This is a genomic window from Bradyrhizobium sp. MI1.11, from assembly GCF_055811255.1.
On record NZ_JBVVPM010000002.1, the window covers coordinates 297,083 to 353,857 of the forward strand.

At 64.4% G+C, this 56,775-nt stretch carries 51 protein-coding genes and 1 pseudogene (1 of these 52 running past the window's edge); 28 read left to right on the forward strand and 24 right to left on the reverse strand.

Translation table 11 applies throughout. From position 1 onward, the window contains the following. Positions 1–441 precede the first annotated feature (441 nt). From lexA to AC0L30_RS03330, 5 genes are all read right to left on the reverse strand, one after another. Positions 442–1,143 (reverse strand): transcriptional repressor LexA, encoded by a 702-nt coding sequence (lexA, locus tag AC0L30_RS03310; protein ID WP_007590583.1) that lies wholly within the window; start codon positions 1,141–1,143, stop codon positions 442–444. A 175-nt stretch (positions 1,144–1,318) separates the two neighbouring features. Next, positions 1,319–2,530 (reverse strand): molybdopterin molybdotransferase MoeA, encoded by a 1,212-nt coding sequence (locus tag AC0L30_RS03315; protein ID WP_219682183.1) that lies wholly within the window; start codon positions 2,528–2,530, stop codon positions 1,319–1,321. A gap of 258 nt (positions 2,531–2,788) precedes the next feature. After that, positions 2,789–2,980: a hypothetical protein gene (locus tag AC0L30_RS03320; RefSeq protein ID WP_007590586.1), complete on the reverse strand. Its 192-nt coding sequence runs from the start codon at positions 2,978–2,980 to the stop codon at positions 2,789–2,791. A 168-nt stretch (positions 2,981–3,148) separates the two neighbouring features. Then, complete coding sequence (locus tag AC0L30_RS03325) at positions 3,149–3,781, reverse strand: HAD family hydrolase (protein ID WP_007590587.1); 633 nt, start codon at positions 3,779–3,781, stop codon at positions 3,149–3,151. Positions 3,782–3,789: 8 nt separating this feature from the next. Continuing rightward, complete coding sequence (locus tag AC0L30_RS03330; protein ID WP_354128689.1) at positions 3,790–4,923, reverse strand: alpha-hydroxy acid oxidase; 1,134 nt, start codon at positions 4,921–4,923, stop codon at positions 3,790–3,792. A gap of 306 nt (positions 4,924–5,229) precedes the next feature. On the opposite strand from AC0L30_RS03330, the gene AC0L30_RS03335 reads away from it, so the two are divergent. Beyond that, complete coding sequence (locus AC0L30_RS03335; RefSeq protein WP_007590590.1) at positions 5,230–6,567, forward strand: S41 family peptidase; 1,338 nt, start codon at positions 5,230–5,232, stop codon at positions 6,565–6,567. Between the two features lie 75 nt (positions 6,568–6,642). On the opposite strand, the gene AC0L30_RS03340 is transcribed toward AC0L30_RS03335, so the two are convergent. From AC0L30_RS03340 to AC0L30_RS03355, 4 genes are all read right to left on the reverse strand, one after another. Next, positions 6,643–6,774 carry a hypothetical protein gene (locus AC0L30_RS03340; RefSeq protein ID WP_256375787.1) on the reverse strand — a complete coding sequence of 44 codons (132 nt, stop codon included), beginning with the start codon at positions 6,772–6,774 and terminating at the stop codon, positions 6,643–6,645. 45 nt (positions 6,775–6,819) lie between these two features. Beyond that, the gene (locus tag AC0L30_RS03345) at positions 6,820–7,680 is read right to left on the reverse strand and encodes a DMT family transporter (protein WP_035992605.1); all 861 of its coding nucleotides are present in this window, start codon (positions 7,678–7,680) and stop codon (positions 6,820–6,822) included. A gap of 69 nt (positions 7,681–7,749) precedes the next feature. Continuing rightward, positions 7,750–8,310 carry a TetR/AcrR family transcriptional regulator gene (locus AC0L30_RS03350; protein WP_245285849.1) on the reverse strand — a complete coding sequence of 187 codons (561 nt, stop codon included), beginning with the start codon at positions 8,308–8,310 and terminating at the stop codon, positions 7,750–7,752. 172 nt (positions 8,311–8,482) lie between these two features. Then, positions 8,483–11,215: a bifunctional diguanylate cyclase/phosphodiesterase gene (locus AC0L30_RS03355; RefSeq protein WP_473403750.1), complete on the reverse strand. Its 2,733-nt coding sequence runs from the start codon at positions 11,213–11,215 to the stop codon at positions 8,483–8,485. Positions 11,216–11,408: 193 nt separating this feature from the next. Between AC0L30_RS03355 and AC0L30_RS03360 the strand changes: the two genes are divergently transcribed. Continuing rightward, a complete protein-coding gene (locus AC0L30_RS03360) occupies positions 11,409–11,525 on the forward strand; it encodes a Flp family type IVb pilin (RefSeq protein ID WP_245286067.1) in 117 nt (38 codons plus the stop codon). Here the strand turns inward: AC0L30_RS03360 and AC0L30_RS03365 are convergent. Both AC0L30_RS03365 and AC0L30_RS03370 read right to left on the reverse strand, forming a co-directional pair. Beyond that, positions 11,506–12,762 (reverse strand): MFS transporter, encoded by a 1,257-nt coding sequence (locus AC0L30_RS03365; protein WP_007590594.1) that lies wholly within the window; start codon positions 12,760–12,762, stop codon positions 11,506–11,508. The genes AC0L30_RS03360 and AC0L30_RS03365 overlap by 20 nt on opposite strands. Then, positions 12,759–14,174 (reverse strand): amidase, encoded by a 1,416-nt coding sequence (locus AC0L30_RS03370; RefSeq protein ID WP_473403751.1) that lies wholly within the window; start codon positions 14,172–14,174, stop codon positions 12,759–12,761. Before AC0L30_RS03370 ends, AC0L30_RS03365 begins: the two co-directional genes overlap by 4 nt. Here AC0L30_RS03370 and AC0L30_RS03375 point away from each other — a divergent pair. Then, on the forward strand, positions 14,173–14,898 hold the full coding sequence (locus AC0L30_RS03375) for a CGNR zinc finger domain-containing protein (protein WP_473403752.1): 726 nt from the start codon (positions 14,173–14,175) through the stop codon (positions 14,896–14,898). The two genes, AC0L30_RS03370 and AC0L30_RS03375, sit on opposite strands and share 2 nt — an antisense overlap. 11 nt (positions 14,899–14,909) lie before the next feature. On the opposite strand, the gene moaC is transcribed toward AC0L30_RS03375, so the two are convergent. Genes moaC through AC0L30_RS03395 form a run of 4 tightly spaced genes read right to left on the reverse strand, consistent with a single transcriptional unit; the run spans position 14,910 to position 19,174 of the window. After that, complete coding sequence (gene moaC, locus AC0L30_RS03380; RefSeq protein WP_473403753.1) at positions 14,910–15,422, reverse strand: cyclic pyranopterin monophosphate synthase MoaC; 513 nt, start codon at positions 15,420–15,422, stop codon at positions 14,910–14,912. Continuing rightward, entirely contained in the window at positions 15,422–16,240 is an 819-nt protein-coding gene (gene trpC, locus AC0L30_RS03385) for an indole-3-glycerol phosphate synthase TrpC (RefSeq protein WP_473403754.1), read from the reverse strand. The genes moaC and trpC overlap by 1 nt, the downstream gene beginning before the upstream one ends. A 7-nt stretch (positions 16,241–16,247) precedes the next feature. Then, entirely contained in the window at positions 16,248–17,261 is a 1,014-nt protein-coding gene (trpD, locus tag AC0L30_RS03390) for an anthranilate phosphoribosyltransferase (RefSeq protein ID WP_007590600.1), read from the reverse strand. 14 nt (positions 17,262–17,275) lie between these two features. Further along, positions 17,276–19,174, reverse strand: a complete 1,899-nt coding sequence (locus AC0L30_RS03395) for a peptidylprolyl isomerase (RefSeq protein ID WP_219682177.1) — start codon at positions 19,172–19,174, stop codon at positions 17,276–17,278. 223 nt (positions 19,175–19,397) lie between these two features. Here AC0L30_RS03395 and tpiA point away from each other — a divergent pair, with 223 nt between their 5' ends. From tpiA to AC0L30_RS03410, 3 genes are all read left to right on the forward strand, one after another. Next, positions 19,398–20,153 carry a triose-phosphate isomerase gene (tpiA, locus tag AC0L30_RS03400; protein WP_473403755.1) on the forward strand — a complete coding sequence of 252 codons (756 nt, stop codon included), beginning with the start codon at positions 19,398–19,400 and terminating at the stop codon, positions 20,151–20,153. A 140-nt stretch (positions 20,154–20,293) separates the two neighbouring features. After that, a complete protein-coding gene (gene secG / locus AC0L30_RS03405) occupies positions 20,294–20,680 on the forward strand; it encodes a preprotein translocase subunit SecG (RefSeq protein WP_007590603.1) in 387 nt (128 codons plus the stop codon). Positions 20,681–20,846: 166 nt separating this feature from the next. Further along, positions 20,847–22,478 carry a CTP synthase gene (locus AC0L30_RS03410; RefSeq protein ID WP_007590604.1) on the forward strand — a complete coding sequence of 544 codons (1,632 nt, stop codon included), beginning with the start codon at positions 20,847–20,849 and terminating at the stop codon, positions 22,476–22,478. Between the two features lie 5 nt (positions 22,479–22,483). Here the strand turns inward: AC0L30_RS03410 and AC0L30_RS03415 are convergent, their stop codons facing one another. From AC0L30_RS03415 to AC0L30_RS03425, 3 genes are all read right to left on the reverse strand, one after another. Then, a complete protein-coding gene (locus tag AC0L30_RS03415; RefSeq protein WP_219682174.1) occupies positions 22,484–23,146 on the reverse strand; it encodes a class I SAM-dependent methyltransferase in 663 nt (220 codons plus the stop codon). A 103-nt stretch (positions 23,147–23,249) separates the two neighbouring features. After that, entirely contained in the window at positions 23,250–24,626 is a 1,377-nt protein-coding gene (locus AC0L30_RS03420) for a sensor histidine kinase (protein WP_473403756.1), read from the reverse strand. After that, complete coding sequence (locus AC0L30_RS03425; protein WP_473403757.1) at positions 24,623–25,297, reverse strand: response regulator transcription factor; 675 nt, start codon at positions 25,295–25,297, stop codon at positions 24,623–24,625. The genes AC0L30_RS03420 and AC0L30_RS03425 overlap by 4 nt, the downstream gene beginning before the upstream one ends. 197 nt (positions 25,298–25,494) lie before the next feature. Between AC0L30_RS03425 and AC0L30_RS03430 the strand changes: the two genes are divergently transcribed. The 4 genes from AC0L30_RS03430 (at position 25,495) to glsA (ending at position 30,037) form a co-directional block, all read left to right on the forward strand. Beyond that, entirely contained in the window at positions 25,495–25,821 is a 327-nt protein-coding gene (locus tag AC0L30_RS03430) for an NIPSNAP family protein (RefSeq protein ID WP_007590607.1), read from the forward strand. Between the two features lie 125 nt (positions 25,822–25,946). Beyond that, the gene (gene kdsA, locus AC0L30_RS03435) at positions 25,947–26,810 is read left to right on the forward strand and encodes a 3-deoxy-8-phosphooctulonate synthase (RefSeq protein WP_354170770.1); all 864 of its coding nucleotides are present in this window, start codon (positions 25,947–25,949) and stop codon (positions 26,808–26,810) included. Beyond that, positions 26,810–28,018 carry an MFS transporter gene (locus AC0L30_RS03440; RefSeq protein WP_473403758.1) on the forward strand — a complete coding sequence of 403 codons (1,209 nt, stop codon included), beginning with the start codon at positions 26,810–26,812 and terminating at the stop codon, positions 28,016–28,018. Before kdsA ends, AC0L30_RS03440 begins: the two co-directional genes overlap by 1 nt. A gap of 144 nt (positions 28,019–28,162) precedes the next feature. Then, positions 28,163–30,037 (forward strand): glutaminase A, encoded by a 1,875-nt coding sequence (gene glsA, locus AC0L30_RS03445; RefSeq protein ID WP_473403759.1) that lies wholly within the window; start codon positions 28,163–28,165, stop codon positions 30,035–30,037. 12 nt (positions 30,038–30,049) lie between these two features. Here the strand turns inward: glsA and AC0L30_RS03450 are convergent, their stop codons facing one another. After that, on the reverse strand, positions 30,050–30,847 hold the full coding sequence (locus AC0L30_RS03450) for a substrate-binding domain-containing protein (protein ID WP_473403760.1): 798 nt from the start codon (positions 30,845–30,847) through the stop codon (positions 30,050–30,052). Positions 30,848–30,863: 16 nt separating this feature from the next. Further along, positions 30,864–31,340 carry a preQ(1) synthase gene (gene queF, locus AC0L30_RS03455; protein ID WP_007590611.1) on the reverse strand — a complete coding sequence of 159 codons (477 nt, stop codon included), beginning with the start codon at positions 31,338–31,340 and terminating at the stop codon, positions 30,864–30,866. A 123-nt stretch (positions 31,341–31,463) separates the two neighbouring features. On the opposite strand from queF, the gene eno reads away from it, so the two are divergent. The 16 genes and pseudogenes from eno to AC0L30_RS03535 all read left to right on the forward strand — a co-directional run bounded on the left by eno (position 31,464) and on the right by AC0L30_RS03535 (position 47,920). Continuing rightward, complete coding sequence (gene eno, locus AC0L30_RS03460) at positions 31,464–32,747, forward strand: phosphopyruvate hydratase (protein WP_007590612.1); 1,284 nt, start codon at positions 31,464–31,466, stop codon at positions 32,745–32,747. A 34-nt stretch (positions 32,748–32,781) separates the two neighbouring features. After that, positions 32,782–33,915 carry a zinc-binding dehydrogenase gene (locus tag AC0L30_RS03465; RefSeq protein ID WP_473403761.1) on the forward strand — a complete coding sequence of 378 codons (1,134 nt, stop codon included), beginning with the start codon at positions 32,782–32,784 and terminating at the stop codon, positions 33,913–33,915. A 121-nt stretch (positions 33,916–34,036) separates the two neighbouring features. Continuing rightward, positions 34,037–35,035 (forward strand): MBL fold metallo-hydrolase, encoded by a 999-nt coding sequence (locus AC0L30_RS03470; protein ID WP_473403762.1) that lies wholly within the window; start codon positions 34,037–34,039, stop codon positions 35,033–35,035. 175 nt (positions 35,036–35,210) lie between these two features. Then, the gene (locus AC0L30_RS03475) at positions 35,211–35,762 is read left to right on the forward strand and encodes an NADPH-dependent FMN reductase (RefSeq protein ID WP_219682164.1); all 552 of its coding nucleotides are present in this window, start codon (positions 35,211–35,213) and stop codon (positions 35,760–35,762) included. Between the two features lie 236 nt (positions 35,763–35,998). Continuing rightward, the gene (locus AC0L30_RS03480; protein ID WP_007590617.1) at positions 35,999–36,316 is read left to right on the forward strand and encodes an FtsB family cell division protein; all 318 of its coding nucleotides are present in this window, start codon (positions 35,999–36,001) and stop codon (positions 36,314–36,316) included. A 167-nt stretch (positions 36,317–36,483) separates the two neighbouring features. After that, positions 36,484–37,215: pseudogene (locus AC0L30_RS03485) on the forward strand (GAF domain-containing protein); the annotation flags it as partial. A gap of 201 nt (positions 37,216–37,416) precedes the next feature. Next, positions 37,417–38,934: an aldehyde dehydrogenase gene (adh, locus tag AC0L30_RS03490; RefSeq protein WP_007590619.1), complete on the forward strand. Its 1,518-nt coding sequence runs from the start codon at positions 37,417–37,419 to the stop codon at positions 38,932–38,934. A gap of 267 nt (positions 38,935–39,201) precedes the next feature. Continuing rightward, positions 39,202–40,224, forward strand: a complete 1,023-nt coding sequence (gene pdhA, locus AC0L30_RS03495) for a pyruvate dehydrogenase (acetyl-transferring) E1 component subunit alpha (protein ID WP_007590620.1) — start codon at positions 39,202–39,204, stop codon at positions 40,222–40,224. 29 nt (positions 40,225–40,253) lie between these two features. Continuing rightward, positions 40,254–41,636: a pyruvate dehydrogenase complex E1 component subunit beta gene (locus tag AC0L30_RS03500; RefSeq protein ID WP_473254452.1), complete on the forward strand. Its 1,383-nt coding sequence runs from the start codon at positions 40,254–40,256 to the stop codon at positions 41,634–41,636. 3 nt (positions 41,637–41,639) lie between these two features. Beyond that, on the forward strand, positions 41,640–41,942 hold the full coding sequence (locus AC0L30_RS03505; RefSeq protein ID WP_007590623.1) for a DUF5076 domain-containing protein: 303 nt from the start codon (positions 41,640–41,642) through the stop codon (positions 41,940–41,942). 2 nt (positions 41,943–41,944) lie between these two features. After that, positions 41,945–42,397, forward strand: a complete 453-nt coding sequence (locus AC0L30_RS03510; protein ID WP_007590624.1) for a nucleoside deaminase — start codon at positions 41,945–41,947, stop codon at positions 42,395–42,397. 61 nt (positions 42,398–42,458) lie between these two features. Next, on the forward strand, positions 42,459–43,808 hold the full coding sequence (locus tag AC0L30_RS03515; RefSeq protein ID WP_473403763.1) for a pyruvate dehydrogenase complex dihydrolipoamide acetyltransferase: 1,350 nt from the start codon (positions 42,459–42,461) through the stop codon (positions 43,806–43,808). Between the two features lie 20 nt (positions 43,809–43,828). After that, positions 43,829–44,056, forward strand: a complete 228-nt coding sequence (locus AC0L30_RS03520; protein ID WP_007590626.1) for a hypothetical protein — start codon at positions 43,829–43,831, stop codon at positions 44,054–44,056. A gap of 17 nt (positions 44,057–44,073) precedes the next feature. Then, positions 44,074–45,492 (forward strand): dihydrolipoyl dehydrogenase, encoded by a 1,419-nt coding sequence (lpdA, locus tag AC0L30_RS03525; protein WP_007590627.1) that lies wholly within the window; start codon positions 44,074–44,076, stop codon positions 45,490–45,492. A 130-nt stretch (positions 45,493–45,622) separates the two neighbouring features. Continuing rightward, positions 45,623–46,864 carry a threonine synthase gene (locus AC0L30_RS03530; RefSeq protein WP_007590628.1) on the forward strand — a complete coding sequence of 414 codons (1,242 nt, stop codon included), beginning with the start codon at positions 45,623–45,625 and terminating at the stop codon, positions 46,862–46,864. Between the two features lie 87 nt (positions 46,865–46,951). Next, positions 46,952–47,920 (forward strand): tripartite tricarboxylate transporter substrate binding protein BugD, encoded by a 969-nt coding sequence (locus AC0L30_RS03535; protein ID WP_007590629.1) that lies wholly within the window; start codon positions 46,952–46,954, stop codon positions 47,918–47,920. Between the two features lie 32 nt (positions 47,921–47,952). Here the strand turns inward: AC0L30_RS03535 and AC0L30_RS03540 are convergent, their stop codons facing one another. From AC0L30_RS03540 to AC0L30_RS03550, 3 genes are all read right to left on the reverse strand, one after another. Continuing rightward, positions 47,953–48,339, reverse strand: coding sequence for a response regulator transcription factor (locus AC0L30_RS03540; protein WP_007590630.1), 387 nt, complete (start codon positions 48,337–48,339; stop codon positions 47,953–47,955). 85 nt (positions 48,340–48,424) lie between these two features. Beyond that, positions 48,425–49,096, reverse strand: a complete 672-nt coding sequence (locus AC0L30_RS03545; RefSeq protein ID WP_007590631.1) for a response regulator transcription factor — start codon at positions 49,094–49,096, stop codon at positions 48,425–48,427. Further along, the gene (locus AC0L30_RS03550) at positions 49,093–51,528 is read right to left on the reverse strand and encodes a PAS domain S-box protein (protein WP_473403764.1); all 2,436 of its coding nucleotides are present in this window, start codon (positions 51,526–51,528) and stop codon (positions 49,093–49,095) included. Before AC0L30_RS03550 ends, AC0L30_RS03545 begins: the two co-directional genes overlap by 4 nt. A gap of 729 nt (positions 51,529–52,257) precedes the next feature. Here AC0L30_RS03550 and AC0L30_RS03555 point away from each other — a divergent pair. After that, positions 52,258–52,446: a hypothetical protein gene (locus AC0L30_RS03555; RefSeq protein ID WP_007590634.1), complete on the forward strand. Its 189-nt coding sequence runs from the start codon at positions 52,258–52,260 to the stop codon at positions 52,444–52,446. A gap of 448 nt (positions 52,447–52,894) precedes the next feature. Here AC0L30_RS03555 and AC0L30_RS03560 read toward each other — a convergent pair whose 3' ends face one another. Continuing rightward, positions 52,895–55,084, reverse strand: coding sequence for a lytic transglycosylase domain-containing protein (locus AC0L30_RS03560; RefSeq protein ID WP_007590636.1), 2,190 nt, complete (start codon positions 55,082–55,084; stop codon positions 52,895–52,897). Positions 55,085–55,407: 323 nt separating this feature from the next. On the opposite strand from AC0L30_RS03560, the gene AC0L30_RS03565 reads away from it, so the two are divergent. Next, on the forward strand, positions 55,408–56,775 hold the 5' portion of the coding sequence (locus tag AC0L30_RS03565) for an adenylate/guanylate cyclase domain-containing protein (RefSeq protein ID WP_007590637.1). The gene runs 369 nt beyond the window's last position; 1,368 of the gene's 1,737 nt are visible here — the first part of the coding sequence; the start codon lies at positions 55,408–55,410; its stop codon lies off the right edge, out of view.

The window sequence follows — 56,775 nt, forward strand, 5'->3', positions numbered from 1 at the left end:
CATGCTGGGATAGCAACCCACGTCTCTTATCGAGGCGCAGGCCTCTATCAGAGTTGAAGCACGAAAGCTCTGCTCGGTTGTGGGCAAATCTGCGGCTGGTTTCCGCAAGCCGCGATCACATTATCTTTCCCGAATTCAATAGGAACAAAGAGAGTTGCGATGCATTCGGGAGGCGCATGCGCGAATATTGCCGGCTGGTGCAACGACCTCGATCGCTGCTCGCTGTTTCCTCGCACACTCGAGCCGCGAAGCGGTGCTGTTTCGGTGCTGCTTCTTGGGCGTCGCGAGTAGCCAGCGCCGGAGGAGGGGCCGGATAGTCTGTGCAGAACCAGAAAGACTATCCAGCCGGAGCGGACGATGATCCGCTCCAATCTCTGACCGGCGATGCCGATCGGAAGCGCGCGAGGCGCCAACTTCTCCAGGTATCAAGTACGTCCGGTATCAGTACTTCCGGTAAAGCCCGATCAGCTTGCCCTGAATCTTCACCCGATTGGGCGGCAGGATGCGGACCTCATAGGCAGCGTTGGCGGGCTCGAGCGCGATCGAGGCGCCGCGACGGCGGAAGCGCTTCAGCGTCGCTTCCTCGTCGTCGATCAGCGCCACCACGATGTCGCCGGTATCGGCGCTCTCGTTGCGCTGAATCAGCGCCATGTCGCCGTCAAGGATGCCGGCATCAACCATGGAATCACCGCGCACTTCCAGCGCGTAATGTTCGCCCGAGCCGAGCATGTCGGGCGGTACGCTGATGGTGTGGCTGCGTGTCTGCAACGCCTCGATCGGCGTGCCGGCCGCGATGCGGCCCATCACCGGTACCGCCACGGGGCGTTCGCCCTCGTCCGCGGGCAGGCTGGAGCCCGCACGCACCTTGCCGAGATTGCCCTCGATGACGCTGGGGGTGAAGCCGCGGCGGCTGCCGGCGGCTGCCTGGAGCTCCGGCAGCTTGATGACTTCAATCGCACGGGCGCGGTTGGGCAGGCGTCGGATGAAGCCACGCTCCTCGAGCGCCGTGATCAGGCGATGGATGCCCGACTTCGAGCGCAGATCGAGCGCATCCTTCATCTCGTCGAAGGAGGGCGGCACGCCGCTTTCCTTCAGACGTTCACTGATGAACCGCAGAAGCTCGTATTGTTTGCGCGTTAACATCTCGACCAAAGTCCCCCGGTTGATGTCGTCCGATTCCGAGACGCAGAATTCGGCAATAAGCCGCTACATGCTCGAAACAAATCATGAACGGACACTATATGTTCGATACATGTTCCGCAACTGCTTAATTTACCGTGAACAGAGCAAACTTCGCGGAACGCGCGTTGCGGGGTGCTCAGACGGGGAGCCGCAACACTTCGCAAGCCGTGCCGGCTTCGGCCTTCGGCGCGAATGGTGCGCGCACGAGAAGTACCTGTGCTGCAGCGAGATTCGCAAGCAGCGAAGAGTCCTGATGATTGACGGGAAGAACGACGCGTGTGCCGTCGTCACGCTCCTCCAGATGCGCGCGCAGATAGTCCTCGCGCTGGTCGTTGGCGCCGACGCCGCGGCCGAGCACGGCGCGTTCGCGGCGATGGTGAATCACTGAACGGCCCGACAGGGCGCGAATCAGCGGCACCATGAACAGGAAAGCGCACACGTAGGACGACACGGGATTGCCCGGCAGGCCGATCACACCCATTGCGCCGAGTCGCCCGTGCATCATCGGCTTGCCTGGCCGCATCGCGATCTTCCAGAACGCCATCGCGATGCCTTCGTCCCGCAGTGCCTGCTGGACCAGATCGTGGTCGCCGACCGATGCGCCGCCGGTCGTGATCAGGATGTCGGCGCCGCTCTCGCGGGCGCGGCGGATGCCGGCGGTGGTCGCCTCCAGCGTGTCGGCGGCAATACCGAGGTCGATCGTCTCGGCGCCTTCGCTGCGGGCGAGCGCGTGCAGGGCGTAGCCGTTGGAATAGACGATCTGGCCGTGGCCTGGCGTGGTGCCTGGCATCACCAGCTCGTCGCCGGTGGCGAGAATCGCGACCTTTGGACGCCTGAAAACGACAAGGTGCGGATGATTCATCCCGGCAGCGAGCGCGAGGTCGCGCTCGGTGACACGGCTTCCCTTGCGCAGGAGCACGTCACCCTCGCGGAAATCGACGCCGGCGGGGCGGATGTGCCGACCGGCGATCGCGGCTTCCTTGATCATGATCCGCTTGCCGGCGGCGACCGTGTCCTCCTGGATCACGACGGCGTCCGCGCCACCGGGAACGACGCCGCCGGTGAAGATCCGTACGGCCTCGCCGGCGCCGATCGTCCCGGCGAACGGTCGGCCCGCCGCGACTTCGCCGACCACGGTGAGCTCCGAATCGATCGTCGCGGCATCGGCCGCGCGCACCGCGTAGCCGTCCATCGCCGACATCGCCTGCGGCGGCTGCGTGCGCCGCGCCGCGAGGTCACGCGCGAGCACGCGATGATGGGCCTCGTCGAGGGAAATCATTTCTTCCGGCAGCGGCTCTGCACCCGCCAGCACCGCGGCAAGCGCGTCGGAAACCGGCATCAAGGCCACGGCGAAAACTCCTGCTCGGCACGTTCGGGCGAATGTTCCGCACGTCTTCTAGCCGAGCGCGGGCGCAGAGGCAAAAACCGCTGAGCGGGCACAGTCATCCCGCCGCTTCACATTGTTCCGGAAGGCAGGATCAAGCGCGTCGCGGCATGATGCGAAGAACCTGACAAATCGGCAGGAGAGCGGCCATGGAAGCGACGAAAATCACGGCAAGGAAAATCACGGCAAGGCGAGAACGACGAGCGCCCCGGGCTGCATCGATCAGCTCCCTGCCTGCCCGGGAGTTACGTCGGGCGCCTTGGCTCCCTGGTCTTTGTCGGGCAGCGGATCGGCCTGGGATTTCAGGTCGGCGGCCTTGCTCACAAGCTTGGCGGAAAGGTCCGAATCTGAAGTTGTCCTGGCGAATTCAAGAAGAAGAGAGGCCTGCTTGGTGAGGTAGGTTTTGCCCAGCACGATGATGCATCCGTCCGTAGAAGTCCCAACGGACTCTAAGAGTCCGGAAGGCGGTATTCCGTTCCCGGAACTCTGTACAAAAATGCACAAAGTGATCGGGTTCCTCAATTTCTCAAAATTGGTCCCGGCGGGCGGTGCCGCCGTGGGTTTCGCGACACCGACTCCTCGTCAAATGCCCAATGCCTTCAATGCGTTCCCGACGTCACGCGGCGAGGTCACATGCACCGCCGTCAAGCCGCGCGCCCGCGCTCCCTCGATGTTTTCGGCAAGATCATCGAAGAACACGATGCGCCCGGCGGGCACGCCGATCGCCGCAACGACGTGGTCGAAGGCCTCCGCATCCGGTTTGCGCAAGCCGATGCTGGACGACAAATACAGCTCGCGGAAATGGCCGAGGAGGTCGGCATATTCCCTCGAGAAATGGTCCACGTGCGGCCGGTTGGTGTTGGAGAAAGCGTAGAGCGGCATCTGCTTCGCTGCCCGCGGCAGCAGCTCGGCGATGTCAGGCATTTCGCCGGCGAAGATCGCGTTCCAGCCTTCCAGGAACTGCGCGTCCGAAATGCCGATTCCGAGCGAGGCTCGCAATGAGGCGAAATAATCCTCATCGCTGATCTTCCCCATCTCGTGCAACCGATAGGCTTCGCTGTCCCGCACATAGCGCGCGACAATGGCTTCGGGCTTGCAGCCGGCATGTCCCGCCCAGCAGGCGATTGCCCTGGAGAAATCGATATCGAGCACCACGCGGCCGAGATCGAACAGGAGCGCATCCGCGCTGCCGGGAGAGAGCGATGTCACCTGCATCCTTTCACTCAGTATCGATATGGCTCGTGGTCGAACAGCGGAAACGCGCTGAACACACTCGGCGCGTTGGTTGCGGTCGCCTGGTGCAGGCAGGATTTGTCGAGCTCGGCGAACGACGTCGCACCCAAGAGGCCGAGGCAGCGCAGCACTTCGTCCTCGAGCAGCTCCAGCATGCGCGCCACGCCGGATTCGCCGGCCGCCGCCAGCGCCCAGCATTGTAGCCGGCCGATGCCGACCAGGTCGGCACCCGCCGCGATCGCCTTGACGATGTCGGTGCCGCGACAGACGCCGCCATCGACCATGATCTTGGCGCGGCCGTTCACGGCATCGACGATCTCGGGCAGCACATGCATGGCGCCGCGACCGTGATCGAGCTGACGGCCGCCATGGTTGGAGACGTAAATCCATTCGACGCCGTGATCGATCGCGATCAGCGCATCCTCTGGCGTCGCGATGCCCTTGAGGATCAGCGGGATCTTGAACTTGTCCTTGATCATCTTCACCGTCCGCCACTCCAGACCCTTCTGGTAATCGCCGCCGGTGGCGCGCAGGCGGCTCTCGCGAACGTAGCGCTTGGCGATGTCACGTTCGCGACGGCTGTAGTGAGCGGTGTCGACGGTCAGGCAGAAGGCGGCGTAGGCGTTCTTCTCGGCCCGGCTGACGACGTCGGCAACGAAGGCGTCGTCGCCGCGCACATAGAGCTGGTAGAGGCGCAGCGCGTCGGGCGCAGCTTCGGCGGTCTTCTCGAGGCCGGGCTCGGACACGGAACTGAGCATGTGCGCCGCACCGAAAGTGCCGCAGGCGCGTGCCACGCTCGCCGCACCATCCGGATCGAAGATCTCAAGCGCGCCGACGGGGGCGAGTACCACCGGCAGGCGCATCTTGCGGCCGAACTGCTCGACCGAGCCGGTGACCTTGCGGACATCGCGCAGCACGCGCGGGCGAAAGGCGATCTCGTCCAGTGCCATGCGGTTGCGACGCATCGTGGTCTCGGTCTCGGCCGCGCCGACGATATAATCCCAGGCATTCTGGTTGAGGTTGGCGCGGGCTTTCCGGACGAATTCATGCAGATTCTGGAACGGCTCGGTGCTGGCGCCGAGCTCGACGTTCCTTTCCGGTTGGATGCGGGGTGCTTCGTTCATTGTTATCCTCCCGAGAATTTGAAGCCTTCCCTCATCGCCTAACCCGTCCGGGGCGCCAAAACCATCCTAAAATGGCATGGCAGCGAGGCGTGGGCCGGCCGGCCGACCCCCGCTGCGCACCAACCGGGTCCTGCAACGTTGCCGAAAGTTTAGGTCCGGACGAAGGGATTTTTACGGTGTACCCGCCGGCGTGGCATCCCGGCCTTGAAGAAACCAGAATGGTATTGTGAGAAGCAGGCTGGATCGCCATTTGCATGGCGGCTCCCCAGCCCCACCGAACCGCGAAGCAAAAAGGCCAGCCTATCCATGCGGAAAACCCTGCTGTTTCCACTGGGCGCGCTCACCGGAGCGTGTCTGACCCTTCTGGTAGCCAGTCCGCACGGCGGCGTATGGGCGGCACGGGCGGCAGCGAGCGCGGATGACGCCTATTCCAAGCTCAATTTGTTCGGCGAAGTGTTCGAGCGGGTGAAGGCGAGCTACGTCGAGAAGCCTGACAATGCCAAGCTGATCGAAGGCGCGATCACCGGCATGGTGACCTCGCTCGATCCGCACTCGCGCTACATGAACGACAAGGCCTGGACCGAGATGCAGGAGACCACCTCCGGCGAGTTCGGCGGGCTCGGCATCGAGGTCACGATGGAGGACGGTCTCGTCAAGGTCGTCTCGCCGATCGACGACACGCCGGCGTCTAAAGCCGGCATCATGTCGGGCGACCTCATCAGCAAGATCGACGGCGATGCGGTGCAGGGCATGACGCTCGAGCAGGCCGTCAACAAGATGAAGGGGCCGGTCGAGACCCAGACCAAGCTCACGATCGTGCGCAAGGGCGCCGACGCCCCGCTCGACGTCGCGATCAAGCGCGAGATCATCCATGTGCGCCCGGTGCGCTTCCACGTCGAGAACGGCGACATCGGCTATATCCGCGTCACCTCGTTCAACGAGCAGACGACCGATGGCCTGAAGAAGGCGATCGCATCGATCTCCAAGGACGTTCCGCCGGAGAAGCTGGTCGGCTATGTGATGGACCTGCGCAACAATCCGGGCGGACTGCTCGATCAGGCCGTGTCGGTGTCGAGCGCGTTCCTGCAGCGTGGCGAGGTCGTCTCGACCCGCGGCCGCAATCCGGAAGAGACCCAGCGCTTCACGGCGCATGGAGGCGACCTCACCAAGGGCAAGCCGCTGGTGGTTCTCGTCAATGGCGGCTCGGCCTCGGCCTCGGAGATCGTGGCCGGCGCGCTGCATGACCACAAGCGCGCCACGCTGATCGGCACGCGCTCGTTCGGCAAGGGCTCGGTGCAGACCATCATTCCGCTCGGCACCGGCAACGGCGCGCTGGCGCTGACCACGGCGCGCTACTACACGCCCTCGGGCCGCTCGATCCAGGCCCAGGGCATCGCGCCCGACATCGAGATCCTCCAGGACGTGCCGGCCGAGCTGAAGGGCCGGATGGACACCATGGCGGAGTCCCAGATGCGCGGTCATCTCCAGGCAGCCGACGGCACCGAGCAGACCGGGTCGCAGTCCTATGTCCCGCCGGAAGCGAAAGACGACAAGGCCCTGCATACGGCCTACGACTTCCTGCACGGCCAAACCGCGAATGCGGTGGCCGCCAAGCCGGCGTCGAGGGCTGCGGTGCCGAACTAGGCCCTCGCCAGTTCCAGAGATCGATCGCCCGGGCGTGGTTGACCGCTCCCGGGCGATTTCGTTTTGGACGCCGTCTCAGCTGGGATTCATGGCCGCAAGGGTGGCCTCGTAGCAGCCATCGCGCTCGGCCCAGCGCAGGGCGCGGTCGCGCTCGACCAGCACTTCGTCGCGGGGATGGACCCGCAGCTCCAGCGGCTGCGTTAACAAGGTCAGCCGCGTGCTGAGAATCTGCCAACGACGCGACTTCCAAGTTCAAATTGGTCGAGCGCTCGGTCTTAGCTGAGTGACAGCGACGCCGGAGATCGCGAGCAGCCCGCCGATCATCAACATTGGGGTCATGCGTTCGCCAAGAAACAACACGCTCGACATCAAGGCGAACACCGGAAGCAGCAAACCGAAGGGCGCGACGCGACCCATGGAGCAACGCCCGATCAGCCAGAACCACAGGCCAAATCCGACAATTCCCCCGATGAAAATCGTATAGGCGAGTGCCAGCCAACCACGTCCATCTGCAGTGACGAGGCTCGCGAGTTGTCCATGTTCAAGGAGCAGCGACATCAACATGACCTGCGGCACCGTGAACAGCGAGGACCATCCCATCAACATCAGGGGATCAAAAGGGCCGTAGCGTTTCGTCAGGACATTGGACACCGCGAATGCGAAGGCTGCCCCGACCACGAGCAGCAGTGGAAGCGCGTTTGCGGACGGGCCGGGCCCCGCTGCCAGCACGACCACGCCGACAAATGCAAGCACCACTCCAGCGGACGTGGTGAGAGACGGCCGCTCCGCGAGCAGCGGCCAGGCCAGCAGGACGGTGAAGGGCGTGGCGAGTTGAATTGCGACGGCCGACATGCTTCCCGAGCCGAGGCCGAGGCCAACATAGAAGAGCCCGAAGTTCAGTCCGCCAAGGAAAAACGAAATCGCTGCGATCGGGCCAAACTGTTGACGTGCGGGCCTTTTGACGAAGGGAACAAGCAGCAGCGCGATGGCCAGGAAGCGCAGCGCGAGGAAGAAGAGGGGTGGAAACTCCATAACGCCCACTTTGATGGCCACGAATTGATAACCCCAGAGCAAGGGGACGACCACCGCGCAGACGATCTGAAAGCCGGACATGGTATCGTTCTTTTCAAGACCGTTCGGTCTAGATATAGGCGTGCGAGCAGCGGAAACGTCCATGGTTGTCTACCTGATGAAGCGGTCGAGAAAAGCGTCAACGGTGGCTTGCGAAATGATCCGTGTCGGTGCCGTTTTACCGACCACCCGCAGGCCCTCGACGAAACAGACGAGAATTCGGGCGGCACTCGAAGGCTCGACACCATCGGCCAGCTTGCCCGCTGCCTTCGCACGGGAAAGTGCACCAGCCACCCGAGCCTCCATAGCTTTGAAAAAGCTCCCGATGCGACGATCAATTTCGGCATCACGGCCAGCCAGTTCCATGGCTGTGGCTACCAACAGGCATCCGCGCCGACCATTGGCACCGCTGTTGCGGTCAACATAGCCGGCAAGGTAGGCCCTTAGGCCGTCGATCGGCTCCCTGCGGGGGTCGAGTTCGATATCCATCCGTGTCAAGGCAATGGCAATGTAGCGATCAAGCGCAAGCAGGAACAGCGAGTGCTTGTCGCCGAAAGCGGCGTAGAGGCTGCCCCGCGAGAGCTTCGTCGCACGAAGAAGGTCCGGTAGCGCCGTGGCGTGATAGCCGCGGGACCAGAACACATCCATCGCGCGTTCGACGGCGGATTCCATGTCGAAACTTCGGGGACGGCCACGGGGCAACTGCACAGGGGTTTGGCGGGGCATTGCCGATATATAGACCGAATGGTCTTTAATTTCTAGGGGCGCCACCGCCGTTTGGCCGTCCGCCGATGTTTCTGCTTGGCCTCCCGAGCCGACAATTGCGCCTGTGTGAGTCCAGGCCCTAGCTTGCCTCCCGGCGGCGGCCTTCGTTGCCGCCGCGCTGGGCGAGACGGCCGCGATGAGCTGCGAACAGCTCCAGCACTTTGTCGGCGGGTTTGGCGGCGCTGAACAGATAGCCCTGCATCTCGGAGCAGCCGAGCGCGCGCAGCAACCGCTGCTGCTCCTCGGTCTCGACACCCTCGGCCGTGGTGGTCATGCGGCGGGCAGCCGCGAGATTGACGACCGCCTGCACGATGCTGGAGGAGCCGTCGGGGCCGGCGATGTCGTTGACGAAGCAGCGGTCGATCTTGATCTTGTCGAACGGGAAGCGGTGCAGATAGCTCAGCGAGGAGTAGCCGGTGCCGAAATCGTCGAGCGCGATGCGGACGCCGATGGCGCGGAGTTGATGCAGGATCGCAAGCGCGGTGTCGTCGTCGCGGATCAGCACCGCCTCGGTGATCTCAAGCTCGAGCCGGCTTGCCGGCAAATTGGAGGCGGCAAGCGCTGCCATGATCTTCAGCGCCAGCGTGCCGCTCTTGAACTGCACCGGCGAGACGTTGACGGCGAGGCGGACGTCGTCGGGCCAGTTCGCTGCGTCCCGGCAGGCGGTCGCCAGCACCCATTCGCCGATCTCGTTGATCAGGCCGGTGTCCTCGGCGATCGGGATGAACTCGGCCGGCGAGACCATGCCGCGTTCGGGATGGCGCCAGCGCACCAGCGCCTCGCAGCCGGTGATGCGGTCGTCCTTCAGGCTGAGGCAAGGCTGGTAATACACCTCGAGGCCGCCTTCGAGCCCGCCTTGAGCGATGGCGCGGCGCAGGTCGATCTCGAGCTGCCGCCGCTCGTGGATCTTGGCGTCCATCTCAGGCTCGAAAAAGCGATAAGTGCGGCGCCCGGCGGCTTTAGCGGCGTACATCGCCATATCCGCGTTCTTCAGGATCTGGTCCAGCGCCGTTCCATGTTGCGGCGCCAGCGCGATGCCGATGCTGGCGTCGGTGGCAAGATGATGTCCCATGCAGTCGAACGGCGCGCGGATGGCCTCAAACACCCGCGCGACGAGCTCGTTGACCTGATCCAGCGATGTCACCGCGCTCTGGATGATGGCAAATTCGTCGCCGCCGAGGCGCGCCACGAAGTCTGTCGGACCCGCACACCGGTGGAGGCTCTGCGCGACTGACTTCAGGAGCTCGTCGCCGATGAGATGCCCGAGCGCGTCGTTGACGCCCTTGAACTCGTCGATATCGATGTAGTGCACCGCGAGTTGTTCGCCCCCGGCGACGAGATCGAGTTCCTGACGTAGATGCTCGTGGAACATGGTGCGGTTGGGCAGGTCGGTCAGCGCGTCGTAGTGAGCGAGATGGGTGATGCGCTCCTCGATACGCCGGCGCTCCGTGATGTCCTCATGCGTCGCGACCCAGCCGCCGTCCGTGAGCGGTTCGTTGACGATCTGGATCGAGCGACCGTCGGAGGTCTCGACTACCATGGAATTGCGCACGTGGACGTCGCGCAGGACCCGTGCGACATACTGGTCCACATCGCCGGTGAACGAGCCGGTGGCTCTGCGGTGCGCAATGATATCGTGGAAGCTGCAGCCGGGTCTCACGATTTCGGACGACAGCCCGTACATCTCGATGTAGCGCTGATTGCAGATCACGAGCTGCTGCGATGCGTCGAACAGCAGCAGGCCCTGGGTCATGTTGTTGACGGCGCGGTCGAGACGCTGCTTTTCCAGCGTCAGCCGTTCCCGCGAAAGACGATGCTGCTCCAGGAGCTTGCGTATGATCGCGATCAGCACGCCCGCGATGGCGAGCGCGGAAGAGGCGGCGACCGAGATCAGGATGCCGATCTGCTCGCGCCAGTCCGTCAGGGCCGTCGCGCGCGTCGTGGTGGCCATCATCAGGATCGGGAAGTGAGGCAGGGCGTGTGAGGAAATCAGCCGGTCCTCGCCGTCGACGGGGCTCATGAAGCGGCCGGCAAAATGGTCGAGCCCGAAAACCCTTTGATGCGCGAACGGACCGTTCTTGAAATTCCGCCCCATCAATTCGCTGGAATGGGGATAACGGGCGAGCATCGTGCCGTCCCGGTGCAGCATCGAGATCGTCGTGCTTTCGCCGAGCACGGCGGACTCGAAGAACTTTTCGAAATTTGCCGGCTCGATGCCGCGTCCGACCGCACCCAAGAATTCGCCGTTCGGTCCGACGACCTTGCGCACGATCAGCATGGTCCAGGCGCCGGAGATGCGACTGTAGAGTGGCTCGATCAGGACGTCGGGAGCATCGGGATCGTACCGGAAGGTGCGAAAATAGGCGCGATCGGCAACGTTCACGTTCGGGGCCGGCCATGCCGTCGACGAATTGATCAAATTGCCTTCGGCATCGATGATATTGAGGCCGCCTATGTGGGGTAGTGCATCGATCTTCGAGCGCAGCATCCGGTGGAGGTCCTGGCCGGCGAGGCGCTTGCGATAGTCCGCCGCACTGGTGATGCCGCTCGCGCGGACGTAGTCGACGAAATCCTTCTGGATGACTGCGAAATCCTGCAATTGCTGGTCGAAATGATGGGCCAGCATCAGCACGGTGTTTTCCAGCTCGCGGCCGGAGCTGCGCAGCGCACGTTCGCGGAAATTCTGCGCCATCAGGGTCGCGCCGACCGCGATCGCAGCGATCAGCAGCGTGCCGCCCACCACCAGCCAGCGGATCGGTCCGCTGCGCACGAAGGCCTGGTCAAAAAGGCGACTGCCGAATCCCGTCATCATGATCGATCGTTGTGGTGCACACGTCAGGGTCAATTCTTGGCCCCGGGAACATCCGTCGGTTTACGGGAACGGAGTGGAGGCGAAGTTAGCAAGCTGGGTTAATGCGCCGTGAACGGACGCTCGCAAAAGCAATCAATATGCGGGACGCGAGACGTGCAGCATTGTCGGAAGCTTCCGCGCGGCCGGACAATTTCTGCCGACCATCGCGCTGATCGCCGCCGGCATCGCGCTTGCGATCATTGCCGTGGTGAACGGCCTGGGCAGCAAGCTCAATTCAAAATTCGGGGCGATCAGCGCGTCGTTGCGCTGATCGGCCGGGTTTCGCTGCGCGCCAGTATCGCCAACACGATCAGTGCCGCGACGATGTTCGCGGCGGCGCTGATCAGGATCGGCAAAGTATAGCTGTGATTGAGGTCGTAGGCGAAGCCGGCCGCACTCGGACCAACCAATGTCCCGAACGCCACGCTGGTGTAGAGAATGCCGATGATTCCGCTGACGTTGCGTCCGCCAAAATAGTCCATGACCACGGCGGGCAGCACCGCGACCCAGCCGCCGTAGAACACGCCGTAAATGAAGGCAAAAGCGGCGAGGGTCCGGACATCAGCGGCAATGGCCCAGATCGCCATCGCGAACGCCATTCCGATCATGACCATGATCAGAGAGCGATCGCGGCCCATCCGGTCGGCGATCGCGCCGAGAAAGAAGCGACCAGCGGTGCTGCCGGCCCCGATCACGCCCAGCAGCAGCACGGCAGAGGACGCCGCGACACCGTGGTCGCGCGCGTAAGGCACGAGATGAACGAATGGAACGAAGGCGCCGAACGAGCAGACCAGACACGATGCGTAAAGGGCGACAAAACGCGTCGACCGGACCGCCTCGCGCACCGAGGCGCCGCCGGCGTTGACCGTGTCCGCCGCGTCGCAAGGCGGATCGCCGTCGGGCCGGAGGCCGCGGTCCTTCGGATCGTTCTCGATGAGCATCGACATCCCGCCGCCCAGCACCAGCGCAATCGCGCCCAGCGCCAGATAGGCGCCGCGCCAGCCCATCGATGCGATCAGCAAGGAGGCGAGCGGCGGCATTGCCAGCGTGCCGAGCCCGATGCCGCTCACCGCGAGCCCAGAGGCAAAGCCGCGGCGCTTGACGAACCAGCGTTGCACCGCGCCGATTGCCGGAACATAGGCGCAGCCGACGCCGAGGCCGACACCGAGCCCGTAGGCGAGATAGACCTCCACGAGGGAACGTGCAGCGCTCGCGGCCGCAAGTCCAACCGCCATTAGGACCATGCCCGCTACGGCCAGTGGACGCGAACCGAGCCGGTCGGCGAGGGGACCGCTGACGAGTCCGAGAGCGAAGTACAGAAAGCCGGCAATCGAGAACACCAGCGAGATTGAACCACGGGAGGCGCCGAAATCGCGCTGGAGCGGCTCCAGAAATGCGCTGAAGGTGTAGACAGAACCAAAGCCGACGAACATCACGGCAAATGCCGCCGCGACCACGAACCAGCCGTGGAAAATGCTTCGACCTACGGGATTGAATGGAATGGTCAATGCTGCCTCCGCGAGGTGAGGGAAGGATGGCGACGATGCCACGACGTGACACGCTGGAATGCAGCGCCAGCGCGAACCAGCGTGGCCTCGTCGAGATGGGCGGCGACAAGCTGGAACGCGATCGGCAGTCCGTCCGCCGATGCACCACCTGGTAGCGTGATCGTGGGATGACCGGTCATGTCGAACGGGCAGGTGTAGCGCTGCAGCTTCGCGATCAGATCCGGCTGCTCGCCGAGCGTCCGGATCATGGCCAGCGTCAACGGCGCGAAAGGGTGGACCGGGATCAGCAGCAGGTCGATGGTCTCGAACAGTGCTGTCACCTGGCCGCGCAGTGCCAGCCGCCGCAGCAGGATCTTCTGATAATCGAGACCGGAGAGCGCGCGACCAGCCTCGAGCAGCGAGCCGAGGATTGGGCCATACTCATTCTTGCGGACAGGATAGGTCGCCTCGTGCGCGACCGCAGCTTCCACCGCACAATTAGGGGTCCAGTCGGCGATCGCCTGTTCTACGTCGGGAAATCTGACGTTGACGGTGTGGGCGCCAAGCGCACGAAAAGCATCGATGGCATCCGCCAACACGTGCTGTGTCGCAACGTCCACGTCCTCGCCGTTCCAGGCAGCGTCGACACCGATCCGCAGGCCCCGCACGTCCCGTGCGGCCGCGGCAAGATAGTCAGGCACCGGATTGAGCAGCGACGTCGGGTCGTTCGGGTCGTGTCCGGCGATGACCCCAAGCAGTACGCCGGCATCGACCGCGCTGCGGCCGATCGGTCCGATATGGTCGAGCGTCGCGGCCAGCTCGAACGTGCCGTGGCGGCTGACGCGGCCCCAGCTCGGCTTCAGCCCGGTCAGGCCGTTGGCGGCGCAGGGCCAGCGGATCGAGCCACCGGTGTCGGAGCCAAGTGAGCCGAAGCAAAGTCCGGCGGCCGTCGCGACCGCCGAGCCGCTGGACGAGATACCCGGCCAGTAATCCGGATTCCATGGATTTCTCGGTGGCGTCACCAGCGGGTGGTGATCGGAATAGGCGCCCTCGGTGAGCTGCAACTTGCCGAGCACCACACCGCCTGCATCCCTGATCCTGCGCGTGACGGTCGCATCTTCACCAGGACGGAAATCGCGATGAAGCGTGGTGCCGGCCGCCGTCGGAATGCCCTTGGTCCAAAACAGATCCTTCAGCGCAATCGGCACGCCATGCAGGGGGCCCCGATACTGGCCATTTGCGATCTCAGCGTCCGCGGCCTCCGCCTCGGCGATAGCCGTTTCCGGCATCACGTGAACGTAGCTGCCGAGTTCATGGTCCAGGGCGTCGATACGGTCGAGTTGCGCGCGCGTCACCTCCAACGCGGAGATTTCGCGCGCCTCGAGGCGTGCAGCAAGCTCGATGAGTTCGAGATAGTGCGGGGCTTCGGCCATGGCGTTCTCCATTTTGTCATCGCAACCTCGCTCGATTTCGATGAGATGCAGACACCTGTATAATAAATATACCGGTGTCTGTTGCTGTCAACCGGTAAATGTGTTTTACTGGTGTTCCAATTCTCCGGGTATTCCGATGTCGAAAGAGTCACGCAAGTTCCAGGTTCCTGACGCGTTGGCGAACATCTACGATTTCGCCAACACGCTCGATGTTCGCCACTTCTCGCATTTCGGGGTGGAGCACCCGCAGAGCGACGAACTTGCCGGGATGAAGCAGCTCGCGGACTGGATGCAGGAGCGCGGCCTCGGCGGCGGGCGCATCACGCCCGCAATGTTCGCGACCGCGCTGCGGCTGCGCGAAGCGCTACGCGCCTATCTGCAATGCGAGCCGGCCGAGCGGCGCCGGAACAAGGAGGTTCTCGGCGCGCTCGGTGACGCGCTCGCGGCGTTTCCGTTGCGGGTGGAGGCGCGGGTTGGCTGCGGCGCAGTATTATCGGCGATGCGCGACGATGCGCTCGCCGGCCTGTCGGCTATCGCCATTGAGTTGCACAACGCAACGCTTGTGGGAACGTTGGACCGGTTGAAGATGTGCGCCTCTGAGGAATGCCGGCGGGTGTTCTTCGATCGGTCGAAGCCATCGACGCGGCGGTGGTGCATGTCGACGCTGTGCGGCAATCGGATGAAGACGCGTGCCTATCGCGAGCGGCAGCGCGAGGCGAAATAGATTAGCCGCAATCAGACGCGGTAATGGCCGGACTTGCCGCCGAGCTTCTCGACCAGATGGATGCCTTCGATGCGCACGCCGCGTTCCACCGCCTTGATCATGTCGTAGATGGTGAGGCAGGCGACCGAGACGGCGGTGAGCGCTTCCATCTCGACGCCGGTCGGTCCCGTGACCTTCACGCTGGCGCGGACGAGGCAGCCCGGCAGCTTTGCGTCGGGCTCGATTTCGACCGTCACCTTCGACAGCGCGAGCGGATGGCAGAGCGGGATCAGCTCCGCGGTGCGCTTGGCGGCCATGATGCCGGCGATGCGGGCGGTGCCGAGCACGTCGCCCTTCTTGGCGTTGCCGGACACGATCAGGTCAAGCGTCGCCCTGGTCATGATGACGCGTCCTTCCGCGACCGCGAGCCGCTCGCTCGCGGGCTTGTCCGACACGTCAACCATCCGCGCCTCGCCGGAAGCGCCGATATGGGTGAGGGCAGGGCCGGTCTTGGTCGGTTTGGCCTTTGCGGGCTGACGCGCCATCAGTTCGTGCCTGTGGCGCGCGCGGTCTCGCGCGCCAGCAGTGTGCGCGTCGCAGCGGTAACGTCGGCTTGCCGCATCAGGCTCTCGCCGACCAGGAAGGTCGACATGCCGACGCGCTCGAGCCGGGCGAGATCGGCGGGCGTGAAGATGCCGCTCTCGCCGACCATCAGCCGGTCGCCGGGGATCAGCGGAGCCAATGTTTCGCTGGTCGCAAGCGTGGTTTCGAAGGTGCGCAAATTGCGATTGTTGACGCCGATCATCGGCGAACGCAGCTTCAGCGCGCGGTCAAGCTCGGCGCGGTCGTGGATCTCGATCAGTACGTCCATGCCATAGGCGATGGCGGCGTCCTCGAGCTCTTTGGCCGTGGCATCATCGAGCGCCGCCATGATGATCAGGATGCAGTCGGCGCCGTGCGCGCGGGCCTCCGCCACCTGATAAGTGTCGAACATGAAATCCTTGCGCAGCACCGGCAGTGACGTTGCCGCGCGGCCCGCCACCATGAAGTCGAGATGGCCCTGGAACGAGGGCGTGTCCGTCAGCACCGACAGGCAGGCAGCGCCCCCGGCCTCATAGGCCCTGGCAAGCAACGGCGGATCGAAATCGGCGCGGATCAGGCCCTTTGACGGCGAGGCCTTCTTCACCTCCGCGATCAGCGCGAAGTCGCCATTGGCGTGCTTGGCCCTGATCGCGCGCAGGAAGCCGCGCGGTGCTGGTTGCGCCCTGGCCTTCGCCTCCACCGCCGACAGCGGCTGCGCGCGCTTGGCCGCAGCGATTTCCTCGCGCTTGTAGGCTTCGATCTTGGTCAAGATGTCCGACATGTCAGGCTCAGTCGTTAGAGACCGCGATCAGATGTTTCAGCCGCGCGCGCGCCGCTCCGCTGTCGAGTGATTTTGCGCCGATCACGACACCTTCCTTGAGATCCCTGGCACGCCCGGCCACGACCAATGCGGCAGCGGCGTTGATCAGCGCGACGTCACGGTAGGGGCTCGGCTTGCCGTCGAGCACGCCCTGCAAGGCGATAGCGTTGGCGTCGGCGTCGCCGCCTTTGAGTGCACCGGCCTCGCAGCGCGGCAGGCCCGCGTCCTCCGGTGTCACCTCGAAATTCCGGATCTCGCCATTGTGGAGCGCGGAGACGAAGGTCGGGCCGGTGAGGGTGATCTCGTCGAGGCCATCGGAACCGTGCACGACCCAGGCGGATTCGGAGCCGAGGTTCTTGAGCACTTGCGCCAGCGGCTGCACCCATTGCCGGGAGAACACGCCGACCATCTGCCGCTTCACGCCGGCTGGGTTGGTCAGCGGCCCGAGCAGATTGAAAATCGTGCGCGTGGCAAGCTCCACCCGGGTCGGGCCGACGTTCTTCATGGCGGGATGATGGGCGGGGGCGAACATGAAGCCGATGCCGCATTCGCGCACGCAGCGACCGACCTGCTCGGGCCTCAGATCGATCTTCACCCCGAGCGAGGCCAGCACGTCGGCGGTGCCCGAGCGCGACGACAGCGCGCGGTTGCCGTGTTTGGCGACCGGCAGGCCTGTGCCCGAGACGATGAAGGAGGCACAGGTCGAGACGTTGACCGAGCCGGAGCCGTCGCCGCCGGTGCCGACGATGTCGACGGCCTCGGGCGGTGCCGCCACGGTCAGCATCTTGGAGCGCATTGCCATGACCGCGCCGGTGATCTCGTCGACGGTCTCGCCGCGCACCCGCAGCGCCATCAAGAGGCCGCCCATCTGCGAAGGCGTGGCTTCGCCGGACATCAGGGCGTCGAAGGCGGACGCCGCTTCGTCACGCGACAGGCTGGCGCCGGTCGCCACTTTTCCAATGATCGATTTCAGGTCGTCCATCGCGTGCTTTCAACTCACTGGTTCGCGCCGGTCACCTGCGCGAAGGCGGCCTGATTAATGGTGGTCCCGATGTCGGTTTCAAGCTTGTTGACGTAGGAAGCGACCTGCTCCTCGGTCTGCGCGCGGTCGAGAGTGTCCTTCAGCTTCTTGATCGCCTCGGACCCGGCATCGACCGTGGGATCGATGATCTCAGTGACGCGGAACACGATCACCTCGGTGCCGCCGGTCACTGCCGTCTGCCCGACGCCGTCCTTGCCGACGCGGAAGGCGGCCGACACGACGGTTGCGGGCACGCTGGCGGGCGAGTCGTCGCGCTTGAAGCCGCTGGCGGTCTCGACCTTGGCGCCGATCGCGGCTGCTTCGTCGGCGAGCTTGCCGCCAGATTCAAGCTTCTGCACGATCTCGGTCGCCTTGGCCTTCAGCTTGGTCGCGATCTGGTCCTGGCGCCAGCGCGCCTCGACCTGGTCGCGGACCTCGTCGAGATTGCGGTCGCGCGACGGCGTGATGGCAAGCACGTCGTACCAGACATAGCCGCCCTTGAACGAGATCGAGTCGTTGTCGACGCCGACATCGGTGTTGAAGGCCTGCGACACCACGTCGAGGCCCTGCGGAATGCCGGAGACCGGCTGGCCGCTCGGGGCGCGGCCGGAACGGTCGACGGCGTCGATGGTCACGGCGGTGAGGCCTAGCTTCTGCGCCGCGTCGATCACGCTGGCACCGCCGCCGCGCTCGTCTTCCATCTTGTCGCGAAGATCGGCGACCTTGACGCGCGCTCGCTCGGTGGCGATCTCGCGCTTGATGTCGGCGGCAACGCTCGCGTAGTTCGCCTCCACGCCTGGCTCGATCTTTTCGACCTTGACGATCGACGTGCCGAGACGGCCCTGGATGGGCTGGCTGATTTCACCGGCGGGAAGCGCGAAGACAGCGTCTCCAACTGCGGGATCGAGCGAGGATTTGGTCACGAGCCCGAGATCGACGTCGGACGCGCTCAGTCCGCGCTCCTTGCCGAGGTCCTCGAACGACGTCCCGCTGGTGAGCCGCTCGCGTGCGGCCTGCGCCTCGGCGGCGTTGGGAAATACGATCTGCTGGATCTGGCGCTTCTCCGGCGTGCCGAGCCGATCCTTGCGCTGCTCGAACGCTTTCTTGGCGTCCTCGTCCGACACCTCGCTCCACTTGCCGATCTCCTCCGGCGAGACCACGACGAACGCGATCTTGCGATATTCGGGCGCGCGGAACTGGACCTTGTGATCCTCGAAATAGGCGGCGAGCGCCTCGGGCGATGGCGCGTCAATGGTGCCTGCCTGGGCTGCGTCGAGCCTGACGAATTCAATGGCGCGCTGCTCGTTCTGGAAGCGCGTCAGCACGTCGAGCATCGCCTTCGGCGGCTCGATACCGGCACCGATGGTGCCGGTGATCTGCCGACGCAGCGAGACCTTGCGCTGCTCGGAGACGTAGCGCTGCTCGGTGTAGCCGAAATTGCGGATCACGGACTGGAAGCGGTTCGGATCGAAGTTGCCGCCGACGCCCTTGAAGTTCGGGTCGTTCATGATGAGCTGGCGGATCTGGTCGTCCGACTGGCCGAGCCCGAGCCGGCGCGCCTCTTCGTCGAGGGCAGCTTCCGCGATCGTCTGCTGGAGCACCTGACGGTCGAGGCCGAAGGCGCGCGCCTGTTCAGGCGACAGCGGCCGGCCGAACTGGCGGCTGATCTGCTGGAGGCGATCGGTGTAAATCTGGCGGAACTCGTTCAACGAAATCTCGGTGCCGCCGACCTTGGCCACGGTGGATTGCCCAAAGCCCTTGAAGATGTCGGCAATGCCCCAAACGCCGAAACTGATGATCAGCACGCCCATCACAACGGCCATAATGGTCTTGCCGAGCCAGTTTGATGAGGCCTTGCGCATTCCTCGAAGCATTTGGTCCAACTTGTTTGGCAGGAGGGGAACGGGAGCGCGTCTTAATGCAGATTCCGCAAAAGCGCGTCACCAAATTGATCAATCATCATAAAGTGGTGGCTTTCCCCCCGCAACCTCGGGTCTAGCAGGCTTTCGATCCCTGCGGTTAAAAGCCCCTGGACTCTGGAACTGCCACGGGACCTCTGCTAGCGCATGAACAAACCGAATTTCGCTGGAATTTGACATGACCGATGCCATCCGCCCCCTGATCGCCGGCAACTGGAAAATGAACGGCCTGAAGGCCTCGACTGCCGAATTCGACGCCATGCTCAATGGCGCGGCAGAGGTGGCCGGCAAAGCCGACCTGCTGGTTTGCCCGCCGGCGACCCTGATCGCTGCCTTTGCCGAGAAGGCGCGCGGCACGAAGATCGCGGTGGGGGCCCAGGATTGCCACCCCAAGTCCTCCGGCGCCCATACCGGCGATATCGCCGCCGAAATGCTGGCGGATTCGGGTGCGACCGCGATCATCGTCGGCCATTCCGAGCGCCGCGCCGACCACGGCGAGGGCGATGCCTTGATCCGGCAGAAGGCTGAGGCCGCCTGGCGCGCCGGGGCGACGGCTATCGTCTGCATCGGCGAGACGCAGGGCCAGCGCGATGCTGGCCAGACCCTGGACATCCTGCGCGGCCAGCTCACCGGCTCGCTGCCGGATGGCTCGACCGCCGCCAATCTTGTCGTGGCCTATGAGCCGGTCTGGGCAATCGGCACCGGCCTGACCCCGACGTCCCGGGATGCCGAGCAGATTCATGGGTTTATCCGAGAATTCCTGACCTCCCGGTTCAAGGCCGACGGCGCCGGGATGCGCATCCTCTATGGCGGCTCGGTCAAGCCGTCGAACGCGGCGGAGCTGATGGCCGTGAAGAACGTCAATGGCGCGCTGGTCGGCGGAGCCAGCCTGAAGGCGGCCGATTTCCTTGCGATTGCGCAGGGCTGTCCCTAGCTAACTCCAAACCTTAGGACCCGGCGGATCGGGGGTGGCAATGCCCCCTCCGATCGTGTAACACCGCGCAACTTCAGGAAAACCCGCGAAGCACGATTGGCCGCCGTCTCGGCGCTGTCGGCTTGTGACGGAAGGACACTATGCAGACTGTTGTCATCGTCATTCACCTCATGATCGTCACCGTCATGATCGGCGCCGTCCTGCTCCAGAAGTCGGAAGGCGGGGGCCTCGGCATGGGAGGTGGCGCAGGCTTCATGTCGAGCCGCGGCACCGCGAACCTTTTGACGCGGACCACCGCAATTTTGGCCGTTGGCTTCTTCCTCACCAGCCTGTTCCTGTCCTGGTATGCCGGCTACGACCGCAAGCCGTCGTCGATCATCGGCGCGCCGGCGTCGCAGACCCAGCCGGCCGGTGGCGGACCGATCGCTCCGCCGACCTCGGGCGGCATCCTGGATTCGCTGAAGAAGGCCGACGAGCAGCAGCAGGCTCCGGCACCGAGCGGCCCGCAAGTACCGCGTTCGCAATAAAGCAGGGGGGCCATGCAGGGCGGCTTCTACCGTCCTGGATCAACAATCCCCATCAAGGCTCTGTCACCACTCTTAGTTCTGGCTCACCCACAGCCCCGCAAAATGTTTGGGGCGGAATACGAATCGCTTTGGCGAATCGAATTCGAGGGATTAGAGGTTAAGCCCCATGGCGCGGTACATATTCATCACCGGCGGCGTGGTTTCTTCGCTCGGCAAGGGTCTGGCTTCAGCGGCACTCGGTGCCCTGTTGCAAGCCCGGGGCTACAAGGTCCGCCTCCGCAAGCTCGATCCCTATCTCAACCTCGATCCCGGAACGATGTCGCCGTATCAGCACGGCGAAGTGTTCGTGACGGATGACGGCGCGGAGACCGACCTCGATCTCGGCCACTACGAGCGCTTCACCGGGCGCCCGGCGACCAAGGCCGACAACATCACGACCGGGCGCATCTACCAGGACATCATCTCCAAGGAGCGGCGCGGCGATTATCTCGGCGCCACCATCCAGGTGGTTCCGCATGTCACCAACGCCATCAAGGATTTCGTCCTCGACGGCAACGACGATTACGACTTCGTGCTGGTCGAGATCGGTGGCACCGTCGGCGACATCGAGGGCCTGCCGTTCTTCGAGGCGATCCGCCAGCTCAAGAACGAGCTGCCGCGCGATCACGCCATCTACATTCATCTGACGCTGCTGCCTTACATCCCGAGCGCCGGTGAGCTGAAGACAAAGCCGACGCAGCACTCCGTCAAGGAGCTGCGCTCGATCGGCATCCAGCCGGACATCCTGCTCTGCCGTACCGATCGCGAGATCCCGAAGGAGGAACGGCGCAAGCTCGGGCTGTTCTGTAACGTGCGCGAGAGCGCCGTCATCGAGGCGCGCGACGCCGACAGCATCTACGCTGTCCCTCAGGCTTATCATGCCGCAGGCCTCGACGACGAAGTGCTTGCCGCCTTCGGCATCGGCTCGCGGATTCCGCCGGAGCTGCGGAGCTGGCAGCAGATCAACGAGCGCATTCGCAATCCCGAGGGCAACGTCACCATCGCCATCGTCGGTAAGTATACCGGCATGAAGGATGCGTATAAGTCGCTGATCGAGGCGCTCTCGCATGGCGGCATCGCCAACAAGGTGAAGGTGAATCTCGACTGGATCGAAAGCGAGATCTTCGAGAAGGAAGATCCCGCGCCGTTCCTCGAGCACGTCAACGGCATTCTGGTGCCTGGTGGATTCGGCCAGCGCGGCGCCGAAGGCAAGATCCGCGCGGCGCAGTTCGCGCGCGAGCGCGACGTGCCGTATTTCGGCATCTGCTTCGGCATGCAGATGGCGGTGATCGAGGCAGCTCGGAATCTCGTCGGGATCGAGGAGGCCAACTCCACCGAGTTCGGCCCGACCAAGGAGCCCCTGGTCGGCCTGATGACGGAATGGCTGCGCGGCAACGAGCTCGAGAAGCGCACCAACGCCGGCGATCTCGGCGGCACGATGCGCTTGGGCGCCTATCCCGCAGCGCTCAATCGCGGCAGCCGCGTCTCGGAGGTCTATGGCGGCGCGACCGAGATTTCTGAGCGCCACCGCCATCGCTACGAGGTCAACACCGCCTACAAGGATCGCCTCGAGCAGCACGGGCTGAAATTCTCGGGCCTGTCGCCCGACGGCGTGCTGCCGGAGATCGTCGAGTACGAGGATCACCCCTGGTTCATCGGCGTCCAGTTCCATCCCGAACTGAAGTCGCGCCCCTTCGAGCCGCATCCGCTGTTCGCGTCGTTCATTCGTGCGGCGATGGTGCAGAGCCGCCTGGTGTAAGCGGCTCAGGGCGTGGCGGTGCAGTCACGTGCGAGAAGCATCGGCTCCGGCGCAGCCGGCATTGACGTATCAGGCGCAAGCGATCCCGTGACGAGCTTCATCTGCGGTCGTCGCGTCAGCTTGTAGACGGCGGCCGGCGGCACGTTCAGCAGGGCACGATCCACCAGCTTTGCGCGCAAGCCTAGCCGGTCGAGCACGGGCCGCGGGATCGGGCAACTCATGCCATAGGTGAACTGGTAGAACGCGCCGCCGGGGCGGACATGACTGAACGCGCCACCGACGATCGAGACGACCTTGCGCGTCGACATGTTGAGCAGCGGCAGGCCGCTCACGACCGCGCCGACGGGTGCGCCGTCATAGAGGCGTTCCGCTGCCAGCCGCCCCGCATCCATCCACAAGACGCGCGCGTTGGGGAAACGCATCTGTAGCAGCTTCATGAAGTCGGAGCCGTATTCGACCAGCGTGAGGTCCTGCTGGCGCACGCCGCGTTTGAGCAGCTTGTAGGTGAACGCGCCGGTGCCGGGGCCGAGCTCGAGAACAGGGCCGGTCGATGCGGTGATCTCGCGGGTGATGAGATCGGCCAGCGCCGCGCCTGACGGCGCGATCGCGCCGACGCGACGCGGGGCTGACATCCATGACAGGAAGAACGAGAGGAAATCGTTGGGCATGCGCACTCCGGCATCTTGGTTGCGCCTCGCAGGTCAGAGGTGAGGCGGCCGAACAATCGCTTGCGTGCATTGCGACAGCATTGCGTGTCGCATGCCGATTGCGTCAATTCTCCCGGACCGGCGGCAGCGATATCCTGAAGCACGCGCCGCCGATCGCTCCGTCCGCGACCGAGATGTGGCCGCCATGCAGGAGCACGATCTCGCGCACCATGTTGAGGCCGAGGCCGGCACCGCGATCGAGCGGCGTCAGCCGATAGAATGGCTCGAATATCTGTTCGCGCTGATCGGCCGGAATGCCGGCGCCTTCGTCCGTGACCTCGATGCTCGCGGGCCTAGTTACACGAATGCCGATGGTGCCGCGGCGAGGGCCGTGCTGGATCGCATTCTGCACGAGGTTGGTCAGCGCGCGCTCCAGCGCCGCCGCATCGCCGATCGTTTCGACCGGCGTGGCGGGGGCATCGAGCGCCAGCTCGTAGCCGGCGGCAATGGCCAGCGGCGCGAGATCTGCGGCCGCGCTTTGCGCGATTGCGACGAGGTCGACGCGCGTGAAGGGCTGGCCGCAGCGGTCGAGGCGCTGAATGTCGAGCAGTTGCTCGGCAAGCGTAGCCAGCCGCGCGGCATCCTCCAGCAGTCGGGTCTTCTCCGGCCCCGCCGGAAGCGACTCCAGCCGCGTGTTCAGGATTGCGATTGGCGTGCGCAACTCGTGTGCGGCATCGGCGACGAAGCGCTTGTGGCGGGCATAGCCTTGGTCTAGCCGCGCCAGCGCGTCGTTGACCGCGGTCACGAGCGGCATGACCTCCAGCGGAATCCGGTCCAGCGACAGCCGCGCGCCGCGTTGATGGATGTCGATGCGCCGCGCCTGGTCCGCCGTCGCATCGATCCCCCTAAAGGCGCGCCGCACGATCATCGGTGTGGCAATGAAGGTCGCCGTACCCATGAGGAGCAGTCCGGGCAGGGCGATGCCGAGCAGTGCAAGCGACGTCATGAACAACGCCTTGGCGCCGGTGAGCCTGCCTTGCGTCGCCGTGATGATTTGCACATTGCCGGCGTCGGTGTCGACCCGCTTCAGCCGCGCCGGGGGCTTGCGCGGATCGTCCTCCAATAGCTGCCAGCCGAGCCGTGCCTGGCTGATCTGGTCGAGGCTGCTGCCGATGGCGGCGAACTCGGCCGGCACGGCGCCTTCGCTGAGCGAATGCCCCTGCCTGTCGCGGACCAGGAACCAGAGATCGGGGGTCTCGCTGCGCAATTGTTTCAGCTCGGTCGTCGATCGCAGGGCCAGGTCGCCTTGCGCGTCGCGCGCGAGCGCGCGCTGGACGATTTCGATCACGCGATCTTCGTCGCGCCCGGCGATCGCGAACCCCGACGCGCTCAACGCCCCGACGATGACGGCAACGAGCGCCGTGAGCAGCACCGCCTGGAGCGACAGCAGGCGCCAGCTCAGCCGCGAGCGCAGGCAATAGGGATCGTGGTGCTTGCTCATGGCAGCTTCTTCAAGAGATAGCCGACGCCGCGGATGCCGTGGATCTCCACGCGCGCATCGGCTTCCGAGAGTTTGCGGCGCAGTCGCGACACGTGTGTATCGAGCGCATTCGACTGGATCTCGTCGTCGAAACTGTAGACGGCTTCTTCCAGCGCCGAGCGCAGCACGGTTCGGCCCATGCGGCGGACCAGGGCTTCCAGCACGAGGAGCTCGCGTCGCGGCAGATCGAGGGGAGCCCCGTCGATGCTTGCCTCGCGATGGCCGAAATCGAAAGCGAGGCGGCCGGCGTGCATGATGTCGGGCTGCATCCCGGCGGGCCGGCGCAGCACGGCGCGCAGCCGCGCCAGTAATTCCTCCACCGCGAACGGCTTTGACAGATAATCATCCGCCCCGCAGTCCAGTCCGGCGACACGATCGGCGAGTTCGCCGCGCGCCGTCAACACGATGATCGGCACGCCGTCGGCGCGCGCCCGCAGTTTCGGGATCAGGGTGAGACCGTCGCCATCGGGAAGCTGGCGATCGAGCAGGACGGCGGCGTGGACGTCGGCAGAAATGGCCTCTTCCGCCTCGGCGAGCGTTGGGGCGTGGTCGACCACCATATCGTAGCGCTTCAGCGCCGACGCCAGCGCGTCCGCCATTTCGGCCTCGTCCTCGACGAGCAAAATCCGCATGATCCGCACCTCAACCTCAATCGCGCCAATCTAGCGGCCGTATCATTGCGGCAGCATTGCGGGAACCGGCTGCGGGACGGGGACTTTGAGCGGACCCTAGCCATGCGCGGAACGCCACCGGGGGCGGCCGAGCGGGCCTCAAGACACCGTCAGGGCCAGCCGTTATAACCCCCGGACCTGATCAGGGAGGAACAAGAATGATTTATGAAATGCGCATCTATCGCTGCGTGCCCGGCCGCCTGCCGGCGCTGCTCAAGCGGTTCGAGACCGTCACGCTGAAGGTGTGGGAAAAGCACGGCATCAGGCAGGCCGGGTTTTTCACGACCCTGATCGGTGAATCCAACCAGGAGCTGACCTATTTCCTGGCCTGGGAGTCGCTCGCCGAGCGCGAGAAGAAGTGGGCCGCCTTCATGACCGATCCGGACTGGATGAAAGGACGCGCCGAGAGCGAGGCGGACGGGCAGATTGTCGGCAATATTGTCAGCCAGATCCTGGCGCCGACCGCCTTCTCGGCGGTGAAGTAGAGGCGGCCGGCGCTCGGGCGTCGCCGGGAGCCTGGGCGCAACCCTGATATTCTGGGAGCCTAGGCCGAATGGGGTTGATCCGCCCTTCATCGCGGCTATGGTCGCGCCGAAACGAGGGATTTGCCTTGAGCTCTTCGACGTCAGCGGCGCCGGTCGTCACCATTGGCAAGGTCAAATTCGGCAATGATCTGCCGATCTCGATCATTGCCGGGCCGTGTCAGCTCGAAAGCCGCCAGCATGCGCTGGAGGTGGCCTCCGCGCTGAAGGAGATCGCCGCGCGACTGCAGATCGGCCTCGTCTACAAGACCTCATTCGACAAGGCCAATCGCACCAGCGCGTCGGCTGCGCGTGGCCTCGGGCTTGCCCAGTCGCTGCCGATCTTTGCCGAAATCCGATCGTCGCTCGGCCTGCCGGTCCTGACCGACGTGCATGACGCCGCGCAGTGCGCCGAGGTGGCGCAGGCGGTGGACATCCTGCAGATTCCCGCCTTTCTGTGTCGCCAGACCGATCTGCTGCTCGCGGCCGCCGCGACCGGCAAGGTCGTCAACGTCAAGAAGGGGCAGTTTCTCGCACCCTGGGATATGGCCAACGTCGTGTCCAAGATCACGAGCGCGAACAATCCCAACGTGCTCGTGACCGAACGCGGTGCGTCCTTCGGCTACAACACGCTGGTCTCGGACATGCGCGCGTTGCCGATCCTGGCGCGTACCACCGGCGCACCCGTGATCTTCGACGCCACCCATTCGGTGCAACAGCCGGGCGGGAAGGGGACGTCTTCCGGAGGCGAGCGCGAATTCGTGCCGGTGCTCGCACGCGCAGCCGTCGCTGTCGGTGTTGCCGGTGTCTTCATCGAGACCCATCCCGACCCTGACAGCGCGCCGTCGGACGGACCCAACATGGTGCCGCTGCGCGAGTTCGAGGCGCTGATTCGAAGGCTGCTGGCGTTCGACGCGCTCGCCAAAGATTTTACCAAAGCCGACCCGCGCTGATGCAGCAAGGCGAGGCGCGGGCGCACGATCACGGCCTGCCGGCCGCGCTCTACGTCATCTCCGGTGCAAGCTTCGCCGCGGCGCTCTCCGCGCGCGCGCTCGATCCGGTGCTGCCGCACGTCGCCGAGGATTTTGGCGTCAGTATCGCGACCGCTGCCGGCTTTGCCGCGGTGTTCGCCTTCACCTTCTCGATCATCCAGCCGATCGTCGGCGCGGCCGCCGATCTGTTCGGCAAGACGCGGCTGATGATCGGCTGCCTCGCGCTGCTCGGCCTTGCCAACATCCTGGGCTCGCTCTCGACCTCGTTCTCGGTTCTGTTCGCGACCCGTATCCTCGCCGGCATCGGCTCCGGCGGCGTGTTTCCGGTGGCGCTCAGCCTGACCAGCGATCTCGTCGGTCCGGAGAAACGCCAGGTCGCGATCAGCCGCACGCTCGCCGGCGCGATGACGGGCAATCTGCTCGGCGCCTCCGCTTCCGGCTTGATCGGCGATTTCCTCGGCTGGCGCGGCGTGCTGGCGGTGCTCGGGGTGCTCGTGATTGTTGCGTCGGTCGCGGTCGCCGCCGGTTTTCGTGGCGCCAAGGTCAAGCATCCGCCGAAGACGAGCCTGTCGGCGCTGAAGGCGGGCTATCGCACCATCTTCACCAACCCGAACGCCTATGTCTGTTATTCGGCGGTGTTCATCGAAGGCTGCTGCGTGCTCGGCCTGTTTCCCTACATCGCCTCGTTCCTGTTCGAGCTCGGTCAGACCTCGCTCTCGATCGCGGGCATCGTCATCGCGGGATTTGCGGTCGGCGGCTTGTTCTACACGCTGACGGTGTCGCGCCTGCTGCCATGGCTGGGCATGAAGGGCATGATGATCGCGGGCATGACGCTGGTCGCTTCGCAGCTCGTTGTCGTCGCCTTCGGCCCGCGCTGGGAAGTGCAGGCGCTCAATCTTGTCGTGATGGGCTGGGGCTTCTACATCGCCCATGGTTGCCTTCAGATGTTTGCCAGCGAGCTCTCGGTCGAAGCACGCGCCACCGCGCTGTCGCTGCATTCGTTCTTCTTCTTCATGGGGCAGACGGTCGGGCCGCTCGCCTATGGCCTTGGCCTCCAGCATGGCGGCAAGATGCCGACCCTGTTCGCGAGCGCCGCGATCATGGTGGCGCTCGGTTTCGTGTGCGCGCGGCTGTTGAAGCAGCGGGCGCCATCCGATGCGCGGACCTGACGGAAGTATCGAACTACCGGCCAGATCAACGGTCGCGCTTCTGTTCGCTGGCACAATGCGCAACTCGCGTCACCGTGCCACGGGAGCCCGTGCATGCATGGCACATGAATTGCTTTGATTTTGGGCAAAGCGAGGTGTGAGATCGTGGACGCCCAGACCAGCCGTTCGCCCAGCGCGACCAGCGTGATCCGATCGACCGGGTATCCCACCAAGCCCCCGCTCCGGCGCTTCCTGACCGCTTGTTACGAAGAATTCCGAGCCGACAATTCTGGCGAGCTTGCCGACTACATCCCCGAGCTGAAGCGCGCCAACCCCGACCATTTTGGCATCGCGCTTGTCACCATCGACGGCCATGTCTACGAGGTCGGCGACAGCGCGGTGCCGTTCACGATCCAGTCGGTCTCAAAAGCCTTCGTGTTCGCACTGGCGCTGGAGATGGTCGGCGAGGAACGCGTCTCGGCGACCATTGGGGTCGAGCCGAGCGGCGAGGCCTTCAATTCGATCCGGCTCACCAACGACAATCGCCCCTTCAATCCCATGGTCAATGCCGGTGCGATTGCCTGCTCGGGCCTGATCTACGAGGTGGACGGGAAGGGCGCCTTCGAGCGCGTCCGCTCGAAGCTCAGCCAGTTTGCCGGCCGCGAGCTCGGAGTCGACGAGGCCGTGCACGCCTCGGAGACGGCGACCGGCAACCGCAACCGGGCCATTGCCTGGCTGTTGCGGAATTACGCGGTGCTGCCTGATGACGTCGACGCCGTGCTCGACGTCTATTTCCGCCAATGCGCGATCCTGGTCACCGCGCGCGATCTGGCGGTGATGGCGGCAACGCTCGCCAATCGCGGCATCAATCCGGTGACGGGCGCGCAGGTGATCACGCCACACATCGTCGCCCGCACGCTCTCGGTGATGACGAGCTCGGGCATGTACAACTATGCCGGCGAGTGGACCTACCGCGTCGGCATCCCCGCCAAGAGCGGTGTCGGCGGCGGTATCGTCGCGGCGCTGCCCTCGCAACTCGGGCTCGGCACCTTCTCGCCGCTGCTGGACAACCACTTCAACAGCGCGCGCGGCCTGAAAGTGTGCGAGGCGCTGTCAGCGCGGTTCGACCTGCACATGCTCAACCGTAATGCCGATGTCCGCACCAGCATCATGGCGGACTACGACGTCTACGGAATTTCCTCGCGCCGAAGCCGCCCGCCGCGCGAGCAGCAGATTCTCGACGAGCGCCACAGCGACATCCGCGTGCTCGAACTGGTCGGCGCGATGAATTTCGGCACCATCGACTATGTCACGCGAAGGCTCACCAGCGAGCCGCCGAATGCGCCGCTCCTGATCATCGATTTCCGGCGCGTGCCCGATGTCACCGCAGCGGGCGCAGAACTTCTGGGCGAGACGCTGGCGGCGCTCGGCAATGCCGGCGTCATCACGATCCTGTCAGGCTTCGAAGAGACCTCGGCAGTGTGGACGGCGATCTCGGCACGTACGTCCGAGCCGCGCCGGTTACGGCGTTTTGCACTCCTGGACGATGCGATCGAATGGGCCGAGGATCAGGTGATCTACCGCTTCGGCGGCTTCACCGATGTGAAGGAGAGCGCGCATCTCGGCGAGCAGGCACTGCTGGCCGAGCTCGATGCCGACGAGATCGCCGCCATCGTCAAGCTGTCGACCACGCGGCACTACACGTCCGGCCAGCGTATCATCGCCGCCGGCGAGCCCGCCAATTCGCTGTTCTTCCTTCAGAGCGGCATGGTCAGCGTGAAGCTGCGCAGCGGCGTGCGGCTCGCATCACTCGGCCCGGGCATGGCATTCGGGGAGATGGCGATCCTGGAGGGAAGCCGCAGCGCCGACGTCTTCGCCGACGCTCCGGTGACCTGCCTCGAACTGCCGCTCGATAGTTTTGCGGACTATCGCCGTCTGCATCCGGAGACGTCGCTGAAGATCATGCGCAATCTCGCTGCGATCTTGGCGCGGCGGCTCGTGCTGGCGAATGCGAAGGTGGATCTGCTGAGCGCGTACTAGATGCGAGAGGGTTTAGTTCGCTCCACCAGCCCCGATCGGCTCCATGCCGCTCGCGATGATGGCATCGCGGGCGGCCGGGGAAGCTAGGAACTTGATCAAGGCCCGGCCAGCCTCGGGCTCTTTAGAAACGCTTGCGATGCCGGCTGAGAAGATCGTGATCTGCTGCAATTCGTTCGGCAGCGGCCCGACGATATCGATCCCCTTCACGGGCTTCAGCTCGCTGATCTGCTGAAAGCCGAGCTCGGCATCGCCGTGGGCGACGATCTCGCCGACCGGCGTTGCCGGAATCTTGCGCGCCTTGTCCTTCATGACATCGGCAATGCCGAGCTTTTCAAACATTTCGGTCGAAACATAGACGCCGCTGGCGCTGTCGGAATAGGCGATCGTCTTCGCCGCGAGCAACGCGCGCTGGACCGCTTCCACCGAGCTGATGTCCGGCTTCGGCGCGCCAGATTTCACGGCGATGCCGATCGGCGATCTCGTCAGGTCGACCTGGCTGCCGGCAACGACCTTGCCCTTGCTGGCGAGATCGGTGAGGGCGTAGCCCACCATGATCAGGACATCGGCCGCCTCTCCGCGCTCCAGCCGGACCGGGATGGCATTGGTCGTGGTCCCCATCGAGGGCCCATACTCCGTCAGCACCTTGTCGCCGGTGGCCTTCTCGAACTCCGGCACAAGCACCTTGTAGGCGGCCGTCAGGCCGCCCGAGATCATCACCCGGACTTCGACAGCCTCGGCCGCGCCGGTCAGCCACAGGATGCCCAGAAGGCCCAATCCAAGGTTTCGGAATGTTGCTGAGGTCGATTTCATTGTTGTTCCTCTCCCACTAACCCCTTCCGCGATAGGGCGCGACGCCCTGTTCCGGCACCCACAATCCCTTGGGCGCGCGGCCGGTCTGCCAGAACACGTCGATCGGGATGCCGCCGCGCGGATACCAATAGCCGCCGATGCGCAAGAACTTCGGCTTGATCTCGCTTGCGATGCGCTTGCCGATCATCACCGTGCAATCCTCGTGGAAGGCGCCGTGATTGCGGAAGCTCGCGATGTAGAGCTTGAGCGATTTCGACTCCAGCAACCATTGGCCGGGGGCGTAGTCGATCATCAGATGTGCGAAATCCGGCTGTCCGGTGACCGGGCAGAGCGAGGTGAACTCGGGCACGGTGAAACGGACCAGATAATCGGTGCCTCCTTGCGGATTGGGCACGCGGTCGAGTTTTGCCTTCTCGGGCGCATCCGGCCATTCCACGGCGCGGCCAAGCTGCAAAGCAGGGGAGTTGTTCGATTTGCTGGGTTTTTTCGACATCAGGCCGCCTCCGTGGCGCCCTCTTAGCCAATCATCGTGCGGCCGTCACCCGGCCTTTTCCGTTTCGATGCATTGCGGTAGAAGCACCCCAACTGACTGCTTAGTCCCCGAAAAGAGGCCCTCATGACCGCCATCATCGACATCATCGGACGCGAAATCCTGGATAGCCGTGGCAATCCCACCGTCGAGGTCGACGTCGTGCTGGAAGATGGTGCGCTCGGCCGTGCCGCCGTGCCGTCAGGCGCCTCGACCGGTGCCCATGAGGCGGTGGAACTGCGCGACGGCGACAAGGCCCGCTATCTCGGCAAGGGCGTCACCAAGGCGGTCGGCGCCGTCAACGGCGAGATCTTCGAGGCGCTGAGCGGCCTCGATGTCGAGCAGCAGGCCCAGCTCGACCAGATCATGATCGACCTCGACGGCACGCCGAACAAGAGCCGGCTGGGCGCCAACGCCATCCTCGGCGTGTCGCTCGCTTGCGCCAAGGCGGCCGCGAACTCGCTCGACATGCCGCTGTACCGTTACGTCGGCGGCACCTCCGCGCGTCTCTTGCCGGTGCCGATGATGAACATCATCAATGGCGGCATGCACGCCGACAACCCGATCGACTTCCAGGAGTTCATGATCCTCCCCGTGGGCGCGTCCTCCTTCGCCGAGGGCCTGCGCTACGGCGCGGAGGTCTTCCACACTCTGAAGTCCGAATTGAAGAAGGCCGGCCACAACACCAATGTCGGCGACGAGGGCGGCTTCGCCCCGAACCTGCCGTCCGCGGACGCCGCGCTCGAATTCGTCATGAACGCGATCGGCAAGGCCGGTTACAAGGCGGGCTCCGACATCGTCATCGGCCTCGACTGCGCCTCGACCGAGTTCTTCAAGGACGGCAAGTACGTCTACGAAGGCGAGGGCAAGACCCGCTCGATCTCCGAGCAGGCCAAGTACCTTGCCGACCTCGTCTCGCGCTATCCGATCGTGACCATCGAGGACGGCATGTCGGAAGACGACATGGACGGCTGGAAGGAGTTGACCGACCTCGTCGGCAAGAAGTGCCAGCTCGTCGGCGACGATCTCTTCGTCACCAACGTCAAGCGGCTCGCTGAAGGCATCAAGGCCGGACGGGCCAACTCGATCCTGATCAAGGTCAACCAGATCGGCACGCTGACCGAGACTCTCGCCGCCGTCGAGATGGCGCACAAGGCCGGCTACACCTCGGTGATGTCGCACCGCTCCGGCGAGACCGAGGATTCCACCATCGCCGACCTCGCGGTCGCCACCAATTGCGGACAGATCAAGACCGGCTCCCTTGCGCGCTCCGATCGCACCGCCAAATACAACCAGCTCTTGCGCATCGAGCAGCAGCTCGGCAAGCAGGCGCTCTACGGCGGCAAGGCGGCACTGAAGGCGCTGGCATAAGCCAGCGCTCGGACAAGGACAGGGGAGGATCGACATGAGCGACGGCAAGAACGGCCTGCAACTGCGTTCGCTGATCAAGAAGAGCGGTGAGCTCGAAATCTCGCTGCTCGACGTGCCGACCCCCGAGCCCGCCGCGGACGAGGTCGTCGTCCGCGTCGAGGCGGCGCCGATCAATCCGTCCGACCTCGGGCTCCTGATCGGCGCAGCCGATATGAGCACGGCAAAGGCTTCCGGCGACAAGGGTGCTCCCGTCATCACCGCGAAGGTGCCGGAAGGCGCGATGCGGGCGATGGCAGGCCGGCTCGACGAATCCATGCCGGTCGGTAACGAAGGCGCGGGAGTCGTGATCAGGACTGGCTCCTCGGATGCCGCGAAGGCGCTGATGGGCAAGACCGTCGCCATGATCGGCGGCGCGATGTACACCCAGTATCGCACGTTAAAAGTGCGCGAGTGCCTGCCGCTGCCGGAAGGCACCACGCCGGCCGAAGGTGCCTCCTGCTTCGTCAATCCGCTGACCGCGCTCGGCATGACCGAGACCATGCGGCGCGAGGGTCACAAGGCGCTGGTGCACACTGCGGCCGCATCCAATCTCGGCCAGATGCTGAACAAGATCTGCATCAAGGACGGGATCCCGCTGGTCAACATCGTGCGCAGCAAGGAGCAGGCCGACATCCTGCACAAGATCGGCGCCAAATATGTCGTCGATTCCGCCGCGCCGAGCTTCCTCGGCGATCTCACCAATGCGCTGGTGGAGACCGGCGCCACCATCGCCTTCGACGCCATCGGCGGCGGCAAGCTCGCCGGCGACATCCTCAACTGCATGGAAGTCGCGATCAACAAGACCGCGAAGGAATACAGCCGCTACGGCTCCAACGTGCACAAGCAGGTCTACGTCTATGGCGCGCTCGATGTCCGCCCGATCGAGCTGCCGCGCGGCTTCGGCATGGCCTGGGGCGTCGGCGGCTGGCTGCTGTTTCCGTTCCTGATGAAGATCGGGCAGGCGGACGGGGCCAGGCTGCGCCAGCGCGTCGTCGACGAACTGAAGACCACGTTTGCCAGCCACTACACCAAGGTGGTGTCGCTTTCTGAGGCGCTCGATCCCGTCAACATCGCGGTCTACGCCAAACGCGCCACCGGCGAAAAATTCCTCATCAACCCAAATAAATAATCGGCACGTGCGACGGCACGTCACCCAAAGAAGGTCTTGCCTTCTGAGCGAAGCGGGAGATTATTCCGCCGCCATCGAAAGCGGACAAAACCGCAAGGCGCGCTCAGAAGGGGACTTCTCCATGACCGATCTCAATCGCCGCCATCTGCTCGCAGGCGCCGCCGTCCTCGGTGCGGCTGCGATGACCAAGCTTGGATTGACCACCGCCAATGCCGCGGTGCCGCAAGCCGGCACGCAGGCGCCGGGCTTCTACCGCTACAAGGTCGGCAGCTACGAGTGCACCTCGATCAATGACGGTGCGCGCACTTTCCCGATGCCGGACAAGTTCGTCGTCAACGCGTCGAAGGAGGAAGCGCTGGCCGCGGGCGAGGCGGCCTACATGCCGAAGGGCATGGTCACGGTGCCGTTCAACCCGCAGCTCATCAACACCGGCTCCAAGCTCGTGCTGATCGATACCGGCAACGGTGTCGCCAATCTCGAGCCCAGCAAGGGCGCGGTCGGCCGCACGCTGCAGAACCTCCAGGCCGCCGGCGTCGACCCGAAGAGCATCGATGTCGTGCTGCTCTCGCATCTGCATCCCGACCACACCAACGGCATTCGTCTCGCCGACGGCGCGCTTGCCTTCCCTAATGCGGAGATCATGGTGCCGGGCAAGGACTGGGAGTTCTGGACCAGCGAGGACAACGCCGCCAAGGCCGAGTCCAACGCGATGATGAAGAACTACTTCGCCAACGTGAAGAAGACCTTTGCCGGCCTCGAATCCAAGGTGACGAAGTACGCCTGGGGCAAGGAGGTCGCGCCGGGCATCACCTCGATCGCGACGCCCGGTCACACCCCGGGGCACACCTCGTTCGCGGTCGCCTCCGGCGATGCCAAGGTGCTGATCCAGTCCGACGTCACCAACATCCCGGAGTTCTTCCTGCGCAATCCGGACTGGCATGTGGTGTTCGATACCGATGCTGCGCTGGCGCAGGAGACGCGTCACAAGTTCTACGACATTGCGGCGGCCGAGAAGGCGACCGTGATCGGCTTCCACTTCACGTTTCCCTCGGTCGGCCATGTCGAGAAGGACGGCGCCAAATATCGCCTGATCCCGTCGGCGTGGAATCCGACGATCTGAACCGATTTGCGGATTGCACCAACGACTCAGGCCGCCACTTGGCGGCCTGATGGTTTGGGCAACCGTTCAGAAACCCAGCGTTTCCAAATCCGACCGGTCCATGCACTTGCATCCATCACTCGGGATCGCTTAAGTGCCGCCCCGGCACTCCCGCTGAAGACTTCGAGGACACTCCATGGCCTACAATATCGTCACGATCGCCGGCAGCCTGCGCAAGGACAGCTTTTCGCTGAAGATCGCCAATGCGCTCGCCAAGCTCGCGCCGGCCTCGCTCAAGCTCGAGGTCATCACGCCGGCCGGCATCTCGTTCTTCAATCAGGACCTCGAGGGCGCGCCGCCGGCCGACTGGCTGTCTTTTCGCGAAAAGATCCAGAAGTCGGACGGCGTCATCTTCGTCACGCCGGAATACAATCGGGCGATCCCGGGCGTGCTGAAGAACGCCATCGACGTCGCCTCGCGGCCCTATGGCAAGAGCTCGTTCAACGGCAAGCCGGTCGGCATCATCGCGAACTCGCCGGGCCCGCTCGGCGGCGTCAGCGCCGCCAAGACGCTGCAGAACATCCTGCCGGGCATTTCCGGCCCGATCATGCAGCAGCCGGAGGCCTATTTGAACGGAGTGGGCGACGCGTTCGACGCTGAGGGCAACCTGACCAAGGAGTCCCTGAAGCCCGTGCTCCAGGCCTATATCGACGCGTTTGCGGTGCACGTCGCGAAGCATCACGGCTGAGGCCAAATCGCCCGCAGCCACAGCATAGGCCCTCATCCTGAGGAGAACGCGAAGCGTTCGTCTCGAAGGATGGCTCCGGGAAACTGCCGTGCCTTCATGGTTCTCGCGGCGATGCGAAGCATCGTCCGCGAGACGGCGCTTTGCGCCTCCTCGCCATGAGGGTCCGCTAGCGTCGCGCGCGGGGCCAGCGGCCGGAAATTAGCACGCCCTTAACCAACCTGTCCCATCTTCCCAAGATGGTCTCCCGCGCGCGCCTGAAATCGATCCTGACCGGTCTTGCCCTCTATGCGATGGCGGCTGCCATCGTCGGTTATTTCGGTGTCAACGCCTATACCGGCAAATACGGCCTCAACGCCCGCCAGGAGCTCGACCAGGAGATCGTGGCGCTGACCAGCGAGCTGGCTCAGCTCAAGCGCGAGCGTGCCAGGAGCGAGCAGCGCGTTTCGCTGCTGCGCTCCGCGAAGATCGACCCCGACATGCTGGACGAGCGGGCGCGCTTCCAGCTCGACTACGTCAATCCGCGCGATCTCGTCCGGACGATCCCGGCGAACTAACCACTCTTCCTAAAGTTGAAGACTTCCAAGTTGAAGCCTGGAACCGGACTGCCGCCTTGACGGCAGCGCCGCAAAGGGCTCATGGCTGCCAGCGCCATGGCCAGGGTTGACGCAGATCAACCGGGCCGTGCCGGCACCGTTTAGATTGCCACCTGGAGGAAACAGTGATGAATGGGCAATCCCCCCGGCATCACGCGGCCCGTGTCGAGGCCGCCATTACGTCAGGCCAGGCGGCACGCTCGTCGCTTGTGGCCTCGTGGCGCCGTTCGTCCAGATTGCATCGTCTCGATCCCGCAGGCCGCAGCTCACCGAACCGGCTGAGCGAAGCCGAGTTGCACCACGCGCGCGAGCGCATCGCGCCGCTGCTCGCCGCTGCGCGAGGTGCAATGGACCGGCTCTACCAGGCGGTCGGCGCCAGCGGCTGCTGCGTGCTTCTCGCCGACGGCGAGGGCGTGCCGGTCGATCGCCGCGGCACCCCGGCGGACGATGCGACATTTCAGTCCTGGGGCCTCTGGACCGGCGCGCTTTGGAGCGAGGAGCATGAGGGCACCAACGGCATTGGTACCTGCCTCGTCGAGCAGCGCCCGCTGACGATCGACCGCGACCAGCATTTCTTCACCCGAAACACGCTTCTGAGCTGCACTGCCGTTCCGATCTACGACCATGAGGCTGCGTTCGCGGGCGTGCTCGACGTCTCCTCCTGCCGCGCCGACCGCACTGACTTGTTTTCCAATCTGATCGCGCTCGCGGCCGGCGAGGCGGCCAAGCGTATCGAGGCCGATCTGTTTCGCAGGGCCTTCGCCCACGCCCGCATCGTGCTGACGCAAGCTGCGGACGGCCAGTGCGGCGGCCTCGTTGCGGTCGATGCGGACGATCTCGTGATCGGCGCGACCGAGACGCGCGCACGAGCGCGCTCCTCAGGATGAGGTCAGTATGTGCGGCGGCATGACGTGCAGCCTCGACACCTGTCGCAGAACTGCGACAGGTCGGCTCCGTCATTGCTCCCATCAGGGCTGACAGAAGACGCCTCCCGGGACATCGTCGATGCAAGTCGCGACCACGCGACGAATTGCGCAAACAGCAAACATCGGGAGTGATCAATGAACAAGGTAGAATTCCTCAGCGTCACCAAAATTCCCTTCGCCGAACGCTACGACAATTTCATCGGCGGCAAGTTCGTCGCGCCGATCGCCGGCAAGTATTTCGACAATGCCTCGCCGGTGACGGGCCAGATCGTCTGCAAGATCGCGCGTTCCGACGCGCAGGACGTCGAAGCAGCGCTCGACGCAGCGCATGCCGCGAAGGCCGCCTGGGGCCGCACCAGCGTCGCCGAGCGCGCCGCGATGCTGAACCGGATCGCCGACCGCATGGAAGACAATCTCGAGCGTCTCGCCATCGCCGAGACCTGGGACAACGGCAAGCCGATCCGCGAGACCCGCGCCGCCGACCTGCCGCTGGCGATCGACCACTTCCGTTATTTCGCCGGCGCCATCCGCGCCCAGGAAGGCAGTCTCTCCGAGATCGATCACGACACCGTCGCCTATCATTTCCACGAACCGCTCGGCGTGGTCGGCCAGATCATTCCCTGGAACTTCCCACTGCTGATGGCCTGCTGGAAGCTCGCGCCCGCGCTCGCCGCCGGCAATTGCGTTGTGCTCAAGCCGGCCGAGCAGACCCCGGCCTCGATCATGGTCTGGGCCGAGATCATCGGCGACATTCTGCCGCCCGGCGTCCTCAACATCGTCAACGGCTTTGGGCTGGAAGCCGGCAAGCCGCTCGCGTCCAGCCCGCGTATCGCCAAGATCGCCTTCACCGGCGAGACCACGACGGGCCGGCTGATCATGCAATATGCCAGCCAGAACCTCATTCCCGTCACGCTCGAGCTCGGCGGCAAGTCGCCCAACATCTTCTTCAGCGACGTCACCGCCGAAGACGACGATTTCTTCGACAAGGCGATCGAAGGTTTCGTCATGTTCGCGCTGAACCAGGGCGAGGTCTGCACCTGTCCGAGCCGGGCGCTGGTCCATGCCGATATCTATGACCGCTTCATGGATCGGGCGCTGAAGCGCGTCGCCGCGATCAAGCAGGGCGACCCGCGCGCGGCCGACACCATGATCGGTGCGCAGGCGTCGGGCGAGCAGCTCGCAAAAATCCTCTCCTACATCGACATCGGCAAGCAAGAGGGGGCAAAGGTGCTGGCCGGCGGCGGACGCGCCGAGCTCGGCGGCGATCTCGCCGGCGGCTTCTACGTCCAGCCGACCGTGTTCGAGGGCCACAACAAGATGCGCGTCTTCCAGGAGGAGATCTTCGGCCCCGTCGTTTCGGTCACGACCTTCAAGAGCGACGAAGAGGCGCTCGAGATCGCCAACGACACGCCCTATGGCCTGGGGGCCGGCGTCTGGAGCCGCGACGCCAACCGCTGCTATCGCTTCGGCCGGGCGATCCAGGCCGGCCGGGTCTGGACCAACTGCTACCATGCCTATCCCGCGCATGCGGCCTTCGGCGGCTACAAGCAGTCGGGCGTCGGGCGCGAGACCCACAAGATGATGCTCGATCACTACCAGCAGACCAAGAACCTGCTGGTCAGCTACAGCCCCAAGAAGCTCGGCTTCTTCTGATCGGGCGGGCGGAGAGGGCGGCGCCGTTCTGCGCCGCCCGTTCCAAATGTCGGGACCGCGTTGGCTCAACGTTGCTTGACGCGGCCACGAATCTGCGCGTGCGGCGACCGTGTCGATTTGTTGCCCGATCCGCGTCAAAGATTTTGCAATATTACGATCACGTTGCAGTGCGGCATAATGAAAGTCGTGCCATGCCGCCGCGGTGCTTTCCAAGGGCGTTTGACTTGGGTTAGAGAGGGCTGAAGTTTTCTCTGACCCGGAATTCCCATGGCCGCACCCAAGAAAGCCGCCGCAAGCACTGCACAGGACAAGACCGACGGCGGTTCGCCCCCGGAATTCACCAGAGAGCAGGAGCTCAAGGCGCTCCGCGACATGCTCCTGATCCGGCGGTTCGAGGAAAAGGCCGGCCAGCTCTACGGCATGGGCGCGATCGGCGGCTTCTGCCACCTTTATATCGGCCAGGAGGCCGTGGTGGTCGGGATGCAGATGGCCCTGAAGCCGGGCGATCAGGTCATCACCGGCTATCGCGATCACGGCCATATGCTCGCCACCGGCATGGAGGCCAACGGCGTCATGGCCGAGCTCACGGGCCGTCGCGGCGGCTATTCCAAGGGCAAGGGCGGCTCCATGCACATGTTCAGCAAGGAGAAGCACTTTTACGGCGGCCACGGCATCGTCGGCGCCCAGGTCTCGCTCGGCACCGGGCTCGCTTTCGCCAATCACTATCGCGACAACGACAATGTCAGCGTCACCTATTTCGGCGACGGTGCGGCCAATCAGGGCCAGGTCTATGAGAGCTTCAACATGGCGGAGCTCTGGAAGCTGCCGGTGATCTACGTCATCGAGAACAACCGCTACGCCATGGGCACTTCGGTCTCGCGCGCCTCGGCGCAGCAGGATTTCTCCAAGCGCGGCGCCTCCTTCAACATTCCCGGCCAGCAGGTCGACGGCATGGACGTCCGTGCCGTCAAGGCCGCCGGCGACGAAGCTGCGGCCTGGTGCCGCGCCGGCAAGGGACCCTTCATCCTGGAGATGCAGACCTACCGTTATCGCGGCCACTCGATGTCCGATCCCGCAAAGTACAGAACGCGCGAGGAGGTCGAGAAAGTCCGCCACGACCAGGATCCGATCGAGCAGGTGCGCAACCGCCTGTTGGCCGCCAAGGTCAGCGAGCAGGATCTGAAGGCGATCGACGCCGAGGTGCGCGACATCGTCAATGCGTCCGCCGATTTCGCCCAGCATGATCCCGAGCCGGATGCCGCCGAGCTCTGGACCGATATTTACCGCTGAACGCGCGCAAGCTTTCTTTTGGAGTCGATATGCCAATTCAAGTGCTGATGCCCGCGTTGTCGCCCACGATGGAGAAGGGCAACCTCTCCAAATGGCTGAAAAAAGAGGGTGAGACGATCAAGTCCGGCGACGTCATCGCCGAGATCGAGACAGACAAGGCGACCATGGAGGTCGAGGCGACCGATGAAGGTACGCTCGGCAAGATCCTGATCCCCGAGGGCACAGCCGACGTTGCCGTGAACACGCCGATTGCGACGATTCTCGCCGATGGCGAGAGTGCCGCCGATCTCGCCAAGGCGCCCGCTCCGCAGCAGAAGGCTGCCGAATCCGCAGCCCCCGCCGCTGCAAAAGCCGAAGCGCCAGCTCCCAAGGCTGCGCCGGCACCGCAGGCCGTCGCAGAGCCCGACCCGGAAGTGCCTGCCGGCACCGAAATGGTGACGCAGACCATCCGCGAAGCCCTGCGCGATGCCATGGCCGAAGAGATGCGCCGTGACGCCGACGTCTTCGTGATGGGCGAAGAGGTCGCCGAATACCAAGGCGCCTACAAGGTGACGCAAGGGTTGCTTCAGGAATTCGGCGCCAAGCGCGTGATCGACACGCCGATCACCGAGCACGGCTTTGCCGGCATCGGAGTCGGCGCCGCGATGAGCGGGTTGAAGCCGATCGTCGAGTTCATGACCTTCAACTTCGCCATGCAGGCGATCGACCAGATCATCAACTCCGCGGCCAAGACGCTCTACATGTCCGGCGGCCAGATGGGCTGCTCGATCGTGTTCCGCGGGCCCAATGGCGCCGCTTCCCGCGTGGCCGCCCAGCACAGCCAGGATTATTCGTCCTGGTATTCCAATGTCCCGGGCCTCAAGGTCGTCGCGCCGTTCTCGGCCGCTGATTACAAGGGCCTGCTCAAGGCTGCGATCCGCGATCCCAACCCGGTGATCTTCCTCGAGAACGAGATGCTCTACGGTCACACTGGCGAGGTGCCGAAGCTCGACGATTTCGTGATTCCGATCGGCAAGGCGCGCATCGTGCGCTCCGGCAGCCATGTCACGATCATCTCGTGGTCGAACGGCATGAGCTACGCGCTGAAGGCCGCCGACGAACTCGCCAAGGACGGCATCGAGGCCGAAGTGATCGATCTGCGCACGCTGCGCCCGATGGACACCGAGACGATCGTCAACTCGGTCAAGAAGACCGGCCGCGCCGTCACGGTGGAAGAGGGCTGGGCCCAGAGCGGTGTCGGCGCCGAGATCGCCGCGCGAATCATGGAGCATGCCTTCGACTATCTGGATGCGCCTGTAACCCGCGTCTCCGGCAAGGACGTGCCGATGCCCTATGCCGCGAACCTGGAAAAGCTCGCGCTGCCCTCGGCTGCCGAAGTGGTCGAGGCCGCTAAAGCCGTCTGCTACAGGTAGACCATGGCGGGTCCGAAGGAGCAGCCATTACCACCCGACGTCCTCGTCCGCGATGATGCGGTCGAGATCCTGCGCGTGTTCGTGCTGGACGGCGGGCTGTCGATGGCGTTCCAGCGGGCCTTCGACGAACCCGACATGTGGGGCCTGCTGCTCGTCGATCTCGCCCGTCACGCCGCGCGCGCCTATGCGCGCGAGAGCGAATACACCGAGGAGGACGCGCTGAACCGGATCATCGAGATGTTCCAGGCCGAGATCGAGCGTCCCACCGACACCGGCACCACGACGCCGCGCGGGAAGGGGCACTGACCGTGGCGATCGAATCCTATCATTTCGATTTCATGCTGGAGGCGATCCGCGAGGCGGAAGCCTCGATCGCGCAAGGCGGCCTGCCGATCGGCGCCGTGCTGACCCGCGACAACAAGGTCATTGCCCGCGGCCACAACAACCGCGTGCAGGAGAACAATCCGATCCTGCACGGCGAGATGAGTTGCCTGCGCGAGGCGGGTGCGATTTCGTTCCACGATACCGTCATGTACACCACGCTGTCGCCATGCGCGATGTGTGCCGGTGCGCTCGCGCTGTTCAAGGTCAAGCTCGTGGTGATCGGAGAGTCCGTCACCTTCGAGGGCTCCAAGGACATTCTCGACAAGTTCGGCATCCCGTGGATCGACCTTGCGGACGACCGCTCCATCACCATGATGAAGAACTGGCGTTCCATCCCTGCCAATGAGCGCCTCTGGCAGGGCGACATCGGCAACTAAACCTGGTCTGTTCGTCTCCGGTCCGGAGACGGATTTTTGCAAAGTTCTTCTTGAGGTCAGCATGCCCATCAACATCCTGATGCCCGCTCTTTCGCCGACGATGGAGAAGGGCAACCTCGCCAAGTGGCTGAAGAAGGAAGGCGACAAGGTCAAATCCGGCGACGTCATCGCCGAGATCGAGACCGACAAGGCGACCATGGAGGTCGAAGCCATCGACGAGGGCACGATCGCCAAGATCCTCGTGCCCGAGGGCACGCAGGACGTCCCGGTCAACGACGTGATCGCGGTGCTGGCCGGCGAGGGTGAGGACGTGAGGGCGGCAGGTGCCGCCAAGCCCAGTGCTTCGGCCGCACCTCCGAAAGCGGCTGAAGCTCCTGCTGCTGCGCCGGCGCCTGCGCCTGCCGCGCCCAAGGCCGCGCCAGCGCCCGCCGCCGCACCTGCACCGCAGGCCGCAGCACCGGCTGCGCAGAGCAACGGCCATGCCGGCCGCGTGTTCTCCTCGCCGCTGGCGCGCCGGCTCGCCAAGGAAGCTGGCGTCGATGTTGCGATGGTGACCGGCACCGGCCCGCACGGCCGCGTGGTGGCACGCGACGTCGAGCAGGCCAAGTCCGGCAAGGGCCTGAAGGCACCGGCGGCGGCGCCGTCAGGCGCGCCCTCGACCGCGCCGACCATGTCGGACAAGCAGATCCTGTCGCTGTTCGAACCCGGCTCCTACGACGTCGTGCCGCATGACGGCATGCGCCGCACGATTGCGCAGCGCCTGACCGCGTCGATCCAGAACGTCCCGCACTTCTACCTCACCATCGACTGCGACATCGGCAAGCTGCTCGCCGCGCGCGAGGAGATCAATGCGGCTGCTCCCAAGGACAAGGAGAAGAAGCCGCTCTACAAGATCTCGGTCAACGACTTCGTCATCAAGGCGATGGCGGTGGCGCTGCAGAAGATCCCGAATTGCAATGTGAGCTGGACCGAATCCGGCATGGTCAAGCACCATCATTCCGACGTCGGCGTTGCGGTGGCGATGCCCGGCGGCCTGATCACGCCGATCATCCGCAAGGCCGAGACCAAGACGCTGTCGACCATCTCCAACGAGATGAAAGATTTTGCGACCCGCGCCCGCTCGCGCAAGCTGAAGCCCGAAGAATACCAGGGCGGCACGACGGCCGTCTCGAACCTCGGCATGTTCGGCATCAGCCACTTCACCGCCGTGATCAATCCGCCGCATGCCACCATCCTCGCAGTCGGCACCAGCGAGGAGCGGCCTGTGGTCCGCGGCGGCAAGATCGAGATCGCCAACATGATGAGCGTGACATTGTCGTGCGATCACCGCGCCATCGACGGCGCTCTCGGTGCCGAGCTGATCGGGGCCTTCAAGCAGCTGATCGAAAATCCCGTCATGATGATGGTGTAGCCCGGGGAGGCGCGGGGTGAATGCGGACGCGTTGGCCCTGGATCTCCTTGTTGCTCTCGGCTGTGGTTGCACTCAATCCGGTCGGGCTCGATATTCTGCATTCCGCGTTCTTTGCCGGCGAGCAGCTGGCACGGAGCATCGGCCAGGCGGTCATTATGATCGCGTTGGCTATCATGGCCGGCGCGATCCTGCTCGAATGGCTGGTCAGGGTTTTGATTTCCAGGCGCCGCGCCCGCGGCACCTCTTGAGTTGAACGGGAGCCGCCATGGCCGATACATCCTTCGACATCATCATCATCGGCTCCGGTCCCGGCGGCTATGTCACCGCTATCCGGGCCGCCCAGCTCGGCTTCAAGGTCGCGATTGTCGAGAAATCCTATCTCGGCGGCATCTGCCTGAACTGGGGCTGCATCCCGACCAAAGCGCTGCTGCGCTCCGCCGAGATCTACCACTACATGCAGCACGCCAAGGATTACGGCCTGTCGGCCGATAACGTCTCGTTCGATCCGAAGGCCGTGGTGCAGCGCTCGCGCGGCGTCTCGAAGCGGCTGAACGACGGCGTCGGCTTCCTCATGAAGAAGAACAAGGTGAGCGTGATCTGGGGCGCGGCTTCGATCGACGCGCCCGGCAAGGTGACGGTAAAGAAGTCCGACGTCGAGGGGCCCAAGGGCGCGCTCGGCGAGGGGGCTTATCAGGCCAAGCACATCATCGTCGCGACCGGAGCGCGGCCGCGGGTGCTGCCGGGACTCGAGCCCGACAAGAAGCTGATCTGGACCTACTTTGAAGCGATGGTGCCGGAGCGGATGCCGAAATCGCTGCTGGTGATGGGCTCGGGTGCGATCGGGATCGAGTTCGCATCGTTCTTCAAGACGATGGGGTCGGATGTCACGGTGGTCGAGGTGCTGCCGCAGATCCTGCCGGTCGAGGACGCGGAGATTGCCGGACTTGCCCGCAAGCGCCTCGAGAAGCAGGGCATCAAGATCCTCACCAACACGGGTGTGACGAAGCTCGAAAAGAAGAGCGACAGCGTGGTCGCGACGCTCGACGACGGCAAGGCGAAGCAGACCGCCGAGTTCGAGCGCGTGATCTCTGCCGTCGGCGTGGTCGGCAATATCGAGTATCTCGGCCTCGAAAAGCTCGGCGTCAAAACCGAGCGCGGCTGCATCGTGATCGACGGCTACGGCAAGACCAACGTTCCCGGCATCTATGCCATCGGTGACGTCGCGGGTCCCCCGATGCTGGCCCACAAGGCCGAGCATGAGGGCGTGATCTGCGTCGAGGCCATCAAGGGCCTGCATCCGCACCCCATGGACAAGCTGATGATCCCCGGCTGCACCTATTGCAACCCGCAGGTCGCCTCGGTCGGCCTGACCGAAGCCAAGGCCAAGGAGAATGGCCGCGAGATCCGCGTCGGCCGCTTTCCCTTTGTCGGCAACGGCAAGGCGATCGCGCTCGGCGAGGACCAGGGCATGGTCAAGGTCATCTTCGACAAGAAGACCGGTCAGCTGCTCGGCGCCCATATGGTCGGCGCGGAGGTCACCGAGCTGATCCAGGGCTACGTCGTCGCCATGAACCTGGAGACCACGGAAGAAGAGCTGATGCACACCGTGTTCCCGCATCCGACGCTGTCGGAGATGATGAAGGAAGCCGTGCTGGATGCGTATGGACGGGTGCTGAATCTTTGACGACCACTGCCGCCGTCATTGCGAGCGCAGCGAAGCAATCCAGAATCTTTCCGCAGCGGCAGTCTGGATTGCTTCGCTACGCTCGCAATGACGAGCAGTAGGGCCTGCAAAACAAGAAGGAAATCACCCCATGCAAGACAACGACAATCTCACCATCGAACGCCCGACCTTCGTCACCCATCTCGAATGCGCGATGGAGGGCGATCACTACGCCGCCGATCAGGTCCACAACCTCTCCAAGGCCGGCAAGCCCCTTTTGGTGCGCTACGACCTCGCCGGTGTGAAGAAGGCGCTGACCAAGGACGCGTTGGCGCAGCGCCCCGCCGACATGTGGCGCTACCGCGAGCTGCTGCCCGTGCGCAAATGCCAGGACATCGTCTCGCTCGGCGAAGTCACGACCCCGCTGATCCGCCTGCCCAAGCTCGGCGCAAAGCTCGGCGGCGGCGAGATCATCGTCAAGGACGAGGGGCGGCTGCCGACCGGCTCGTTCAAGGCGCGCGGCCTCGTGATGGCGGTGTCGATGGGCAAGGCGCTCGGCATCAAACACATGGCGATGCCGACCAACGGGAATGCCGGGGCGGCGCTCGCCGCTTACGCCACAAGCTGTGGCATCAAGACCACGATTTTCTGTCCGGCCGATACGCCCGAGGTGAACGTCAGCGAGATCGAGCTTCAGGGCGCGACCGTCTATCGCGTCAACGGCTATATCGACGATTGCGGCAAGATCGTCGGCGAGGGCAAGACGAAAGTCGGCTGGTTCGACACCTCGACCTTGAAGGAGCCGTACCGGATCGAAGGCAAGAAGACGATGGGGCTGGAACTCGCCGAGCAGCTCGGCTGGGACGTGCCCGACGTGATCTTCTATCCGACCGGCGGCGGCACCGGCCTGATCGGCATGTGGAAGGCCTTCGACGAGCTCGAAAAGATCGGCTTCATCGGAAGCAAGCGCCCGCGCATGGTCGCGGTGCAGGCCTCCGGCTGCGCGCCGATGGTGCGCGCGTACGAAGCGGGCACCGAGCATGCCACACGCTGGGAGGACGCCCACACCATCGCGTCAGGCATTCGCGTGCCGCAGGCGATCGGCGACTTTCTCATTTTGCGCGCGGTGCGCGAGAGCAAGGGCTTTGCCATTGCAGTCGACGACGACAAGATCTCTGCCGCGCTGAACGAGGTCGCGCGCGAGGAGGGGCTGTTGCTCTGCCCTGAAGGTGCTGCGACCTACGCCGCCTACAAGGACAGCCTCGCCGACGGCCGCGTCTCGAAGGGTGACCGCGTGATGCTGTTCAACTGCGCCACCGGCCTGAAATACCCGCTGCCGCCGGTCACCCGCACGCTCGATCGCCACAAGCCGATCGACTATTCGCAGTTCTAGCGCGGCATTTCGTCCCTTCACGAACGATCCCTCTTCCCGTACGCGGGAAGAGACAAAAACAACAATGACATTGCTGGGGAGAACACAATGAAGGCCGCCTGGGCTGCGCTGATTGCTATTCTCGCTCTTGCAGGGGTCGCGCGCGCCGACGATTATCCTTCCCGTCCTATCACCATCATCGTGCCCTTCGCCGCCGGCGGTCCGTCAGATGCGATGGCACGAGTGCTTGCCGAGCGGATGCGGACGGCGCTCGGCCAGCCGCTGGTGATCGAGAACGTCACTGGCGCGGGCGGCTCGATCGGCGTCGGCCGTGCCGTGCATTCGGCCCCCGACGGCTACACGATCTCGTTCGGCCATCTCGGCACCCACGTTGCCAACGGCGCCGTCTACAAGCTCAATTACGACCTGGTCGCGGACCTCGAGCCGGTGGTGCTGCTGCCGAGCAATCCGATGATCGTCGTCAGCAAGAACGCGGTGCCCGCGACCTCGCTGAAGGAGCTGCTGGACTGGCTGAAGTCGCGGCCTTCGCCGCCGACCGCCGGCACCGCCGGCGCGGGCTCGGGCAGCCACATCGCCGGGGTCTATTTCGAGAGCGTCAGCGGCATCAAGCTGCAATACGTGCCGTATCGCGGCACCGCGCCCGCCCTGAACGATCTCATCGCTGGCCAGATCGACGTCATCGTCGACCAGACCTCGAACTCCATCAACCAGGTCCGCGCCGGCACCATCCGCGCCTATGCCGTCACCGATGACAAACGCCTCGCGTCGGCGCCCGACGTCCCGACGGCGGAGGAGGCGGGCCTGAAGGGTTTCAACATGACGCTCTGGTCCGGCATGTGGGTGCCCAAGGGCACGCCGAAGGCGATCGTCACCAAACTCAATGCCGCAGCCGTGGAAGCGCTGAACGATCCCGGCGTGAAGAAGCAGCTCGAAAGCCAGGGGTTGGAGATGACACCGCAGGATCAGCTCACGCCCGAAGCCCTCGGCGCGCGCCAGAAGGCGGAGATCGCGAAGTGGTGGCCGATCATCAAGGCGGCGAACATCAAGGTGGAGTGAGCGCCGTGTCGCCAGGGCTCGGCGCCGGCGTATCACGTCTCGGTTTGATCGGGGCCGGGCAGGGCCATCCGCAGACATTCAAGCAGAGCGGGCGTGGAGAACGGCTTCGCGAGAAAGCAGATAGCGCCCGCTTTCAGCGCGCGGTCGCGCACGGCATCGTCGGGAAAAGCCGTCATGAAGATGAAGGGCGTGTGGTGGCCGAGGCTGCGCATGTGCGTCAAGAGCTCAAGGCCGCCCATCAACGACATCTGCACATCCGCGATCACGCAGGACGTCGTCTTCAGTTCGGCCGATTGAAGAAATTCGTCAGCGGAGCGAAAGATGTTGACCGTGTATCCCCGCGACGTCAGCAGATTATTGGTCGCAAGGCGGACTGATCGATCATCGTCAATGACGGAAATGGCCAAGGGGATTGACAAGATGATCGCTCCTGATCGGGGAGCCGCCGATCACGGTGCCGCGCTTGGCGAAAGTGAGCCCTTGGAGCGAGCTTGAAAAGCATACTTAGGTTTGCACCTTTCCGCCCGGGCGTGAGATTCCGAGCGCCTCCACCATTCTGACGAGATCGGCCAACGACTTGGCGCCCATTTTCCGCATGATCTGCCCACGATAGATCTTGACGGTAATCTCGGCCAATCCAAGCTCGGCCGCGACCTGCTTGTTCATCAGGCCGGATGCCACCAGAGTGAGGATGTCGCGCTGGCGCGCGCTCAAACCCTCGAAGCGGGACCGCACTCCCGCGACCGACTCCTCGGCATTGCGTCGCTTGCGATCCCGTTCGATCGCGGCCCGAACCGCATCCAGCATGTCCTGGTCGCGCACCGGCTTGGTCAGAAAATCGATGGCGCCGCTTTTCATGGCCCTGACGGTCATCGGAATATCACCATGACCGGTGATGAAGATAATGGGCGTGTGAATGTTCGCCTTCGCGAGGTCCGACTGCAGGTCAAAGCCGCTTGAGCCCGGCAGGCGGATGTCGAGCACAAGGCAGCTGGGGACCGCCGGTGGCTTGGCTTCCATGATCTCCGCCGCGGAGCCGAAAGCCTGGACCTTGAGGCCGACGGATTGAAAGAGGTTGGTGAGCGCACGGCGCATCGATGGATCGTCGTCGACGATCAAGACGATCGGATCGTCGGAGCTCGTCTGCACCGTCGCCGCCTTGGGAATGTCGGTCACGACGTGTCCTCGATCGGCAAGGGCAGGGCAATCTGGAATGTTGCTCCGCTTCCGTCATTGGGGAAGGCCGAGAGCCGGCCCGCATGAGCCTCGATGATCGATCGGCAGATCGACAGTCCCATCCCCAGGCCGCTCGGCTTTGTCGTGAAGAAAGGTGTGAAGATGCGCTCCGTCGCGCCGTTGCCGAGGCCGACCCCGCTGTCTGTCACGATCAGGAGCATGCGGCCTTCGCCGTGCTCGCTCACCTGGCTGGAGCGGATCGCAAGCTCGCGCGGGCGTTCCACATTGGCGTGCATGGCTTCAATCCCGTTCATGACCAGGTTGATCAGCACCTGCTGCAGTTGGATCCGGTCGCCGCAGACTCTGGGCAGAGCGGACGCCAGCTCCATTCGCACCGACACGGCATGGGTGGCAAGCTCGCGGCGGACGAGCGCCACCGTCTCCCTGACGAGCTGGTTCATGTCGACCGGAGCCATCTCGATCTCGGTCTTCTTCGCAAGCGCTCTGATCCGGCGGATCACCTCGCTGGCGCGATTGGCGTCCTCGACGATCCATTCCACGGAACGGCGCGCGGCATTCAGGTCGGCCGGTTCGCGGTCGAGCCATCCGATGCAGGCATCCGCATTGGAGATCACGGCGGCCAAAGGCTGATTGATCTCATGGGCGATCGAGGCCGTGAGTTCGCCGAGCATCGTGACACGCGTGACGTGAGCAAGCTCGGCTTGCGCCTTGCGCAGTGCTTCTTCGGCCTGCTCGGCGCGGATCGCCGCCGTCACGTCGCTGCTGACGCCACGATAGCCGAGAAAGTTGCCGTTCGCGTCGTGCAAGGGCTTGCCGCTGGTGCGCACGTAGATCGGAGATCCGTTGCGATCCTTGCTTCGGTAGACCAGGTCGCGAAACGGAAGGTGGGCATCGAGTGTCGCGCGATGCCGCTCCCACTTCTTGGGCTCGAGCTCGGCATCGGGCGGAATGTCCCAACGGGCGAGGCCGATCACGCCCGTGGGCACGGGACCGGCCGTGTCGGCATGTTCCGAAATCCGTGTGATACGGTGGTCCGGCCCGCTCTCCCAAAACCAGTCCGAGGCGGTTTCGGCATAGTCGCGAAATCGCTGCTCGGACAGCTTGAGCTCGTCAAAGGCGTTTTGCAGCGCTTGTCTTGCGGCAAACTGCTCGGTGACATCGACGTGGGTGCCGATGATCTCCGTCACATCGCCGTCCCCGCCGACGACGGGATGCCCCTCCGTATGGACGTGTCGTACCGAACCGTCCGGACGCACAATCCGAAAATCAACTTCGAAAGGCTGCTTTTGCCGGATTGCCTGACGTTCCACATCGACGATCCGCTTAAAGTCTTCGGCGAGGATCCGTTGTTGGAAGGCCTGCGCCGACAGATCAATCTGGTCCGGGTTAAATCCGAACAGGCGATAGAGTTCGGCCGATCGGTAAGCGAATTCCTGACGGCGCACGTCCCAGGCCCAGCTGCTCGTATGGCTGAGGCGCTGGGCTTCGGTTAGATAGGCTTCGCTGCGACGCAGTCGCTGTTCGGTTTCCTTTGCCGTAGTGACGTCAGTGACCGCTCCGACAAACTCGATGTGGCCGGATCCATGTCTCACCGCGCGTGCCACGGAATGGAGATATTTGATGGATCCATCGGGCATCAGCAGACGATATTCATGGTCGAAATCGCCGACGTCACGGAAGGCCCGATCAAGGGTCTTGCTGACCGCATTGCGATCTTCCGGATGGATGCGCTGGAAAACAAAATCGAGCGTCGGTTTGACCTGCGGGTCACGTTGGAAGATGCGAAAGGTCTCCCTGGACCAGACGGCCTCGCGGGTTGCCAGGCTCAGGCCGAAGCTGCCGGTGCGGCTCAACTCCTGCGCTTGGGCAAGGTAGGCCTCGCTCTGGCGCAGCGCATCCTCCGCCTCCTTGCGCTGGGTGATGTTTTCGCAGGCGACCAGCACGATCGGCGTGCCGTCGCCGCGCCGCATGGCCTTGGCGTTCTCACGGACCCAGAGAACCGAGCCGTCCTTCCGGATCTTGCGAATCTCCCAGGTGTGCGACTGGTCCACGGTTTCCAGGCACAGCCCGACACAGCGACGAACGAAATCGCGGTCCTCTTCGAAAAAGACGTTCAGCACAGATTGGCCGGTCAGTTCGGCCACGCTGTAGCCCAGTTGCGCGGCGCCAAATGTATTCACGTTGAGCACCGTTCCGGCCGGATCGACCATGAAATACATGACCGGATTGTGCTCGAACACTTGTCGCCATTGCTTCACGGCGTCGCGCAGGTCGGCATTGTCCTGCCGCCGGCCCTCTCCAGCCGCAGGTCCGTCTTTCGCTGCATTGCCGAGAGATCGAAGCGCCGCAAGGCCGCCGAGCAGGAATTGCGCGGCCGAATTCCCTAATTTTGCGATCTGGCCAGGCATCATCGCAGGCGTCCCGGCCCGCTTGGGGGCAGGGCGAGTAGAGCACTTTGCGACAGGAGGGGCAATTCCCTCCGACCAAAGCAGGATTCCGAGTCGAGAATTCGCGGGCTCCGTGCAGCTTGCCGCCGTTGCGCCGTCTCGTTGCGGGTAGACGAAACTCCGGAAAATTACCGGACAAACCTATGTATAGGTCGCGCAACCCTAGTCATACGCTGCATTTACCTCCGTACAATTGAGCGGCCCGTCGCATGCGGACTAGTCTCACCGGCAATCCAGTGAAGTCGATCGCGAAGCACGAACCGTCGAGTAGCGCGGCGTCGTGCGCTCAAGAGGCGAGCTTCGCCTCCGCCGGCGTCCGACTTGCCGATGATCTGGCTGGTCACGATTGAGAAGCCGCATTTCGTTGACGAACGTGATGATTGTGCATCAGCGCCCGTGGGGATCCTCGACCGTCAGAGGCGCCCATCAGAGGCCAGGAGGAGAGATCATGTGCGATAAGCCCGAACACTCCGAGCGCCCTTCCGCGGCAAAAAGCTGCGCCGTCTGCAGCGGGAAGTTCGGCCTGATCCGGTATTATTCCTGGCGAGCGCCGCTTTGCTCCCGGAAATGTCTCGATCGCTTCAGGGCGCGCCGCGAACGCGATCGCCGATGGCTGTTTCGGTCTCAGGCGGCGTAAGCACCAGTCACCGGATCCGTCGACACGGTCTACTGCTTTGCGCTCGGAGGTGCCACATGAGGTTCATATTGGTGAACGGCAGGACCCCTTTCCGCAAAACGTTCTGCCTGTGGTGCTGCGAGGAGATCAGCGGCGGCTATCTGCGCGATGCGAAGACGCTGCTGCCCTACTGCGGCTACGAGTGTTACGCGCTTCATGGCGAAGCTGCGCCGCTGATCGAGGGACGCACACGAGCGGCGTCTTGAGCGGATAGGAGAGCGAAACGGGCGGTGGATTTGCCGTCCGGGTGAGAGGGCATCGCTATGAGATTCATGCTCGTCAATCAGGAAGGGCCTCGCCACGGCGGTACCTGCAGCGCGTGCGCGCAACCGTTGGGCGCGAGTTACGTCCGCCATGTGCCCGCTGAGCGGCGGTACTGCGACTATGATTGCTACCGTCGATATCAGCAGACGACGGTGGAAATGCTCTGGCCTTACCGCAGTTCGCTCGAAGCGATCACGGTGTCGAGCTGGAACTGGATACTGCAGACGGGTGCGCTCTCGCGCTCGCTGACGGAAGCATTTCTGCGCGCGTACGAACCCTCTGACCACGGAAGGAGGTGACGGCTCGCCGAACGATGCGGACCCGCGCAGAGAGGTCGGTCGCAGTCACCGCATCCAGCTTCACGCCGCGTCCAGCCCCGGCGTCGCGAAGCTAGGGCGCGGCGGCTGCGGCCGATGCCGTCGGCATCGCGCCCACGTTCGGCGTCGTAACGCGCTGCTCGGACTTCGCCGCGACGACGCTGCTGGCCTCAAACCTCGCACGATAGACCAGCACGTTCTCGATCACGCGCTGGACGTAGTTGCGCGTCTCCGACAGCGGGATGCGCTCGACCCAGTCGACCGGATCGACCTTGGGATCCCTGGGGTCGCCGCGCGCCTGCACCCATTCGCGCACGCGGCCCCGGCCGGCATTATAGCCGGCGAAGGTCATGATCTGATTGCCGCGGTATTCCGACATCAGCGCGCTGAGCTCGGCCGCGCCCATCTGCGTGTTGTAGACGGGATCGGAGACCATCTTGTCCCAGTCATAGGTCAGGCCGAAGCGCTTTGCGGTGTCGCGGCCCGCTTCCGGCGTCACCTGCATCAACCCGACTGCGTTGGCGGCCGATTTGTCGCGCTGGTCGAACGAGCTTTCGGTGCGCGCCACCGAATAGATCACGCTGGGGTCGATCGCGGGCGCGACCTGCTTATGTTCAGGGATGCCGATGGTCGGGAAGGCGTAGTGATCGAGTGCGAGCCCGCGCGCCAGCGCCGACTTGCCGACCTCCAGCATCACGCGCGCATCGTTGCGCCGGCCGGCGAGCTCGCCGAGGGCTTCGAGCGCCGCCACGTCGGTGCTCTCCTTGGCGAAATCCTCGGCGTAGTAAAACACCATGTCGCGCTCACCGACGCCGTAGAGCATGTCGGCGGCGCGCACGCGCTCGTCCGCGGGCGGCGTGTCGACTGCTGCCAGCACGGGCGAGGGCCCGCGCAGTTCGATGCGGTCGAGGCCGAGCCTGGCGCGGGCGAGCTGGCCGTAATAGGCGGTCGGATAGCGCGCCGCCGCCTGATAGCTCAGGCGCGCATCGGCGGTTGCGTTCATCGCCTCCGCCGCGCGACCGCGCCAATAATGCGCGCGCGACAGCGCGATCGGGTTGGCCGAGCCTTCGTCGATCGCGGCGAAATGCGTCATCGCCGCCTTGGGATCATCGAGATAGCGCAGCGCGATCCAGCCGCACATGAAGTGATAGTCGACGCGATAGACTTCCATCGCGGGCACGGCCGCCGAGCGCACCACGTCGTAGGCGGTTTTGAACTTGCCCTGGTCGAGCAGCTTTCGCGCGAGCAGGCGGCGCTCGCGCCACCAGGCGTCGGTGTCTTGCGCCGCCATCGTATCGGGCGCGGCGGCTAGGATCACCTCGGCCGCGTCGTCGATGCGGTCATTCTGGAGATGCCATTGCGCGCGGCACAGCACATAGCCGAGGTCGCGGCGCGCCTCGGCCGAGACGTCCTCGAGGTAATCCTTGGCCTTGCTGGCCTTGCCGGTGACGGCGGCGCAGGCCTTGACGATCGCGAGCGCATCCTCGCCGAGCCGCTTGGCTGCGCGCCGCGCACCTGCGTAGTCCTTGGCGCCGAGGCGCTTGTCCATGCGGGCACGATGATCCTCGGTGGTCAGGAGATCGCGAAACGCTTCGTAGGAATCTTCCTCGCTGCGTTCGGACAATTCGTCCGTGCGCCAGGCATCGCGCACCAGACGCTCGGCCCGGTCGCTGTCGCCCTCGGTCATCAGCACGCGGGCGAGTGCGAACTTGCCCTTGGCGCTGGTCGGCCGGTCCATCGTGAATTTGTGCACGGTCGCCGCGTCGGCCTTCTCCTGCCACAGCCGCGCCTCGGCGCGGCGGCGGAGCAGCGCGCTGCTCGGCCAGTCCGGATTGGCGGCGAGGAAGGCGGCGTAGCGCTTGAAATTGGCCGTGCTTTCGGAATGGCGCAGCATGAACCAGTCGGCGAGCTTCTGCCCCGCCGGGTCAGCAATGCGGTCGCGCGCCGCGCTCGCGTCCTCGGTCTTGCCCTTCCGCGCGAGATCGATGGCATCCTTCAGCGCGGCGAGATCGCCAGTCAGTGGCGGGGCTGCCGGATTGTCCGAGGGCGCGTCGTCCTGCTTCTTCGAGTTGCGTTTGGCCTCGGCACGTTTGCCGTGCCGCGCCTTGCTGGCGGAGGCGTGGCGCTGCTTGCCGGCTTTCGCCTCATGCGTCTTCTTCGGCGCGGACGATTTCTGACTGCTCTTCGCTGCCAGCTCGGTAGGGATGAAGGCCAAAGCGGCCACGGCAACGACGCACGCAAGCGAGCGTAGGCACTGGTTCATTCCGTGGTCCCCCTGCGAAACCAGTACAAACCAAAGTCCGCGACGAGATGCGGTTCGAGAATCAAAACGGCGTCAAAAACGGTGACACGACATCGTTTCGCATCCTCAAGCTGTTCCAACAATGCGGCGAAATACGGATGGAGCGAGGGAACTTGTGCAGCGGCGGGTCGAGCGGGTTTCTTAACCTTCATTAACGAACAAGGCTCGCGCGACGGTTGCGGCGGTTCAGGACGCCACAAGCGGCCAAATTGCGAGTATTCCCGGCGGCAAATCCGTTGTATTGGTTCCAAGGCCTTTCCCCTTCAGCCCATTGTCCCGCGCCCATGCCGATTTTCAACCAGTCGATCCGGCGCAAGATCGTCGGGATTGCGCTCGGCCTCATCATCCTGATGGTCGTCACCGCGATCCTGTCGATGGTGATGTCGAGCCGCGTCGGCCATCTTCTGGATGAGCTGACCGCCCGGTATATTCCGGCTTACGGCCACCTGGCGCGGTCCAATGTGCGTTCGTTGGAGCGGGCGCTGGCGATGCGGCGCATGGTGATCGCCAAAATGCAAACGCCGCCGGACGAGGAGGGCTTTGCGGCGCGGCTGAAGATCTTCAGGGAAACGGACGCCCAGGTCGAGCAGGAGGCCGAAGCCGCGCGAAAGCTGATCAACGCGATCATCAACGATGAGAGCACACCGTCGGACAACGCGGCACTCGCCCGCATCGAGACGCGCATCGAGAATGCAGTCAAGGAGCTTCGCCGCGAACTCGACGAGGAGGACGCCAAGCTGCTCCGGCTGCTCGATGACAAGGACTTTGCGGGCGCGCCCGACGTGCTCGTCCATGTGGACGCGCTACGCGACCTCTTCACCCAGCGGATCGACGCGATCCGAGCCGACATGCTCTCGCAGGTGTTCGTGAGCACCGCCCAGGTCATCCGCCATCAGCGCCAGGCGATCATCGTCTCGGGCATCGTGACCATCCTCGCGGCGATCGTCGGACTTGCCTTTGCGATCATGGTCTCCACCGGGATCACGCGACCGGTCCGGCTGCTGCTGGCCGGCACCCGCGAGGTCGAGGCAGGCCATTTCGACAAGACTATCAGCGTCTCGACCCAGGACGAGATCGGAGAGCTCGCTGCCGCCTTCAACCGCATGGTCGAGCAGTTGCGCCAGAACGAGCGCATCCGCGAGACTTTCGGCCGCTATATCGATCCCAAGGTGGTTCAGGGCCTGATCGACCGGCCCGAGGTCGCCATCGAGGGCCAGCGCCGGGTCATGACCATCATGTTCTGCGATATGAGCGGCTTCACCTCGATGAGCGAGGGCATGACCCCGCGCGGTCTCGTCAGGGTGATGAACCACTATTTCACCGTCATGTCCGGTCCGATCAGGAGCAACCGCGGCATCATCGACAAATACATCGGCGATGCCATCATGTCCTATTGGGGGCCGCCCTTCATCGAGGAGGAGGAGCAGGCTCAGCTTGCCTGCTTCGCCGCGCTCGACATGGCCGACCAGGTGCCCGCGCTCCAGAAGCAGCTCCCGGATCTCCTCGGCATCCGCGCCATGCCGGTGCCATGCGATCTGCGCATCGGCATCGCCACCGGCGAGGTTTTGACCGGCAGCATCGGCTCCGAGCTGATGATGAGCTTCACCGTGATGGGCGATGCCGTGAACCTCGCCTCGCGCTTGGAAGCCGTC

Bases quoted from the DNA above. Each gene is read 5' to 3' on its own strand.
- trpD (WP_007590600.1), bottom strand. From the start codon at position 17,261: ATGGACGACCTGAAATCGATCATTGGAAAAGTGGCGACCGGCGCCAGC.
- queF (WP_007590611.1), bottom strand. From the start codon at position 31,340: ATGTCGAAAAAACCCAGCAAATCGAACAACTCCCCTGCTTTGCAGCTT.
- AC0L30_RS03480 (WP_007590617.1), top strand. From the start codon at position 35,999: ATGGTCTCCCGCGCGCGCCTGAAATCGATCCTGACCGGTCTTGCCCTC.
- AC0L30_RS03505 (WP_007590623.1), top strand. From the start codon at position 41,640: ATGGCGGGTCCGAAGGAGCAGCCATTACCACCCGACGTCCTCGTCCGC.
- AC0L30_RS03350 (WP_245285849.1), bottom strand. From the start codon at position 8,310: ATGGAATCCGCCGTCGAACGCGCGATGGATGTGTTCTGGTCCCGCGGC.
- trpC (WP_473403754.1), bottom strand. From the start codon at position 16,240: ATGTCGGACATCTTGACCAAGATCGAAGCCTACAAGCGCGAGGAAATC.
- AC0L30_RS03500 (WP_473254452.1), top strand. From the start codon at position 40,254: ATGCCAATTCAAGTGCTGATGCCCGCGTTGTCGCCCACGATGGAGAAG.
- adh (WP_007590619.1), top strand. From the start codon at position 37,417: ATGAACAAGGTAGAATTCCTCAGCGTCACCAAAATTCCCTTCGCCGAA.
- eno (WP_007590612.1), top strand. From the start codon at position 31,464: ATGACCGCCATCATCGACATCATCGGACGCGAAATCCTGGATAGCCGT.
- AC0L30_RS03470 (WP_473403762.1), top strand. From the start codon at position 34,037: ATGACCGATCTCAATCGCCGCCATCTGCTCGCAGGCGCCGCCGTCCTC.
- AC0L30_RS03530 (WP_007590628.1), top strand. From the start codon at position 45,623: ATGCAAGACAACGACAATCTCACCATCGAACGCCCGACCTTCGTCACC.
- AC0L30_RS03375 (WP_473403752.1), top strand. From the start codon at position 14,173: ATGGCGTTCTCCATTTTGTCATCGCAACCTCGCTCGATTTCGATGAGA.
- AC0L30_RS03330 (WP_354128689.1), bottom strand. From the start codon at position 4,923: ATGAACGAAGCACCCCGCATCCAACCGGAAAGGAACGTCGAGCTCGGC.
- AC0L30_RS03325 (WP_007590587.1), bottom strand. From the start codon at position 3,781: ATGCAGGTGACATCGCTCTCTCCCGGCAGCGCGGATGCGCTCCTGTTC.
- AC0L30_RS03535 (WP_007590629.1), top strand. From the start codon at position 46,952: ATGAAGGCCGCCTGGGCTGCGCTGATTGCTATTCTCGCTCTTGCAGGG.
- AC0L30_RS03355 (WP_473403750.1), bottom strand. From the start codon at position 11,215: ATGATGACGGGATTCGGCAGTCGCCTTTTTGACCAGGCCTTCGTGCGC.
- AC0L30_RS03560 (WP_007590636.1), bottom strand. From the start codon at position 55,084: ATGAACCAGTGCCTACGCTCGCTTGCGTGCGTCGTTGCCGTGGCCGCT.
- AC0L30_RS03425 (WP_473403757.1), bottom strand. From the start codon at position 25,297: ATGCGGATTTTGCTCGTCGAGGACGAGGCCGAAATGGCGGACGCGCTG.
- pdhA (WP_007590620.1), top strand. From the start codon at position 39,202: ATGGCCGCACCCAAGAAAGCCGCCGCAAGCACTGCACAGGACAAGACC.
- tpiA (WP_473403755.1), top strand. From the start codon at position 19,398: ATGACCGATGCCATCCGCCCCCTGATCGCCGGCAACTGGAAAATGAAC.
- AC0L30_RS03440 (WP_473403758.1), top strand. From the start codon at position 26,810: ATGCAGCAAGGCGAGGCGCGGGCGCACGATCACGGCCTGCCGGCCGCG.
- AC0L30_RS03450 (WP_473403760.1), bottom strand. From the start codon at position 30,847: ATGAAATCGACCTCAGCAACATTCCGAAACCTTGGATTGGGCCTTCTG.
- AC0L30_RS03335 (WP_007590590.1), top strand. From the start codon at position 5,230: ATGCGGAAAACCCTGCTGTTTCCACTGGGCGCGCTCACCGGAGCGTGT.
- lexA (WP_007590583.1), bottom strand. From the start codon at position 1,143: ATGTTAACGCGCAAACAATACGAGCTTCTGCGGTTCATCAGTGAACGT.
- AC0L30_RS03370 (WP_473403751.1), bottom strand. From the start codon at position 14,174: ATGGCCGAAGCCCCGCACTATCTCGAACTCATCGAGCTTGCTGCACGC.
- AC0L30_RS03515 (WP_473403763.1), top strand. From the start codon at position 42,459: ATGCCCATCAACATCCTGATGCCCGCTCTTTCGCCGACGATGGAGAAG.
- AC0L30_RS03555 (WP_007590634.1), top strand. From the start codon at position 52,258: ATGAGGTTCATATTGGTGAACGGCAGGACCCCTTTCCGCAAAACGTTC.
- AC0L30_RS03410 (WP_007590604.1), top strand. From the start codon at position 20,847: ATGGCGCGGTACATATTCATCACCGGCGGCGTGGTTTCTTCGCTCGGC.
- AC0L30_RS03415 (WP_219682174.1), bottom strand. From the start codon at position 23,146: ATGCCCAACGATTTCCTCTCGTTCTTCCTGTCATGGATGTCAGCCCCG.
- AC0L30_RS03430 (WP_007590607.1), top strand. From the start codon at position 25,495: ATGATTTATGAAATGCGCATCTATCGCTGCGTGCCCGGCCGCCTGCCG.
- AC0L30_RS03520 (WP_007590626.1), top strand. From the start codon at position 43,829: ATGCGGACGCGTTGGCCCTGGATCTCCTTGTTGCTCTCGGCTGTGGTT.
- AC0L30_RS03475 (WP_219682164.1), top strand. From the start codon at position 35,211: ATGGCCTACAATATCGTCACGATCGCCGGCAGCCTGCGCAAGGACAGC.
- AC0L30_RS03345 (WP_035992605.1), bottom strand. From the start codon at position 7,680: ATGTCCGGCTTTCAGATCGTCTGCGCGGTGGTCGTCCCCTTGCTCTGG.
- AC0L30_RS03465 (WP_473403761.1), top strand. From the start codon at position 32,782: ATGAGCGACGGCAAGAACGGCCTGCAACTGCGTTCGCTGATCAAGAAG.
- AC0L30_RS03550 (WP_473403764.1), bottom strand. From the start codon at position 51,528: ATGATGCCTGGCCAGATCGCAAAATTAGGGAATTCGGCCGCGCAATTC.
- AC0L30_RS03420 (WP_473403756.1), bottom strand. From the start codon at position 24,626: ATGAGCAAGCACCACGATCCCTATTGCCTGCGCTCGCGGCTGAGCTGG.
- moaC (WP_473403753.1), bottom strand. From the start codon at position 15,422: ATGGCGCGTCAGCCCGCAAAGGCCAAACCGACCAAGACCGGCCCTGCC.
- lpdA (WP_007590627.1), top strand. From the start codon at position 44,074: ATGGCCGATACATCCTTCGACATCATCATCATCGGCTCCGGTCCCGGC.
- AC0L30_RS03395 (WP_219682177.1), bottom strand. From the start codon at position 19,174: ATGCTTCGAGGAATGCGCAAGGCCTCATCAAACTGGCTCGGCAAGACC.
- secG (WP_007590603.1), top strand. From the start codon at position 20,294: ATGCAGACTGTTGTCATCGTCATTCACCTCATGATCGTCACCGTCATG.